The sequence below is a fragment of the Streptococcus azizii genome, assembly GCF_001984715.1.
Taxonomy (GTDB): Bacteria; Bacillota; Bacilli; order Lactobacillales; family Streptococcaceae; genus Streptococcus; species Streptococcus azizii.
The window spans coordinates 1-57,671 of sequence record NZ_MSPR01000002.1 but is presented as its reverse complement, the minus strand read 5'-3'; the positions used below and the strand labels follow the sequence as shown (position 1 = coordinate 57,671).

The window sequence follows — 57,671 nt, the reverse complement described above, 5'->3', positions numbered from 1 at the left end:
TCTCAAACAGGCCATTGAACAAGAAAAAATCAGCCATGCCTACCTCTTTTCTGGTCCTCGAGGAACGGGGAAAACATCAGCTGCTAAAATCTTTGCCAAGGCCATGAACTGCCCCAATCAAGTAGGAGGGGAACCCTGTAATGAATGCTATATCTGTAAGGCCATTACTGAAGGTAGCTTGGAAGATGTCATCGAGATTGATGCAGCTTCAAATAACGGTGTGGATGAAATCCGAGATATTCGGGACAAGTCAACCTATGCACCGAGTCTTGCCCGCTATAAGGTCTACATTATCGATGAGGTCCATATGCTGTCAACGGGAGCTTTTAATGCCCTCTTGAAAACCTTGGAAGAACCGACAGAAAATGTAGTTTTCATCCTTGCGACTACTGAGCTACACAAGATTCCTGCAACGATTTTGTCACGGGTGCAGCGGTTTGAGTTTAAGGCGATTAAGGTGACAGACATTACAAGGCACCTAGCCCATATTCTCAATGACGAACAGATTGGCTTTGATGAACAGGCCCTTGCCATGATTGCTCGCCGCGCTGAAGGTGGAATGCGCGATGCCCTTTCTATCTTGGATCAGGCTCTCAGTCTCAGTGCAGACCAAGATTTGACCCTCGAAATAGCAGAAGAAATTACAGGGTCGATTGGTCTCAAAGCCTTAGATTCTTATATGGAAAGTATCCGCCTGCAGGATGCACAGACAGCTCTACTACATTTGCAGACTATTTTTGATAATGGAAAGAGCATGGTTCGTTTTACAACGGACATCCTTTACTATTTGCGGGATTTGCTGATTGTTCAGACAGGGGGAGAACTTCCTTATATGAGTCCTATGTTTTCAGAGAATCTTCAGATGGGGCAGGAGCAGATTTTTACCATGATTGAGACAGTCACGCGGGCTTTGGTAGATATTAAGGCCAGTCCCCAGCCTAAGATCTATGCGGAAATGATGACCATTCGCTTGGCAAATGTAGCGGAGCAAGTAGCTAATGGCAGAGCCACTACTGTAGCAGATGCGGTGCAAGAAGAGCTCCAAGCCCTCAAGGCCCAAGTAGAAGCTCTAAGGCAACAGTTAGCGACCCTTGACAAGCAGCCAGTAGAGGTCAAATCGGTTTCGCGCAAACCGCAGACCAATAAAAAGTATCGCCCAGATACCAATAAGGTCTATGCTATTTTACAGGAGGCTATGGAAAATCCAAATCTAGCCAGGGAGAATTTGACCCGTCTACAAAACGCCTGGGGAGAAATTATCGAAAGTCTATCAGGTGCGGATAAGGCTCTATTGGTCGGCTCTCAGCCCGTTGCAGCAAACGAACACCATGCTATCTTATCCTTTGCTTCCGCCTTTAATGCAGAGCAAACCATGAAGCGGGAGAATTTAGATGCTATGTTTGGGAATATCCTAAGCAAGGTAGCCGGTTTTTCTCCCCATATTCTAGCGATTGCGCATGAGGATTGGTTAGCGATTCGTGCTGATTTTTCAATCAGAGCCAAGGGACAAAAAGAAGCTGCACCAGCAGTCGAAGAAGCCCCCTTAGTTCCAGAAGCCTTCCAATTTTTAGCAGATACCATCACGATTGTGGAGGATTAGACTCTAGAACTAGAAGAACATAAAAAATCAGCTGAAAGGCTGATTTTTTGATATACTAGGACTATGCGAGTAACACAATTTATCTTTCTTATGTTGACAACAGTCCTTGCGACCTACTGGATGAACGAGGCGATTTTAGCAGGTGAGTATCTTTGGGCGGCCATTTACGGATTTTTTGTCATACGGAATCTCCGTATGAGCTATCGGGTGAGTAAGGTTATTCAGGTGTTGGAGAGTTTGACCAAGAAGCAAGACTAATCTCACCGCTAGAGAGCGTTTTTAAGGAACCGTCCTCTAATCGAACTTGGAGGGCCCCAGTATCGGTAATGGCTGTAGCGAGTCCACAGTAGTGCTGGTTTTGTTGTGAAAAGGTCACTTGTTTTCCTAAGACAAGTGATTTTTCTTTATATAGGGTCAGCAGCTCTTCTTCGCTAGTGGTAAAAAAGTGGTGCCAGATTGCTGTAATCAACTGGTTACGTGTAATAGAGGGAGAGACGGTAAAGAGACTGGTTGCAGTTTTGGACAGTTCTACGGGTAAGTCAGTCAGGCAAAAATTCAGTCCAACTCCTATTACCACGTCGGTTACAATCTGGGCTTCAATAGAAGAGATGGCTTCCGTTAAAATACCAGCAATCTTCTTTCCGTTTCGATAAATGTCATTGACCCATTTGATGTCGACTTGGATACCTGTTAGCTGATCGATGGCCTTAACAATAGCTGCTGCAACGAGCAGGGTATAGGGTTTCAATTCTTGAAAACTAATCTCAGGACGCAGGTGCAAGGTCATGTAAATCCCCCCTGTTTCAGCCGTAAAAAAAGATCGGCCAAACCGCCCCTGAGCTTTCGTTTGAGAGGGGGCTAGATAAAGGGCTGGGCTGCTACCTTGCTGCTTGATTCCCTGTTTGGCATCCAGTTGAGTTGAGACGCTATTGTTATTCAAATGAACAGGGATGTTGAGGCTTTGTTCAATTTCTTTGGGAAGCAGGAGGTCGCCTTGTTCTAAGCGATAGCCCCTATTGGGCCCTGCCTTGATAACTAGCCCCTGCCTTTCTAAATGTTTGATGCCTTTCCAGACTGAGGTTCTTGAAATCCCCAATAACTGGGCCAACTCTTCTCCGCTGATATAGTCTTGTGTTGTTCCGAGGAGCTTATAAATTTTTTCATAGGTTTTCATGCTTTCATTATACCAAAAAAAGTGTTTCGATGTGGTATAATAGGAGACGATAAAGGTCAAATAAAGGAGGAGCCATGAATACCATTGATTACCTTGTCACATTAACCGGCATCCCATCGCCGACAGGCTATACAAGAACCATCATGGACTATATCCAGTCTGAGGTTACAGACTTAGGCTACCAGGTCGTGCAGACCGCCAAAGGCGGTATCCTGGTGAGTACCAGAGGAGCAGATGAGAGTAGGCATCGAGTCGTGACAGCGCATTTAGATACTCTAGGGGCCATGGTGCGGGCGATTAAGCCTGATGGACGGTTGAAGATGGATCTCATCGGAGGCTTTGGCTACCCTTCTATCGAGGGGGAGAACTGTCTGATTCATGTGGCTAAAAGTGGTAAGACTTATACAGGAACGATTTTGATGCACCAGACCTCTGTCCATGTCTATGCCGATGCCAAAACAGCAGAGCGTAATCAGACCAATATGGAAATTCGTCTCGATGAGAAAGTGACTTCTGCTGAGGAGACTCGCGCTCTAGGCATCGATGTGGGGGATTTTATCTCTTTTGACCCGCGGACAGTTATCACTGAAAGTGGCTTCATCAAGAGTCGACACTTGGATGATAAGGTGTCAGCGGCCATTTTGATTCATTTGCTCAAGCGCTACAAAGAAGAAGAAATCCTCCTACCGTATACGACACATTTTTATTTTTCAAATAACGAAGAGATTGGATACGGGGCGAACTCCAGTCTGCCTGATCAGGTAGTAGAGTATCTAGCTGTTGATATGGGGGCTATGGGAGATGACCAGCAGACCGATGAATATACAGTCTCTATCTGTGTCAAAGATGCTTCGGGTCCTTATCATTATGAATTGCGTCAGCATTTGGTAGCTTTGGCGCAGGAGAACGACATTCCCTACAAGCTGGATATTTATCCCTATTATGGGTCGGATGCTTCGGCTGCCATGCATGCAGGAGCAGATGTCAAGCATGCTCTCCTCGGAGCAGGAATTGAATCGAGCCATTCCTACGAACGCACCCATATTGACTCGGTTGTAGCTGCAGAGAAAATGGTTGATGTTTATCTGAAATCAGCGATGGTAGAATGATTTTTTAAATAGAGCTGTTATAGTGCTTTCGTTTTAACATTGGATGTAGAAATCAATCGCTGCCTACAAAATAAGTAGCGAACGAAGTGAGCTTCAGGTTGTAGACAAAGTATCTCTGAGAAAATTTGTCAATGTCAATATCGAAGGATAGTATCAGTGCTCTTATCTCTTCGTGAAAAGGCGAGCGAAGCGAGCTCATAACCGCTACTTAAGTAAAGTATCATAATAAAATAATCGTTTTGAACGTTTTTAGCAAGATGATAATATGCATTTTTCTATAGGCGGAGTTTTTTGTCTAACCGTAGGTAGAGTAGAGTTCAAAAAAACGTATGAATCGTCATACGTTTTCGTTTATTATAGCACCATGCCATGGAACAATTTTTCTTTCATAGAGCGGTCATCGAGGACTGCCTGGTAAAAATGAAGGTGACTGGCACTGTAGTAAGGAATGACATAGATTCCCACAATACCAAAACTAAGGACTGTTAGGATGAGCCAACCAATAAAGGACAGGTTCAAGATAAAGCCTTTCATTTTATACCCCTTCATCAAATGGCGGCTTTCCTTAATGACGGCGAGTGGTCCAGTATAGGTGTCGTGTGCTAACTGGTCAAACAAAAGTGGTTCTACAAGGAAGTAAGCATAGACCTGTGGGAGGAAAAGGGCAAGTCCTGCTATTCCCATGATAAAGCCGACGAGCATCATCATTCCCGCAACGACGAGTAAGTCTTCTGGTAGTTGCCCTAGACCAGCTGCTAAGGCAGCCATGAAAAGCCCACCCAAGAGGATGGAAAAGCCGATGGTCGCAACCAAGCTCCAAAGAAAGAGAAAGAGTGACTTTAAGAGATAGGTAGCTAAGAGACTACCGAAACGTTGGTGATTAAATAGGCTAAAAGAATCCTTGAAACTAACACTGTCACGATAGTGGTAGATAACTTGAAAAAGGGCAAGCAAAATCGATAGGCTCATCAAATCAGCTAAAATTCCGTAGAAGAAAGGAAAAGCCGTCGATTTGATAAAGACAGAGAAGTCAAGGGAAGGTGAAGTGACTAATTCTAGGGCTAGGTTATTGGACTGTGATGAACTGATGAATTGGATGACAACACCCATGATGACAGGGATGAGAGCAAGGAGATAGGCTCCAGGAGTCTCAGCAATGGTTTGGCGTGCTTTGGCACGAATTTGTTGAATAGAAAACATAAAAACCTCCTGCCTATAGTGTAGCACAATATGAGGTGACAAGCTAGTCTTTTTTTGATAGACTAGATAGGCTTGTGGAGTTTCTTTTTGGGGAATACCTATCGTAGAGAGACCCTTTAGACAAGACAAATACCTAGGACTGTTTTTCCTAGCGGGAGGTACAAGATGACATCACCGATTCAGTATCGATTGATAAAAAAAGAAAAGCATACGGGAGCGCGTTTGGGGGAAATTGTGACGCCACACGGCACCTTTCCAACACCGATGTTTATGCCTGTTGGCACCCAAGCAACTGTCAAGACCCAGTCTCCAGAAGAACTCAAGGAAATGGGGTCGGGTATTATCTTATCCAATACCTACCACCTATGGCTGCGACCGGGCGATGAGTTGATTGCGCGTGGCGGAGGTTTGCACCAGTTCATGAACTGGAATCAGGCGATTTTGACAGATAGTGGGGGCTTTCAAGTCTATTCCTTGGCGGATAGTCGGAACATCACTGAAGAGGGTGTGACATTTAAAAACCATCTGAATGGGTCAAAAATGTTCTTATCACCTGAAAAAGCGATTGCTATTCAGAACAATCTAGGGAGCGACATCATGATGAGTTTTGATGAATGTCCGCAGTTCTATCAGCCCTATGGTTATGTCAAAAAGTCGATTGAGCGTACCAGCCGTTGGGCAGAGCGTGGCTTAAAAGTCCATCAGCGACCGCATGACCAAGGTCTCTTTGGAATCGTGCAGGGAGCTGGCTTTGAAGATTTGCGTCGTCAGTCGGCCCAGGATCTTGTCAGCATGGATTTTTCTGGTTACTCCATCGGAGGTCTAGCTGTTGGGGAGTCGCATGAAGAAATGAATGCAGTGCTTGATTTTACAACGCCTTTATTACCAGAAACGAAGCCGCGTTATCTCATGGGAGTTGGGGCACCGGATAGCTTGATTGATGGGGTAATCCGTGGAGTGGACATGTTTGATTGCGTATTGCCGACACGGATTGCTAGAAATGGTACCTGTATGACCAGCCAGGGTCGTTTGGTAGTGAAAAATGCCCAGTTTGCAGAGGATTTCACCCCTCTTGACCATGATTGTGATTGCTATACCTGTCGTCACTATACGCGGGCCTATCTTCGCCACCTTCTTAAAGCGGATGAAACCTTCGGTATCCGCCTAACCAGCTACCATAATCTTTACTTCTTGCTCAAACTGATGCGCAATGTTCGCCAAGCGATTATGGACGATAATCTCTTGGAGTTCCGTGAAGACTTTGTCGAGCGCTACGGATACAATAGCTCAAAGCGTAATTTTTAATAGACTCACTTAGTTTATACCTAAAGGTAGCCACAGCTGTCATTGACTAAAGCCGAAACAGCTGCCTATCTTTTTTCTCACATTTTTAGTCCGAACTCAGTTGACTAAGATACAAAGTCCGTGAAAAACTCAAAGTAAAAATAGGACTCTTGACGAAGTATCCTTTTGATTTTTAAAGAGTATAGGAGTCCGACCTCTTCATAATAACGGAGGGTACGAGTGCTAACACCAGATAGGCTTGCCAGTTGGCGAATCGAATACACCATATTTTTATCCCCCTTTGTTATCTATATCTTGCAAGATAGGGACGAGAAACACCGATGTTTTTCCTCCCACTTTTTATTATATAAGTTGACGTTGCGGTAATGTCAAGTCTTTTTTAAAAAAAGAACAGATGGATTTTTCCATCTGTTAGAGATATTCTAGTAATCGTTCGACAAACTGGCTAGTGCTAAGGGTAGGGACTGGGCTATCTGCTGCTAAATCGGCTGTCATTTCTAGGCCTTCTAGGGCAGTTGCAATGGCATTTTGGATGCGATTAGCGACCTCTTTCCAACCGATATAGGAAAAGAGCATGGCACCAGAAAGGAGCAAGGAGCAAGGATTAGCTATGTTTTGACCTGCAATATCTGGTGCAGTACCATGAGTGGCTTCAAAGATGGCATGCCCAGTCTGATAATTGATGTTGGCGCCGGGAGAAATGCCGATTCCTCCCACATGAGCAGCAAGGGCATCACTGGCGTAGTCACCATTGAGATTGGTGAGAACCACTACATCGAATCTTTCAGGATGAAGCAGGGCTTGTTGGAAGAAATTATCTGCAATGAGGTCATTGATACAGAGTTGCCCACTTTCTATAAAGGAACCATATTCTCTTTTAGCTAAGTCATAGCCCCAGCGCCGAAAGCCCCCTTCGGTGAATTTTTGGATATTTCCCTTGTGGACGAGGGTGACTTGGGAGAGCTTGTTTTCAAGGGCGTAATCAATCGCAGCGCGTACGATTCGCTCACTTCCTTCGACCGAAATTGGCTTGATACCGATACTGCTAGTCTTAGGAAAGCGAACCTTCGTCACCCCCATCTCGGTTTGGAGAAAATCCATCACACGTTTGACCTCTACAGTACCAGCCTCCCACTCAATGCCACTATAGATGTCCTCTGTATTTTCTCTAAAGACAGTGATACGGGTCTTTTCGGGATGTTTGAGAGGGCTATCAACTCCTTTAAAGTAGCGAATTGGTCGAACGCAGGCATAGAGATCTAGTTCTTGTCTCAAGGCGACATTGAGTGATCGGATGCCACCTCCTACAGGCGTCTCAAGCGGTCCTTTGATGGCAATGAGACAATCTTTGATACAGGTCATCGTTTGTTCTGGTAGCCAATCGCCCCTTGTATCATAGGCTTTTTTACCAGCCAGAATTTCTAGCCATTCTACCTTTCTCTGCCCTTGATAGGCTAACTCTATTGCACGGTCAAAGACAGTCTGTGCAGAGGACCAGATTTCTGGCCCTACTCCATCACCTTCAATATAAGGAATGGTGACCTGATTCGGAACGATGAGTCGCCCATTTTCTAAATAAATCTTATGAGACATAGCCTCTCCTTTCTAAGGGAATGTAGGACAGATTTTCGGGTCCGAGGTAGTGTGAACGGGGGCGGATCAGCTTGTTGAAGCGCTGCTGCTCTTGAATGTGAGCAATCCAGCCTGCTACCCGACTCATGGCAAAAATGAGGGTGAAAATGGAACTATCAATGCCTAGGACATGGTAGACCGTTGCCGAATAGAAGTCAACATTTGGAATCAAGCCCTTGGTGTGTTTCATATAGTCTTCGATTTCACGAGAGAGCTGGTACCAGACTTCTTGCTCTGTCCCCTGGGTCAGCTCCTTTGCCATCTGGCGGAGATAGCTTTCCCGAGGGTCTTGTTGTTTGTAAACACGGTGTCCAAATCCCATGATTTTTTCCTGTGAGTCTAATTTTTCTTGGAGATAGGCCTTGGTATCCCCACAGGCACGGATTTCCTGCAACATATCAAATACCCGTTCGTTCGCCCCTCCGTGGAGTGGTCCTTTCAAGGTACCGATAGCTGTTGTAACGCAGGAATAAATATCTGACAGGGTTGATGCGCAGACACGAGCCGCAAAAGTGGAGGCATTGAGTTCATGGTCAGCATGTAAAATGAAGGACTTATTGAGGGCTTGACTTTCTAGCGGAAGGGGTTCCTGTCCAGTCAGCATATAGAGGAAATTTTCTGCAAAGTCCAAATCTTTACGGGGAGCAATCGGTGTTTGCCCATTGCGTAGGCGCGCAAAAGTTGCAATAATAGTCGGAATCTTTGCCATCAGTTGAATAGATTGTTCATAGGTGGCCTCTAGGGATTGTTGTTCCGCATTGACATTATAGACTCCTAGCAAGCTGACAGTTGAGCGCAGGACGCTCATGGGATGGAGATGTTTGCGCGATTGGATGAGGATACATTGTTCTACTGCATCGCTAATGGCATAGTTTGTTCGCAATTCATCTGTAAACCTTTGGTACTCATGTGCAGTAGGTAGCCGTAGGTTCCAAAGGAGATAGATGGTTTCTTCAAAAGAAGCCTGATTGTCGATCAGCTCTGAAATATCGTAGCCAGCATAGGATAGATGGTCATTCTGAATCGAGCTGATACGGGTATGGCAGGCGATTAAATCTTTTAATCCATTGTCTTGTGTCATAGGCTTTTCTTTCTAAATTAAGATACCAAGTCTGTTAAAGACTCAGTTAAGATGTGAGGACGTCAAGAGCAAAGTAAAAATAGGAGACTGACGATGTGTTCGATGAACACAAGGCGGGCTATCCCTAAAGGGATTCTCATCTGTAATCAGCTAAAGCTGAAACAGCTGCCTATCTTTTTTACACTGCTCTTAGTCCGACCTCAATTCCATAAGATACAGGGACATTTAAAAAGCGAATATCCTTGAACGAAGTAACTCTCCACTGGATAGTTGCTTCCGTATCCGTAAGTGAACATAGTTCAAACGGATATAGCAAAATAGGAAATATGACGAGTGAAAAGCTCCAGTGGAGGTTTTCAGCCTAAAGATAGCTTTGTCTTTTTCGTACAGAGTTTAGGGCGTGTTCAGTTCATTGAGTGGGTGGATGCTGCGAGTTTTTTACGGACGACCATAGGTAAAATACCGCCGTTTTGATAGTAGCGAATATCTGCCGCAGCATCAAAGCGCAGTAAGGCTTGGAAAGAAATATCTCCATTTTCTCCATGTGCGACAATCTCCACTATTTCTTGAATATCCGGTGTCTCAGGGAGATGAATGTCATAGCGTTCAAAGCCAGTTAATCCAAGGCTATCTGCTGTTTGTCCTTCCAAAAATTGGAGAGGGGCAATCCCCATCATCACGAGGTTAGAGCGATGGATGCGTTCAAAACTTTCAGCCAATACTGCCTTGACACCTAGTAAGGCAGAACCTTTTGCAGCCCAGTCACGACTTGACCCCATACCATAATCTTTACCAGCGATAATCAAGGTTCCAACCTTTTTAGCTTGATAGGCCATGGCAGCGTCATAAATCGGGATAATCTCTCCTTCATAGGATGTGAATCCACCTACTTTTCCTTGGGCTAGTTCATTCTTGATGCGGATGTTCGCAAAGGTACCACGCATCATGACCTCGTGATTCCCTCTGCGACTACCGTAGGAATTAAAATCCATATAGTCGACCCCATGTTGGCTCAAATAGCGAGCAGCAGGACTGATACGAGCGATATTACCCGCTGGGGAAATATGATCTGTAGTGACGCTGTCTCCAAATTTTGCAAGTGGCTGGAGGTTTAGTAGCGGTTTGATGACTAGGTCCTCTTCTAAATGATTGAAATAGGGGGGATTTTGGATGTAGGTTGATTGGGGATTCCACTGAAAGCTCTTACTCTCAGTGACAGGAATTTGATTCCATTTCTTGCTGTCTGAAAAGATATGCCCATACTCTTTTTCAAAGAGACTGCGGGTGACATACTGCGCAACGTAGGTTTCAATCTCTTTGCTTGCAGGCATAATATCAGCGAGATAAATGGGTTGATGGTTGGAATCACATCCTAGGGGTTCGCTTGTCAAATCAATAGAGGTCGTTCCTGCGAGAGCATAGGCAACAACCAGTGGTGGACTAGCTAGGAAATTGGCCTTGACTAAGGGATTGATTCGCCCTTCAAAATTTCGATTGCCCGATAGGACTGCGGAAGTGAGCAAATCCTTATTTGTTATAGCTTGTGCAACTTCGGGACGGAGGTTTCCAGAATTTCCAATACAAGTCGTACAACCGTATCCCACAACTTGAAAGCCGAGGGTGTCTAGATAGGCTTGGAGACCCGAATCTTTCAAGTAGGCAGAGACAACTTTTGAACCTGGGGCAAGGGAGGTTTTAACGGTTGGTGCTACCCTCAGTCCTTTTTTGACAGCATTGCGGGCTAGCAAGCCCGCAGCCATGAGAACGTAGGGATTCGAGGTGTTGGTACAAGAAGTGATTGCAGCGATGGCTACATGACCAGTTTTGATGGGGTAATCCTGTCCTTCAATAGAAACATGTGCTATTTTGTCTAACTCCTCAGGCTCCAAGCCGAATCCTTGTGTCCCTGCTTCTCGGCTGATACTAGCTTGAAAAACTGACTTGGCTTCTGCCAGATCGATCAAGTCTTGGGGACGTTTGGGACCGGCAATACTAGGACGAATACTGGATAAATCAACAGTGATGACCTTAGTATACGTAGGTTCAGTATCTGGAGTGTAGAAAAGGTGATTGAGCTTGGCATAGTGTTCGGTGAGGGCGATATGTTCTTCGCTACGATTGGTCAAGCGCATGTAGTTTAGGGTTTCTTCGTCAATAGGGAAATAACCGCAGGTCGCGCCGTATTCCGGTGCCATATTGGCAAGGGTCGCTCTGTCTGCGAGGCTCAAGTGTGCCAGCCCCGGTCCGAAGTATTCAACGAATTTTCCAACAACCTGCTCCTGGCGTAAAATTTGTGTGATGCTGAGGGCTAAATCGGTTGCCGTTGCAATGGTGGGGAGCTGTCCTGTGAGACGGACACCAATCACTTCTGGAACGGGGAAGTAGGAAGCCTCTCCCAGCATAGCTGCTTCGGCTTCAATCCCTCCGACCCCCCAACCAAGGACGCCAATTCCATTGATCATGGTAGTATGACTATCTGTTCCAAACATGGAGTCAGGGTAGAGGAGACCATCTTTTTCGATGATGACATCGCTTAAAAATTCGATATTGACCTGATGGATAATTCCGGTTGCAGGAGGAACAGCACGGTAATTATCAAAGGATTTCTCAGCCCATTTGAGAAATTCGTAGCGTTCATTATTCCGCTGAAATTCCAGAGTGAGATTATCTTCCAATGCTGTATCGCATCCATAGGCGTCAACCTGGACACTATGGTCAATGACCAAGTCGACTGGAATTTCAGGATTGATCAATTCAGGGTTTCCCCCGCGGGTGATAATGGCTTCTCGCATGGAGGCCAGATCCACAATGACCGGTACACCAGTAAAATCTTGGAGGATGACGCGACTCGGCTTAAAAGGAATTTCTCCCTTGGGAGCCTTTGCATCATAGTTCACTAAATTTAAAATGTGATGTTTCGTGACGTCTTTTCCATCAAATGTTCTGAGCAAACTTTCGATTAAGATACGGATAGTATAGGGAAGTTCTTGAATCTCTTTGCCTTCGTGGGCAAGAACATCTTGGATATCGCAGTAGTTAAATTCACGCTGATTGAATGAACAAGTGGTCATCTTTTTCATCTGGACACCTCCGTATATTTTTCCAAATTTTAAAATAATTATACAGATACAGTCTTCGTTCGTCAATGCAAAAAAGAAAACTATGTTATATTTTATAACATAGTTTTGTAAGCGAGTATGTGAGAAGGTTTGCGGAAATATATAGATTTATATGAAAAACAATTAGCTGAAGAATAAGAAGTAGCTAGCAGCTGTCAGTCAATGGATTCTCCCTCGGAGTCAGCATCACCTGATACTCAAGTGATTGATATTAGATAGGCTTCATAGAAAAAGCCCTTATTTATTAGGTGTTTAGTCTAACAAATAGGGGCATATCATCTTATGTGGAATTTCTAGTTGGTAAGGTTGACTGTGTGCTAGGAATGACGCTTCCTTTCAAGCGGTTTATGGCTCAAAATATAACAGTTCCTTGCTGGTATCAGTAAAGACTTCAAAGCCGTTTTGGGTTACGTAGCCGCAGTCTTCAATGCGGACGCCCACCTTTTCTGGGATATAGATGCCCGGTTCGACAGAAAAGCACATGCCTTCTTCAAGGACAAGGTCGTTTCCTTCCATGATGGATGGGAACTCATGAACGTCCATGCCAATTCCATGTCCTAAGCGATGATTGAAATACTCACCGTAACCAGCTTTTTCAATGACTTGTCGAGCTGCCCGATCTACTTCCTGGGCAGTCACACCTGGTTTGATTTTTGCAAGTGCAGCCTGTTGGGCTTCGAGGGTGAGGGCATAGATGTCCTTTTGGAATTGGTCAGGTTGCCCCACTGCAACGGTTCTGGTCATATCGCTGGCATAGCCGTTTGCCATGACACCGAGATCAAAGAGAAGGAGGGCATTGTTTTCTACCCTGTGAGGGCCAGGGATACCATGGGGATTGGCGGCATTGTGACCTGTCAAGACCATGGTTTCAAAGCTCATTTCAAGCCCTTCACGTTTCATGGCAAATTCAATTTCTGCTATGATGTCGGTTTCTGTTTTGTCACCTGAAATCGCTTCAAATCCGATTTGTACAGCCTTATCTGCCCAATTTCCTGCAATGCGCATTTTTTGAATCTCATCGGCTGATTTTATCAGGCGCATACGGTTGATGATGGGAGTGAGATTATCGAAAGTTGCATGTTCAAAAACAGTTTTCAAGCCTTGGTATTTGGTGAGAATGAGATGGTCAAACTCAAGTCCGATGTGTTTGTAGTTCTTAGCGGATAGAGTGGCACTGATTTTTTTCCAAGGATTTTCTGAATCAACGTAGCCGACCACGGGAAAGTCCACTTTTTTTATTGCACGTTCAGAATCAAGTGCAGGCACAAAAAGGAGAGGCTCACTTTCTGGACTGATAAAAAGGAAGAGTTGGCGTTCGTGTGGATCGCTATAAAAGCCCGTTAGATAGTTGATCGAAACCGGATCGGAAAAAACAGCCATGTCTAAGTCAGCAGCTTGTAAATGAGACAGGAGAGTAGTGATTTTGCTCATAAAGGATACCTTCTTTCTATTTGTTTTATTGTGTCAAAAAAGGGAGAAAAAATCAAGAATTTATCGTAAAAATAAGGGGAAGAACAATAGTTAGGGTTCGATAAGAAGGTGGGAGTACGAAAGAAGGGGGAGAGTCGGTCACCTTCAATAGTTTATCCTCTCCCCCCTTTTGTTAATGGTATAAAGTACAAGAAAGAGATGGAGCGTTTCTGGTTTGCAATCATTTTCGTGCCTTTTCTCAAAACTTTTCCAAAAAATACGGGATAACTCTTGAAAGGGATTTCAAAAAGTGATACACTATAGAGAGGGTGAAAGCGAAATTTTCATAAAAAGAAGGTGAAAGGAACTTACAATTATGTTGAATACTGACGATACAGTAACTATTTATGACGTTGCTCGCGAAGCCGGTGTTTCGATGGCGACCGTCAGCCGAGTGGTGAATGGGAATAAGAATGTAAAGGAAAACACGCGTAAAAAAGTATTGGAAGTGATTGATCGTTTGGACTATCGGCCAAATGCTGTGGCGCGTGGCTTGGCCAGCAAGAAAACCACGACAGTTGGGGTTGTGATTCCAAATATCGCCAATGCCTATTTTGCAACCTTGGCTAAAGGAATTGATGACATAGCCGATATGTATAAGTACAATATTGTCCTTGCAAACAGTGATGAAAATGATGAAAAAGAAATTAATGTCATCAATACCCTATTTTCAAAACAGGTTGACGGTATTATTTTTATGGGGTATCATTTGACAGATAAAATTCGTGCAGAGTTTTCTCGGTCTCGGACACCGATTGTCCTTGCAGGAACAGTTGACTTGGAACATCAATTACCGAGTGTCAATATTGATTATGCAAAAGCAAGCAAGGATGCGGTAGATTTGCTAGCTAAAAACAATAAAAAAATTGCTTTCGTATCAGGTCCATTAGTGGATGACATCAACGGGAAGGTCCGCTTCACAGGCTATAAAGAAGGTTTGAAAGCAAATGGCTTACCTTTTAACGAAGGGCTTGTCTTTGAATCGAAATACAAGTATGAGGAAGGCTATGCGCTTGCCGATCGTATCTTGAATGGTGGTGCGACAGCAGCATACGTGGCAGAAGATGAAATTGCGGTCGGATTATTGAACGGGGTTGTAAATAAGGGAATCAGGGTTCCAGAGGACTTTGAGATTGTGACGAGCGATGATTCATTAGTCACCAAATTTACCAACCCGAACTTGACCTCTATTAGTCAACCTTTGTATGATATTGGTGCGATTGCGATGCGGATGCTAACTAAGATTATGCATAAGGAAGAATTGGATACGCGCGAAGTCATCTTGAATCATGGCATTAAAGAGCGTCAATCAACAAAATAGCAAATAGGAGAAGCTAGGCACAGATGTCTGGCTTTTTTCTCATATGTTTAGGCCGAACTTAGTTGGCTAGGTGGAATATCCTTGGCTCGAAATCCATTCATCTGGCTTTGGCTTTACCTTATGTATGACATCCCTCAAAGGTTTTTCCCGTCAAACGTCTACAGTTTAGGAATATAGAAAAAGGGATTGTATGGTATAATAATGGCATGAAAGTGCTATTGTATTTAGAAGGAAAGACAGTTTTAGAAAAATCAGGTATCGGGCGTGCTCTCTATCATCAGATGGAGGCACTCGACTTGGCAGGGATTCCTTATACGACTGATTTATTAGGTGATTACGATGTGGTCCATATCAATACCTATGGACCGCGCAGTTGGCTCTTGTTGCAGGCAGCTAAGCGCCGCGGGAAAAAGGTCATTTTGCACGGACATTCGACCATGGAGGATTTTCGTAATTCCTTTATTGGCTCTAACCTCCTAGCTCCTCTTGTAGGCAAGTATCTGGCAAGTATGTACCAGCAGGCTGACTTTGTGATTACGCCGTCTGACTACTCCAAAAAATTGATTCAAGGCTATGGTGTGACAACTCCGATTGTCGCTGTTTCAAATGGGATCGATCTGGATAAATACCAAAAAGATCCGCGCAAGGAAGCTATTTTTCGTGAACATTTCGGGCTTGCAGCCGATCAGCCTGTGGTGGTTTGTGCAGGACTGTACTTCCGTCGCAAGGGGATTGAGGAGTTTGTGCAGGTAGCAGAGCGCATGCCTCATATTCGCTTTATCTGGCTAGGTAGTGTCAATAAATGGATTATTCCGTCCTATATTCGTAAGATTGTCAATGGGGATCATCCAGAAAATGTGAGCTTTCCTGGTTATTTCAAGGGTGCCGTTTTTCAGGGAGCTATGAGCGGTGCGGATGCTTTCTTCTTTCCCTCCTATGAAGAAACCGAAGGAATCGTTGTCCTAGAAGCCCTTGCTAGTCACCAGCAAGTGGTCCTACGTGATATTCCAGTCTACGAGGGCTGGATAGATGAGAATAGTGCTGAACTGGGACAGAATGTCGATGACTTTGTAGCGTCTATCCAGAAAATTTTGGATAGACAAGTGGATAAGAGGGAGGCTGGCTACCAGGTGGCAGCAAGTCGCTCGCTCGATAAGGTATCCTACCAGTTGGCGGATGCTTATCGTCAAGTAATGGAGTTATAGATGAGAATTGGACTATTTACAGATACGTATTTCCCACAGGTATCAGGGGTCGCAACTTCGATTAAGACCCTCAAGATGGAACTTGAAAAACAAGGACACCGTGTCTTTATCTTTACCACAACAGACAAGGATGTCAATCGCTACGAGGATTTGGATATTATCCGGATTCCAAGTGTCCCCTTCTTTGCTTTTAAGGATCGGCGTGTTGCCTATCGCGGCTTTACTGACGCTCTAAAGATTGCAGGCCGCTATAATCTAGACATCATCCATACCCAGACAGAATTCTCCTTAGGTATACTGGGAAAAATGATTGCGCGGGAATTGGATATCCCAGTTGTTCATACCTACCACACTCAGTATGAGGATTACGTTCGCTATATTGCCAAGGGAAAGCTGATTCGTCCAGGTATGGTCAAATACTTGGTGCGTGCCTTTTTGAGCGATTTGGACGGTGTGATTTGTCCCAGTGAAATTGTGGAAAACCTCCTCACAGAATACAATATCCTCATTTCAAAACGGGTCATTCCGACCGGGATAGAGTTAGCTAAATTTGAACGTCCAGAAATTACAACAGAGACGACCGCTGAATTGCGGGAACAACTGGGAGTCCAGCCAGATGAAACCATGTTGCTTAGCCTATCGCGAATCTCTTATGAAAAAAACATTCAGGCCATTATTGCAGCTATGCCACGTATTCTAGCAGAAAATGAACAGGTCAAGCTGGTGATTGCAGGTGGTGGTCCCTATGCCCAGGACTTGGAGCAACAGATTCGAGAGCTAGGGTTAGAAGACCGAATCGTGATGACTGGTATGATTGCACCGAGTGAAACGGCTCTCTATTATAAGGCGGCGGATTTCTTTATTTCGGCTTCAACCAGCGAAACGCAGGGCTTGACCTATCTGGAAAGCCTTGCTTCTGGGACGCCTATTATTGCAGAGTGGAATCCTTATTTGGAAAATCTTGTATCTGACAAGATGTTCGGGACCCTGTATCGGCATGAGGCGGAATTGGCTGATGCTGTGCTAGATGCCATTTTACTCACTCCTATGATGAGCCCGCACCAGCTAGCCAAAAAATTGTATGAAATTTCCGCAGAAAACTTTGGTCGCAGGGTCTATGAATACTATCTAGATTTAAAAATTTCCTATGACTTTAGACGGGAACATATCAAGGAGGATAGCACTGCTGAAAGCATCTTGAAGGAAGCGATAGGCTTGCCTAGACGTGCCTTTGTCAAATCGTCTGATACAACAGCAGCCATCTTTAAAAAGTCAGTTGAGCAGGTCAAGTCAATCCGTACTTATTTTGAGGATTGAGTCGATTGATTCAGAGGTGATGGAAGGAGATATGTTCAGAAAAAGAATAGTTTGCCCCTGTTTTAGAAAGGGTTCAAAAATCTTGTACCTTAGGATAAATCAAGCTGTCCCGCCTTCTGTGAGGTGAAAGGAGTGGACGTATCAAGATGAATTGTGGAGGAGAAATCTTCAAAGATTTCCTTCAACAGTTTAATGACCGTTGAAGGAGCCTCTAACGATTGACACGAGTTGCTCTCGGCTCATTTCCAACCTCCATGGTCTAGGAGACTAATGGAGCAAGTACTAAAAGCAGACGAAAAGATTATAATAGAAATAGGTGGAATGGTCATCGATTGATTTTCCCTCAGCTTCTTTTTATCTGTCCAGTATGATTCGCTGTGCGTTTCGCTGTTTCTAGAAAAAATCAGGATAAATACTTGAATTTTCCCTTAAAGGTGCTATAATAGCAATCAGAGACAAGTCTGTTAGGAACTTTTTTTAAGAGAGTGCGTGGTTGCTGCAAACGCATAAAAAGCCTAACGAGATACTCCTCTTTCGCATTTTTATGAAAACATAAAAGGGTGGTCCCCTTATCGCCAAACATGAGGTTTATGACGTTTTGTCATAGATAAATGAAGGTGGAACCACGTTGCGACGTCCTTTTTAAGGATGTCGTTTTATTTTTAAAAAAGGAAACTATTTTATGGATATTATTGATCTCAGCTCTAAACAAATCGAGCAACTGGCAGATCATCTAGAAAGCTATGACAATCATTTTATTCCACCTTCCAGCTCAGGAAGAGTTTCCATTGGTATCAGCGATGAGAGTGGATATCTAATCGCAGGGCTTGATGCTACGATGACTGCTTTTCATATCCTCTATGTTTCAACGGTTTTTGTCCATGAACAGTATCGTCGTCAGGGATTTGGGCGTCGGCTGATGGAGGAGATAGAAGTTCGTGCAAAGGCACTTGGAGCGCATACAATTAGACTAGATACCTTTGGCTGGCAAGGACCAGTGTTCTATGCTGCACTGGGTTACCAAGAAGTCGGGCATTACCACCATCTCAAAGACAACTATTCTGAGCATTTTTTTGTCAAGTATATATAATTTTTGAATGGTATCATCAAATGATAAAGGATTTTAAAATAGAGAAGGAGAAATAACATGATCCAAATTACTTTTCCAGATGGTGCAGTGCGCCAATTTGAATCTGGTGTGACAACTGTTGAGATTGCAGAGTCTATCAGCAAATCTCTTGCAAAGAAGGCACTTGCTGGTAAACTAAACGGCAGATTGATCGACACGACCCGTGCGATTACAGAGGATGGGGCACTTGAGATTGTCACCCCAGATCATGACGACGCGCTTGACATCTTGCGCCACTCAGCTGCCCATCTATTTGCACAGGCAGCCCGTCGCCATTTCCCGGATATTCACCTAGGTGTCGGTCCTGCTATCCAAGATGGTTTCTACTACGATACTGATAATGAAGCTGGTCAGATTTCAAATGAGGACTTGACCGTCATTGAAGAGGAGATGAGGAAAATCGTAAAGGAGAATTTCCCCAGCATTCGCGAGGAAGTATCCAAAGATGAAGCGCGTGAGATTTTCAAACACGATCCGTATAAATTGGAACTGATTGAAGAACATTCTGAAGATGAAGGTGGTTTGACCATTTACCGCCAAGGCGAATATGTGGATCTTTGCCGTGGTCCTCATGTGCCGTCAACAGGGCGTATCCAGGTCTTTCAATTACTCAATGTGGCAGGTGCTTACTGGCGTGGAAATAGTGATAATGCCATGATGCAACGGGTCTATGGCACAGCCTGGTTTGATAAGAAGGATTTGAAGAACTACATTCAGATGCGAGAGGAAGCCAAGGAACGTGACCACAGAAAACTTGGTAAGGAGCTTGATTTATTTATGATTAGCCAGGAAGTCGGACAAGGTCTGCCGTTCTGGTTGCCAAACGGTGCGACGATCCGCCGTACCTTGGAGCGCTACATCACTGATAAGGAATTGGCATCAGGCTACCAGCATGTCTATACTCCACCGCTTGCTTCTGTCGAGTTGTATAAGACTTCTGGTCACTGGGAGCATTATTCAGAAGACATGTTCCCGCCGATGGATATGGGAGACGGAGAAGAGTTTGTCCTTCGTCCGATGAATTGTCCCCACCATATACAAGTCTATAAGAATCATGTGCGTTCCTACCGTGAATTGCCAGTTCGTATCGCTGAACTTGGCATGATGCACCGCTATGAGAAATCAGGAGCCCTTTCCGGTCTCCAGCGAGTGCGTGAAATGACTTTGAACGATGGTCATATCTTCGTTGCACCAGAGCAGATCCAAGAAGAATTTAAGCGGGCACTCCAGTTGATTATCGATGTCTATGAGGATTTCAACTTGACGGACTACCGTTTCCGTCTATCTTATCGTGATCCAGCAGATAAGCATAAATATTATGATAATGATGACATGTGGGAAAATGCTCAAGCTATGCTAAAAGCAGCTATGGATGACATGGATTTGGATTACTTTGAGGCAGAAGGAGAAGCAGCCTTCTACGGTCCTAAATTGGATATTCAAGTGAAAACCGCTCTTGGAAATGAAGAGACCTTATCAACAATCCAATTAGACTTCTTGTTGCCAGAGCGCTTTGATCTCCACTATATTGGAGCTGACGGGGAGGAACACCGTCCTGTCATGATTCACCGAGGGGTGATTTCAACCATGGAACGCTTTACTGCTATCCTAATTGAAACCTATAAAGGAGCCTTTCCGACATGGCTTGCACCGACCCAAGTAACGGTGATTCCAGTTTCTAATGAAAAGCATGTAGACTATGCTTGGGAAGTGGCAAAAGAATTGCAAAACCATGGTGTGCGCGCTGTTGTTGATGAGCGAAACGAAAAGATGCAGTATAAGATTCGCCAAAGTCAAACGGGTAAGATTCCATATCAGTTGATTGTCGGGGACAAGGAGGTAGAAGACCATGCAGTCAATGTCCGCCGTTACGGACATAAGGAAACCCAAACGGTTGGTCTAGCAGCCTTTACCGAGCAAATCCTCGCAGACATTGCTAATTATTCACGAGTGAAACAAGATACAAAGCCCGTATAAAACTCAAAGCGCACTCTGTTTGAAGAAACAATCCACTGGATTATTTCTTCTGTATCTGTAAAGCGGATATAGCCTGCAACAGCTACGATAAAATAGGGAGAAAGGTATGTGGCAGATTCTAGCAAAGCGTCACTGGGATTTCACACCAGAAGGACTGACAGAACGCTATCGTGTGGCAGCCCAGCTTCTGACCCTCAAGGCACAGGGCTGGGCTGATGATAGCTTAGGCAGGGCAGTCGCTACACAATTAGACTTGGGTGACAGTCGGATTGGCTCTCCCTTGTTTTTCATGCTTTGGCGGTTAGAGAAGCATTTCAAATCTCCCAGACAGCTCTTGAGCTTGTTGGTTGCACTAGTCGATATGTCAGAGGATGTCACAGGAGAAGTAGCAGAGAATCAAGCACTAGTGGCGCGGTTTCATCCAACTCTTGCTCCCCATGATTCCTTTTGGTGGGAACTTTCCCAGTTGGTCAATCAAGCCTTTCCCGAGCAGACTATGAGCCAAGAGGACCTACTTGCACGACAACTGCACCAACTCCACTATGTGATTTCTAGCCAGCAGGCAGAGTATGTCCGACAGCAGTTTAAACGAGTGGGTGAGACAGATCGTCAGGCTCTGGCTCGTTATCTACGGAAAATCTATCCTTGGTGGTACTGGAAGAAGGACTATAGTATTGGAAGTTCTGCGCGATTGCACAACAAACTCAGGTTTGAAAAGGGGAAGAAAATGTATCCGTCAGGCTATTCTTCCTTTAATATCAAGATTCTGATTCATTTTCACACAGAGTTTATCCTTGATAGCCGAGGGAATTTTCTCAATGAACTAGATGCGCAAGAGGTAACCGAGATTGGCATCGTCAACGGAGCTAGTTTCAACTATGGTAGGGCAGGTAAACGCCACTGGAATTTAGATGTTGATCCTGTAGATCCTCATGACCCCGCCTTTCGCAATCAGGCAACCAAAGGCTTTCGTGCCCCGAATCGGAGTGGACGAATGGACGCGGATTATGACCACAGCTACTTTAATCCGCAGGGACTATACGCAGAAAAAGGTCTCTCCAATTACCAACAGACCAAGCTGGTTGTGCGGGATTTTAAAAGGTTACTGTGGAAAAAGTCCTTGTAAATCGGGATGAAATCCTATAAAATCAGTCTATATAGAATGTTGCGAGGTGGTAGAATGGATGTCAAATCATTTGTCCATGCGGTTTTGACACAGGACGAGGGACGGCTGAGAACCTTTTTTGCGGATAATGCTACGATTCGCTGGCACTGCACCAATGAGTGCTTTTCCGTGGATGACTACATTCGGGCTAATTGTGACTACCCCGGGGATTGGGACGGGGAAATCGAACGAATGGAAGAAATGGGAGATACGATTATCCTTGTTACCCGTATCTTTCCTGTGGACAAATCATTTTCTGTTCACGCTGTGAGCTTTCTCAAAATACAAGAGAAGTTGATTGTTGAGCTGGATGAGTATTGGGCAGATAACGGAGACATCCCTGACTGGAGAAAAGCTATGAGCTTAGGCAGACCGATTGGTAAATGATGAAAACCGCTGAAGAGATGCAGTTCTTCAGCGGTTTTTTCGGCTAGGTAGGATGTGCTCTATCTTTTAAAACCGTAGTAGATTGTTTCAAGAAAATAGTCAGAATAGTTGGTGATCACTAATGAAGATGAAAAAGCACACAAAAGAAATATAAAAATATTACAAAAAATATTGACAGAAAAAATCATCTATATTAAAATATAGATATATTTCAAAAAATAGGAGGGGAAATCTTTGAAAAGAAGAAAAGTAAGTGATTTTGTATCCTTCATACCTGGTGTGAATCCAACGAGAATTGAAAAACAATATGATATAAAAGAATTGATTTATTATGACCAGGCTGCATTTGAACAAGATTATCACTATACCGAAGGGCTGGCTGACGAAAATGTCAGTGAGACTGATTCAGATATTGTAACGCTACAAAAGGGAGACGTCGTTATTAGTAATTCTCTACAAAAAGCGGCAATGGTGGGTTTCTCCAATGCCGGGAAAATTCTGTCGCTTAATTTTACAAAGCTGGAGTTCAAGTCGGAAGCTCTTGATAAACACTACTTTCTTTATCTATTTAATAGTTATCGAGATGTCCAACGTCAGAAAGAGCGAGAGCTTCAAGGTGGTACAATCTTGCGCATTCCGATGAAATCATTGAATCAATTAGTGGTTCCGATTGTAGAGATAGAAGAGCAAATCAAAATAGGAAGTGCCTATCGTGAAGTTATAACCTTGAAGGCACGCTGGAATCAATGCGGAGAGTTATTGGAATGTTTCGCCAGTCAGGTGTTTGAAGAATATCTAAAGGAGAATTAAGATGAAGAAAAGTCAGGAGGAGTTGGCATTTGAGAAAGAGGTCATTGAGTATTTGACTCAAATAGGTGGTGTGAAGCAGTGGGAATATAAGAAAGAAATAAAGACTACAGAGGATCTATGGGCGAATTTCAAACGTATTTTAGAGCAAAACAACAGTGCCCGTCTAGAGGCACCGCTGACAGAGACAGAATTTAATCAAGTCAAGAAAGAGATTTCAAGTCTAGAGACCCCTTATAAAGCAGGTCAATTCCTTTATGGGGTGAATGGATCGTCACAAATTGAAGTGGATTTGGATAATGGGCAACATGTATTTCTCACGATTTTTGATCAAGAGCAGGTTGGTGGGGGCAATACCGTTTATCAAGTGGTCAATCAAATTCAACGTCCCAAAGTAGTAGACGGTAAGTCCGATCGTCGTTTTGATGTAACCTTACTCATCAATGGTCTGCCCCTGATTCAAATTGAACTAAAAAAAGCGCTTCATAGCGCAACGGAATCGTTACATCAAATGGAGCAGTATATTGCAGAGAAGCAGTATAGCGGGATTTTTTCCACCCTGCAAATTCTTATTGCCATGACACCTTATGAGATCCGGTATATGGCGAATACAACCTTGGATAACTTCAATCAAGCCTTTGCTTTCCATTGGCAAAATGAGGAAGACGCTCGTCGTGTGAGGGGGTGGAAGGAGTTTGCGGACAAGGTATTATCCATTCCCATGGCACATGAATTATCCACTCGCTATATGGTGCTTGATGGTACCAAAAATAAGGAAAGTCTTAAGGTAATGCGTCCGTATCAGGTTTATGCAACCAAACGAGTTCTTGATAAGGTGCGATCCTTTGGTTTTCAATATGGTGACGGTAAGCTAGGCTATATTTGGCATACAACAGGTTCAGGAAAAACCATTACTAGTTTTAAAACAGCATGGTTGGCAAGTCGCTTGTCTAATGTCGATAAAGTTATCTTTTTGGTCGATCGGATTGCTCTGACGAATCAAACGGTGGATGCTTATCAAGCCTATGATCCTGTATCTAGTTTTGAAGGAAAGACAGGTGTTGTCAGCGATACAGCCAACATATCCGACCTACATCGGAAGTTGACGAAAAAAAGTGATAAGAATATCATTGTGACCAGTATCCAAAAAATGTCGCGTTATGTTGCCAAAGAGAGCTTCAAGCCTGTCTCTGATCATATCTTATTTATTGTGGACGAAGCCCATCGTTCAACTGGAGATGGCAGTGAAAATGAAGGAATGTTAGAATCTATCCGCAGGGCTTTCCCGCAGTCTGCTTGGGTAGGATATACAGGAACTCCCAAATTTCCTGAAACGCCGACTATTTTTGGGGAGCTTCTACATGCCTACACGATTAAAGAAGCGATTGCCGATAAGAATGTATTAGGGTTTAATGTAGAATTTAAAGAGACGATTGAAGCTCCTGAAAATCCAACTGAGGAAGAAATCGATGACCGAATTCGTGCAAGTGTCTATGATGATAGTGTTGAACATGTTGACTTAGTTGTAAAAGATATTTTTGAGAATTGGAAGGAACGCTCGAATGATCGTAGATACAATGCTTTATTTACGGTGCATGTCGGAGGAACAAAAGCCAGCATTCCTCGAGCAATGGAGTATTTTGATAAGTTTGTCGAAATCAATAAAACAAAGAGTGAGGGAGACAAATTAAAAGTAGCGATTAGTTTTTCAGCAGATACCTCAAATGGAGCCAATCAGTTAAAAACAAATGAGAATCTTCATCGTGCCATCAAGACCTACAATCAGCTATTTGGCACGACTTTTGATATGACTAGTGTCAAGCAGTATGCAGAGGATGTAGCGCGAAGGTTAAATAAAACAGCAGACGATGGCAAGTATCTAGATCTTGTAATCGTCGTCGATCAGTTGCTGACAGGTTTTGATGCTCCAGAGTTGAATACCTTATATATAGATCGAACCTTAAAAGGTGGAAATCTCATTCAGGCCTACTCTCGTACCAATCGTATGCACAATCTAATTGACAAACCATGGGGAAGGGTTGTGAATTACCGTTGGCCAAAGCAAAATGAATATGAGATGAATAAAGCGTTTGCCATTTACTCTAACCGTTCTTCAGCAGACGAGCAACTATCCTTGGAAGAGTTGAAGAAGGGAAATGAAGAGGCGAGCATCATTTCTAAACCGTTTAGTACTGTCCAAGTAGAGATGCAAGCTGTAGTAAAACGCTTATCGGAATTGACAGATGATTTTATCCAGTTACCTCCAAGTGAAAGGGCACAAGATAAGCTCTTTGAGGAGTTGAAAGAGTATAATCGCTTACTGAGCCAGTTGAAGCAATATACAGAAGATGACCAAGGCCAGAAGATTTCTGTTTATGACAATCCAGAAGAATTTTATAGTCAAATCGGGATTACAGAAGACCAAGAAATCATACTGACGACTGTTCTGGCTAGAGAATTAAAAGAAAGCCGAGCAAAACGAGAGGATATTGACATTTCCCAAGTCAATCTAGCTATGGTTCATATCCATAATGTAACGATTAACTATGATTACTTGGTGGATTTAATTGCCCAAATGGCAGATGAAATTCATGATGAACAGATGGATAAAGCCTGCCATACACGCGAAGCCATTCGATTTGAGATTGCAAAATCGGATAATGAGAAAGAAAGAAGTAAGGTGTCTCATTTTGTTGAGAAGATATTTGATAAAACCTTTGTCTTTGATGCCTATCCAGCCCCTCGTGATGTTGAAAAGATGAATCAAGCGATGGAGAGAGTTCAAAAAGAGAGCCATCTGAAGTTGATAACTGCCTTTATTCGCAAGTGGGGCTTGGACAATAGTACAAATCCTCGGGAACTAATAAAATTGATTGGTAAGCATCAGTTCGCCCAAGAGGATATGGATAAACAAGGAGAGATTACTGCTATTATGAATGAAGCACGAGCGGATTATAAGGAGATTGCTGAAGAGAGTGTGAGCCAGTTATCGTGGGTAAAGTATCGTAAAGAGTTGCGGATAGCACTTTATGAGTTGGCAGATATGATTAAGAGGCAAGAGTAATTTATATTTATATGTAACGACATGTAAATGGAATTGAAATGAAAAAATATACAAAGGATAGTAAGATGACAAAAATAGGTTTTTTATTTGGAGCAGGCGCTGAAATATCATACGGAATGCCAACAGGTGGGAAATTTGCCTTAGATATTTTTAGAAGAGATACAACAAGTGCCAAACAAGTATTTAGAGATAATAGAAGCAGGATAGATCTTGGTTCAAGATATGCATCAAGCTGGTTGCCAGAGGGATTCAATAATAAAAATGTAGGTTCCTTTGGTGATTCGGTATATGAGAATATAGTAAAAAGTACTATAGGTAACAATAGAGATGACATTATAAACAGAATAAATAATTTTGATGATATCGCTAATGCGGTACTTGATAATATGGGGATTAATCAAGATGATTTTAAAAAGGCTGTAAAGGATGATTTAGGGATAAGTTTTGGTGATATAACTGTTAATCAAAGATTAAGTTATAATAAGCATTTGAAAGATGGAGATAAACTCTTTAAAAGTGAATTTTTTGCAGTTTTATTGAGATATTATGAAATTTTTGAATTTTCATCTATTCATAAAGAATTTTTTGGAAAAATCTTGAAGTCTATTTTTCAGCTACATATAGGTGCATTAAGTGAAACCTTATCACGGAATCTTCAAGAAAGCATTTTGGACCGTCATGATTTAGAGTTAGATTTTTTTGATGATTTAGGTGGAAATTTATCTGTTAATTATCAAATGGCGGGAGTTAGGGGGCTAGAATTATTAGCAAGTAATAAACCAACAGGCTTATTACAAATTATCGAATTTTCATTCGGCATATTAGAGAAAATATATGTTGATGTGTTAGATTATAAATCTATTATTGATAAAAACTGGCACTATTTATATATCCCTAAAAAAGAGTGGGGAAAATTTTGTAAAATAAGTATTTTTTTACATTCTGTTAGAGAATATATTGAAACTGAGTGTAAGTATGATAAAAATAACGATGGATATTATGATGATTTAAATGCTCAAAAACAATTTGATGTATGTACAGTAGCTACTTCAAATTATGTGAACTCCCTTATTGAAAGTAAATTACCTAAATTGAATATTACATTTTTAAATGGTAGTGTAAGTGAGTACTATAATCCGTATATGAATTCTATTGTTTCTAAGGAAGAATTTAAGAAAATGAAGCAATTTGCAGTCCCTATGATATTTACTCAAAGTGGTACTAAACCCATGACATCTATAGATATGTCAATCAAATATGTAGAATATTATAATAATCTTAAAGAGGCTGATTTTATTTGTTCTATAGGATTTGGATTTAATATAGATGATGAGCATATAAACGGAATAATTAGAAATTTAATTGAAAATAGTTCTAAAAAGCTTGTAGTTATAGATATAGCGAATGGAAAATCTGAATATGAAAGAAAAACAGAATTAGCAAAAAAGCTAAAAATTACTGATTCTAGTAACATTAAGATGGTAATTGTAGATAACAATAGGAGCATTAATGGTTTGAATTGGACGGAGTACATTGTTTCAGAAGAGTTTTTAGAAGGGATTGAGTGATGATAAGTAAATTACAAAATATTCCAAATTATCGCTTTAAAGGCTTCACAGATGCTTGGGAACAGCGGAAGTTGGGGGATATATATTACAAGATAGGAAATGCCTTTGTTGGTACTGTGACACCATATTATGTTGAAAAGGGACATTTTTATTTAGAATCAAATAATGTGAAAAATGGACAAATCAATTATGATACAGAAGTATTTATCAATGATGAGTTTTATGAAAAACAAAAAGATAAGTGGTTAAAGGCTGGAGACTTGGTAATGGTGCAATCTGGTCATGTGGGACATACTGCTGTAATACCACAATCATTAAATAATTTAGCAGCGCATGCGCTTATCATGTTTAGGAGTCCTAGAGTGCCAATCAATTCTTATTTCTTAAATTATCAATTTCAAACCGATACTCTAAAAAAGAAAATAGACAATATAACAACAGGTAATACAATTAAGCATATCCTCGCTTCAGATATGCGAGGATTTATTGTAAAAATTAGTTCGTATAACGAGCAGTCGAAGATTGCACATTTCTTCTCCACCCTTGATACCCTTATCACCCTTCATCAGCGTGAGTGTGACCGCTTGAGTGATGTAAAACGAATTTTTTTACAAAAAATGTTTCCGAAAAATGGTGAAGCAACACCAGAATTCCGTTTTGACGGATTCACTGACGCTTGGGAACAGCGGAAGTTGGGGGATATAGGGAACACTTTTACAGGTTTAAGTGGTAAGACTAAGGAAGATTTTGGACATGGAGAAGCTAAATTTATTACATATATAAATGTATTTAATAATCCTATTGCTAATCCTAGAATGCTTGAAAATATTGAGATTGATCCGAGACAAAATGAAGTAAAGTATGGAGATGTATTTTTTACAACATCGTCAGAAACACCAGAAGAAGTTGGAATGTCTTCAGTATGGCTTGAAAATGATAGAAATATTTATCTTAATAGTTTTTGTTTTGGTTATCGTCCGGCTATAAAAGTAGATAATCATTATCTTGCATTTATGCTACGGTCTAGTTCAATAAGAGAGAAAATGATTCTTCTAGCACAGGGAATTTCAAGATACAATATTTCAAAAAATCAAGTAATGAAGATAGCAGTATCAACACCTACTTTGGAAGAACAAATCGCTATCGGCTCCTTCTTCTCCACCCTTGATACCCTCATCACCCTTCATCAGCGTCAGTATGAATTGCTAAAAAATATGAAAAAATCGCTCTTAAAACAAATGTTTATCTAAGGAAAGGACACAATGAGAATGAATGCAAGTGAACTAACATCTAAATTATGGGGAATGGCCAATAAATTGCGTGGAACTATGGATGCGAGTGAGTATAAGAATTATATTTTACCCTTTATGTTTTACCGCTACTTATCAGAAAATCAAGATGCTTATGTGAGAACAAACCATTTAGAAGAATTTTATGAAGTGACAGATGCAGAGGAAAAAGAAGAGTACCTTGAAGAAATCTCAAGAGGGATTGGCTATGCGATTGATCCGGACTATGTTTGGAAAAAAATAGTCTCAAAAATTGAACATCATAAAATTAAGGCGAGTGATTTTCAGGATATGTTTGACTCTTTCAATACGAATACCAAGCGAAATCCCGGAGCTGCAGATGATTTTGCCAATGTATTTTCCGACATCAATCTGGGCGATACCCGTCTAGGATCGTCCACAAATGAACGTGCGAAAGCGCTAAATGATATTGTTTTGATGATTCATGAATTTGATTTCAAAGATGATTCTGGCAAGGACATTTTAGGAGATGTTTATGAATACCTGATTGGCCAATTTGCCGCAAGCGCTGGAAAAAAAGGAGGGGAGTTCTATACCCCCCACGAGGTCAGCAAGATCCTCGCCAAATTAGTCACTATGAATGCTAAAACCACAGAGGAGCAGTTTCGTGTGTATGACCCAACAATGGGGTCGGGGTCGCTTCTCCTAACAGTTCAAAAAGAATTACCAAATGGAAGTGAGGAAGGTTCCGTTGATTTTCATGGGCAGGAGTTGAATACAACGACCTACAATCTCGCCCGAATGAACTTGATGATGCACGGGGTTAATTATCGAAATATGAATCTAAAACGTGCAGATACCTTAGATGAAGATTGGCCTTTTACAGAAAAAGGTGGTATCCAAATCCCAGTAAAGTTTGACGCAGTTGTTGCCAATCCCCCCTATTCTCAAAATTGGGATATTAAAACAATCGATCGTGAAAAAGATACACGCTTTAGAGGTTTTGGTGTCGCTCCAGCTTCAAAAGCAGACTATGCCTTTATCTTGCATGGGTTGTACCACTTAGAAAAAACAGGAACAATGGCGATTGTCTTGCCCCATGGCGTGCTGTTTCGCGGTGCTTCAGAAGGGAAAATTCGCAAGAATATCCTCCAGGAGAATTTGCTAGATGCCGTGATTGGTCTACCTGCTAATCTTTTTTATGGCACCAGCATTCCAACCTGTGTGTTGGTCTTTAAGGGTCGTGAAGCACGTGGTCATCAAAAGGATATTTTATTTATTGACGCTTCCAGAGAATTTGAGAAAGGAAAAAATCAAAACAAACTCTCATCCGAAAATATTGACAAAATTATTGAAACCTATCGTAAGCGAGAAGATGTTGACAAGTATGCACATGTGGCAACATTGGATGAAATCAAAGAGAATGACTACAACTTAAACATTCCTCGCTATGTAGACACTTTTGAAGAGGAGGAGTTACCGCCATTATCAGAGGTAGCGCAAGACTTACAGCAAGTACAGGCAGAAATTGAAGAATCCTCACGGAAGCTATTTGAACTTCTCGGTTCACTCAAAGGCACCACAGATGAGGCGCAAGAAGAACTGACTAAATTTATCAACCTATTTGGGAAATAAGGGCACTAATAAGGAATAAGGGGCAAACGTTGCTCCTTTTAGACTGTAAAAAATCAAATATTATTTCCAAAAAAATAGACAAAATAATTAACTATTTCTAAAAAATTAAAAATAATTTCTATTTGACTTATAAGGCAGAGCCTTATTACAAGGTTGAGAAGGTGGGACACCAAAAGCACGAACCCATAAAATAACTGATTTATCCCTCCATTCTTCAGTTGCTCGACTAGCAAACAGCTAGCAACAGTACAAGAAAATCTGGCTGGGTGTTTTCCGTCTTTTCATAGATGTTCTTCGTGGTTTATTAAATAGAAGCCCTTTTACTCCTTCTGCATGCTTCCGTCAAGCTAATTCAGAGGAGTTTTGATATAATAGCATAAGAATGACGAGGTGAGAAAAGATGAAAAAAATCTTGATTGTAGATGACGAGAAGCCGATTTCAGATATTATTAAATTCAATATGACACGAGAGGGGTACGAGGTGGTGACGGCCTTTGATGGTCGTGAAGCCTTGGCGGTATTTGAAGCCGAATTTCCAGACATTGTGATTCTTGATTTGATGTTGCCAGAGATTGATGGTCTTGAAGTGGCTAGAACCATTCGGAAGACCAGCAATGTTCCTATTTTAATGCTGTCTGCTAAAGACAGCGAATTTGATAAGGTCATTGGTCTTGAAATTGGGGCAGATGACTATGTGACAAAGCCTTTTTCAAATCGAGAGTTACAGGCACGGGTCAAGGCCTTGTTGCGTCGCAGTGAGTTAGCTGAGACGCAGGCTGAGGTTGATACGGCTGGTACGCCTGAGATTAGTATTCGAGAGTTGGTGATTATTCCAGACGCCTTTGTGGCTAAAAAGCATGGCAAAGAATTGGAATTGACCCACCGTGAATTTGAGTTGCTCCACCATTTGGCCAAGCATTTGGGGCAGGTTATGACGCGGGAGCATTTGCTTGAGACTGTCTGGGGTTATGACTATTTTGGAGATGTGCGGACTGTCGATGTAACCGTTCGTCGTTTGCGTGAGAAGATTGAAGACACACCGAGCCGTCCAGAATATATCTTGACGCGGCGTGGTGTAGGGTATTATATAAAGGGAAATGATTAATCAACTACGATATTTAATAACGACTTCTGAGTTCTGGTTTGTCGTTATCTTGATTGGTTTTGTCATTGCCTTGACTGTCTTACTGATTGAAAATCACCGAGATAACCAGCAAATTAAAGAACTGAATAAAAAGGTCAAGCACTTGATTGAGCTAGACTATTCTGATGTCCTTGATATGCGGGGTAGTCCTGAAATTACAGAAATGGCCAATTCGCTCAATGATTTATCAGAGGTGATTAGACTGACCCATGATCATCTAGAGCAGGAAAAAAGGCGGCTATCCTCTATTCTCGCCTATATGAGTGATGGAGTAATGGCTGCTGACCGCATGGGACGGGTCATCATGGTCAATGAGACCGCACAAAAGCAGTTAGGGCTTGCTTCCAAGACGACTGAGCAGCGTGATTTGTTAGAAATACTAGGTATTGGTGAAGAGTATAGTTTTCGTGATCTGCTAGCACAGACACCTGAAATTGTCATCGAGCATGATAATGAAAACGGTGAATTTCTCACCTTACGGGCTAACTTTGCGACCATTCGCAGTGAGAGTGGCTTGATTTCAGGTCTCGTTGTTGTACTACACGATATGACAGAGCAGGCTAAGGAGGAGCGGGAGCGGCGCTTGTTCGTCTCAAATGTCAGCCATGAGTTGCGGACACCTCTGACATCTGTAAAATCTTATCTGGAGGCCCTTGATGATGGAGCTTTGACCGAGTCAGTCGCTCCTAGTTTTGTCAAGGTATCGCTCGATGAGACCAACCGCATGATGAGGATGATTTCTGATTTGTTGAGCCTGTCACGAATAGACAATCAAGTCAGTTCAGCTGACGTGGAGCTAATCAACTTCACAGCCTTTGTGACCTTTATTTTGAACCGTTTTGATCAGATGAAGAGCCAACAAAAAGTAGGGAAGGAATATGTCATTGTTCGGGATTATCAGATTACACCGATTTGGATTGAAATTGATACGGATAAGATGACTCAGGTGATTGACAATATTTTAAACAATGCCATTAAGTATTCGCCAGATGGTGGGAACATCACCTTTAGTATGAAGACGACAGAAACCCAGTTAATCGTCTCTATTTCTGATGAAGGATTGGGGATACCCAAGGCTGATTTGCCACGGATTTTTGATCGCTTTTATCGGGTGGATAAGGCTCGGTCACGAGCGCAAGGTGGCACAGGGCTTGGGCTTGCGATTGCCAAGGAGATTGTCAAACAGCACAAGGGCTTTATCTGGGCTAAGAGTGAGTATGGACATGGGTCCACTTTCACCATTGTGTTGCCATATATTAAGGATATGACAGCCGATGAGTGGGAGGAAGCAGAAGAGGAAGAATAGGAGTGTATGGGAGAAATAGGATTCCGATATAGTATTTTAGCCTCTGGTTCGAGTGGAAATTCCTTCTATTTGGAAACAGAGAAGAAAAAGATTTTAGTAGATGCAGGCTTGTCTGGAAAGAAAATTGCTAGTTTGTTAGCAGAAATTGACCGCAGGCCTGAGGATTTGGATGCCATTTTGGTCACGCATGAGCATAGTGACCATATCCATGGAATTGGTGTATTGGCTCGCAAATACGGTATGGACATCTATGCCAACGAAGCGACATGGCAGGCCATGGAGGGAAAACTAGGGACAATTTCTCTAGAACAAAAACATATTTTTGAACGAGGTGTGACCAAGACCTTTGGAGATTTGGATATTGAGAGTTTTGGGGTCAGCCATGATGCAGCTTGTCCGCAATTTTATCGCTTTATGAAAGATGATAAGAGTTTTGTTTTGTTGACGGATACAGGCTATGTTAGTGATCGCTTGGCAGGGATTGTGGAGAATGCAGATGGCTACTTGATTGAATCCAATCACGATGTGGAGATTTTACGGGCAGGTTCCTATTCGTGGAATCTCAAGCAGCGGATTTTGTCAGATAAGGGACATCTTTGCAATGAAGATGGGGCAGACGCAATGATTCGCTCCCTCGGTAATCGAACAAAGAAGATTTATCTGGGTCATCTCAGCAAGGAGAACAATATCAAGGAATTGGCCCACATGACCATGGTGAATCAACTGGCGCAGGCAGATTTGGGAGTGGGGATTGATTTTCAAATCTATGATACATCACCAGACACTGCAACCCCACTGACCACGATTTAATCGTATATTTAATCAAAATCAGAAATAGACAAGATACAAAGGGCGTGAAACAACTCCTAGACAAAATAGGAAATACGACGAAGAAGTCTCTGCTTATAGGAGTATTTATCTTTTTGTCAGCGAGTTGTAGCTCGAGTTCAATTCACCGAGACTCTTGACGACGTATCCTTTTGATTTTTAAAGAGTATAAAGTTTTTTTCCAGTCCATTTTGAGGATACTTCATTGAGTATAAACAGAAAAAATAAGCTCAATGTGATATAATAGAGAGGAATTTGTCTAGAATGAGGTTTTGAGAATGATGAAGAATGCACCTTCCCGTAAGGGGCGTGAGGATACTTTTATTCCCCATCGCTTGAATATTTTATTTGCCACTGTAATCGTCCTGTTTTCCATCTTGATTGCACGTCTGGCCTACATGCAAATTATTAACAAAGAATTTTATACGGACAAATTAGCGAAGAGTAGCCAAAAAGTCATTACGAATAGTTCTGTTCGTGGGCAGATTTATGATGCTAAGGGTGTCGCTTTGGTAGAAAATCAGGTAGAGCAGGTAGCCACTTTTACACGTTCTAATACCATAACAGCTCGCCAGATGAAAGAAATCGCAGCCAAGCTCTTACAATGGGTGAGCTTGACGGATGTAGATGTAACACCGCGGGAGCGGGCAGATTATTATCTGGCCGATCCAGAGGTCTATGCAGAAGTTGTGAAAAAATTGCCCAAGGATCAGCGACTGGACACAGATGGTAATAGCCTAGACGAGGCGGTGATTTACAACAATGCGGTCAAGAGTCTGACAGAGGAGCAGCTGGCTTATTCCGATGAGGAATTAAAGGTGGTGGATCTCTTTTCACAAATGAATGCAGCAGCTTATTTTGAAACGGTGAATTTGATGACGGATCCGCTGACAGCTGAACAGATTGCTATGATTGCGGCTAATGAAGAGGAGCTATCAGGTATTTCAACAGGGAGCAGTTGGAAACGGGTTGTCGGTGCAACTTCTCTAGCATCTATTATCGGAACAGTCACCACGCAACAAGCAGGTTTGCCTGAAGAAGACGCCAAGGAGTATCTGGCTAAAGGCTACTCACTCAATGATCGTGTAGGAACAGCTTATCTGGAGAAGCAGTACGAAGAAGTCCTGCAAGGGCAACGAGAGAAAAAGGAAATCAACCTCAACCGTAATGGGAATGTCGAGAGTATCACGACCATTCAGGAAGGTAGCAAGGGAAATAACGTAAAACTGACGATTGACCTGAACTTTCAAGATGGGGTCAACGCTATTTTAAGACGTCATTTTGATAATGAATTGGCAACAGGCAGTGCCCGTTATTCAGAAGGAATCTATGCTGTGGTGCTTGAACCTCAGACAGGGGCTGTCCTAGCCATGGCAGGATATAGCCATGATACCAAGACCAACGAGGTCAAGGAAAATGCTTTAGGAACAGTTACGAATACCTTTGTCCCAGGCTCTATTGTCAAGGCTGCCACTCTGACAGCAGGTTGGGAGAGTGGTGTGATTACAGGCAATCAAATATTGACAGATCAGCCGATTCAGTTCGCTGGTTCTGCCCCGATAAATTCTTGGTTTACTGCGTTTGGCAATCGCAATATCACGGCAGTTGAAGCCCTCCAATATTCCTCCAATACTTACATGGTTCAGATTGCCCTCAATATGATTGGACAACCCTATGTGCCTGGAATGATTTTGAGTGAGAATGAAACCCTCAACTCATCGATGGAAACATTACGTGCCAGTTTTGGTGAATATGGTCTAGGGGTTGCGACAGGGATTGATCTTCCGTTAGAATCCACTGGCTTTATTCCCAAAGATTATACGATATCAAATTATCTGACCAATGCCTTTGGACAGTTCGACAATTACACACCGATGCAGATGGCTCAGTACGCGGCTACAGTAGCAAACGGCGGTCGTCGTATTAGTCCCCACTTAGCAGAAGGTATCTATGCAAACAATGCCGAAGGTGGTCTAGGAGAGCTTATTGAAACCATCTCAGGAAAAGAAATGAATCAGGTCAATATCCCAGAGGAGGAGATGGCCCTGCTCCAACAAGGATTTTATATGGTGGTCAATGGTGGCAGTGGCTTTACGACAGGTAGAGATATTGCACAAGGAGCCAGTGTGCCTATTAGTGCCAAGACTGGTACGGCGGAGACATTTGTGACAACAGAGACAGGTCAAGTCTTGAATGCAGTCAATACCAATATCGTTTCCTATGCGCCAAGCTCTAATCCCAAGATAGCGGTAGCGGTCATTCTTCCGAATTTGACTGACCTTGATTCATCTACCAGCAAGCGCATCACGACAGAAATTATCAATCTCTATCAGACGCTTCATCCGATGAATTAGTAAGATGACCTCTTCTAGGAATATCATCTGGTTTTCTCGTCTCTTGTCATATTATTTCATGTAATATTTGTAGATAACTGGGATGAAGTTAGTCAAGGGGAGTTTGGCGGGAGAGTGAAGGAGAGCTGATAAGTGATAGTAGTTGGTGAAATCTCCGTCTGAAGACGGATGTTATCTTGCCCTGTTTTCGGTATACTGTAGTTAATCCTAAAATTTTTCATAATCTCCGAAAGAACCAGCCTACGGGTTGGTTGTTTTTATTGGGTATTACTTCTTCGAAGATAAAATCATTCATTTTCTCAAGAAATTGAAACAGAAAAAAGATGAATGAGTGGACATTCATCTTAAAAATATGCTATACTAGAAAGGCAGAGAAGTTAAGACGGTGGCTACTCACATTCTGAAAGAGAGGTGATGCCAATGGGCAATTCATCAAAATCTGACGGAAAGGAGGAGCTAGATTTGTCTACCTTCGAGGTTTTAACACTCATGTTTGTGGCTGGTAACTTTGTTATAGCTATCGTGAAGTTAGTCCTTGAATTGGGAAAAGCGACAAAGAAATAACCGTCTCAACTTTGGCACGTTGACGGTTATTCTTTAATAATTCAAGACATGCCACCGTCTTAAACGGTTCTGCATAGGGCGGTTGTTTGAGCAACTGCCTTTTTCTGTTATCATTGTATCTAAAATCATCTAAAATGTCAACAAAGTATATAAAAATATGATGTACTAGAAAGGCAGAAAAGTTAAGACGGTGCCTATTCACATTCTGAAAGAGAGGTGATGCCAATGGGCAATTCATCAAAATCTGACGGAAAGGAGGAAGCCTTAAGTTGACAACTTTTGAAGTCGTACAACTCATTTTTGGCTTGGGTAGTTTCACTATCGGGCTAGTTAGTTTGTGCTATAAAATCTTCAAAGATGACAATAAAAAATAACCGTCCATAACTTTAGCCGAGTGACGACGATTATTTTTAATCAAATTACAAAGCTACTATCTTAAACGGTTCTGTATAGGGTAGTTGTTTTCGCAACTGCTTTTTTTCATCTTCAGTATACTGAAAACTGGATAAACTGTCAAATATAATGGAGAAAATAAGAACAGTGGGTCACTATATGATTATCTAGCTTTCCTGTTTCTTGACTCAAACTTCTGTGGTCACTTTCTTATTTCTAGGTGACCAGTTGCAACAGTTCACTGAACTACTAAGGTCACTTTCTTATTTCTAGGTGACCAGTTACAACAGTTCACTGAACTACTAAGGTCACTTTCTTATTTCTAGGTGACCAGTTACAACAGTTCACTGAACTACTAAGGTCACTTTCTTATTTCTAGGTGACCAGTTACAACAGTTCACTGAACTGTTGTAATCCCCCGAGACTCTTGATAGCGTATCTTTTTGATTTTTAAAGAGTATAAAAGCTCTTGCTCCCCAACTTTAATACCGGCTAGCCCTCATTTCCTCTTTCATCAAGGGGTGAGTCATCTCTTGAACTCTATCATTCCTCCTCGATTAAGGAGGGATGATCAAATAATTGTGACGGGGTTCCTGTACGGTTCATTTTTATAGAATGTAGCCAACTTTTCTCGATGAGAAAAAGAGGAAAAGAATCCCTCTTTATCTCTTTTTATGGTATACTAATACAGACAAAATAGATGAATCCCTAAAATCTTGTGCAAACAGAAGGGTAGAAATTCGCTAGAATGGCAAACGAAATCGTGTTCAACTATTTCAACTACCTTTGGTTTCACTGTTTATTCAGATGTTGATTTTATAGACTATCAGATTATTTTACAGAAAGACAGAAAATAGAATTGTTATATCCTACACCTATAGCGAAATTGATTGAGAGCTATTCAAAGCTCCCTGGAATCGGAATTAAAACAGCGACCCGACTGGCCTTCTATACGATTGGTATGGAAGAAGATACGGTCAATGAATTTGCGAAAAATCTTTTAGCAGCCAAGCGTGATTTAGCCTATTGTCAGGCTTGTGGTAATCTTGCGGAAGAGGAGACCTGTGCGATTTGTCAAGATCAGACACGTGATCTGTCGACGATTTTAGTAGTGGAAGACAGCAGGGATGTTTCAGCCATGGAAAATATTCAGGAATACCACGGCTTATACCATGTTCTCCACGGGCTTATTTCCCCTATGAACGGAGTCGGTCCAGATGACATCAACCTCAAGAGTTTATTGACACGCTTAATGGAAAATGAGGTGACAGAAGTCATCATTGCAACCAATGCGACAGCAGATGGGGAAGCAACTTCTATGTATATTTCGCGAGTGTTAAAACCAGCTGGTATCAAGGTGACGCGTCTAGCTCGGGGCTTATCCGTTGGTTCTGATATTGAATATGCGGATGAAGTGACCCTCCTTCGAGCCATTGAAAATCGGACAGAACTATAGCCAGATTCATCGTGTATTATCAAGAAGATTCTATAGAAAGTTAGGGAAAAAATATGTCGAAAGAAACCATTATTCTCCTGTATGGCGGCCGTTCCGCTGAACGTGAAGTTTCAGTCTTATCTGCTGAGAGTGTCTTGCGAGCGATTAACTATGATAAGTTTTTTGTAAAGACTTACTTCATTACTCAAACTGGGGATTTTATTAAGACCCAGGAATTTGATAGCCCTCCAGCTGCCGATGAAAGCCTCATGACGAATCGGACGATTATTTCCAGTCAAGGTATTCGCCCGAGTGATATCTATGAGGAACATGCAGTAGTCTTTCCAGTGCTTCATGGACCGATGGGAGAGGATGGGTCAGTCCAAGGCTTCCTTGAGGTTTTGCGTTTGCCTTATGTAGGAACCAATGTCCTTGCCTCTAGTGTAGCGATGGATAAGATTATAACCAAGCAGGTGTTAGCCTCAGCAGGCATTCCCCAAGTGGCATTTGAAACGATTATTGAAGGGGAGGATATAGAAGCAAAAATCCAGATTGTAGAAGCCAATTTGACCTATCCTGTTTTTGTAAAGCCAGCTAATATGGGATCCAGTGTCGGAATTTCAAAGGCAGAAAATCAGGCTGACTTGCGTTCTGCTATTGAGCTGGCCTTCCGCTACGATAGTCGGCTTTTAGTGGAGCAGGGGGTTAATGCCCGTGAAATCGAGGTTGGATTGCTAGGGAATACAACTGTTCGCGCGACCCTGCCTGGTGAAGTGGTCAAGGATGTTGTTTTCTACGATTACGATGCTAAGTATATTGACAATAAGATTACCATGGCGATTCCAGCTGACATTTCCGCTGAGCATGCTGAGCAAATGCAGTCTTACGCCATCGCAGCCTTTCGTGCCATCGGGGGGAGTGGCCTATCCCGTTGCGATTTCTTCTTGACAGAAGAGGGTGATATTTTCCTTAACGAATTAAACACGATGCCAGGCTTTACCCAATGGTCAATGTATCCCCTCCTGTGGGATAATATGGGGCTTGCCTACCCTGATTTGATTGAAACATTGGTGACTTTAGCAAAAGAAACATTTGCCAAACGTGAGCAACATTTGATTTAGAGAGCTGAAATAGAAGTGTGGAAAGGGAAGGCCTTTCCACTTTTTTCATAGGCCAGATCTTGGCTACATGTCCTCTGTCTCTGATCCAAGCAGTCTCTAGCCTCTTTCATCCCATGAGCAAAACACTTGCAATTTATTCTCATAAGAACTAAAATAGTTCTCGTGAGAACATTAAGATGTGAGGGCGTTAAAAGGTCTAAGTGAAAATAGGAATTCTGACGCAGAGGGTTGCTGGGAGTTTGCTAAGGCAAACTTCTATTTCCCGCCTTCAAAGGTATACTATACCTTTGAAGCTAGGAAGAATTATCCCCAAAGGGATTCTCATCTGTAATTGGCTAAAGCCAAAACAGCTGCCTATCTTTTTCACACTGACCTTAGTCCGGACTCAATTACACAAGATACAAAACCCGTGAAAAACTCAAAGTGAAAATAGGATTGAAACAGTTTGGGGAACTGTTTCAACGGTCACCTAGAAACAAGAAAGTGACCACAGAAGCCTGAGCTGGGAAATAGGAAATTTTCCGAGTGAAAATCTCTGGTGGAGGTTTTCAGCTTATATCTTAAAAGTTAAGGTAAGATCATTGGACATAGGCGGAGAAACTAGAAAAGAGGATGTATGTTTTTAGCGATTGAAGAAATGCGCCAGAACAAGTTGCGCTATGGCTTGGTCTTGGGTTTATTGGTATTGATAGCCTACTTGGTCTTTTTCCTGACAGGACTGGCTTATGGATTGATGCAGCAGAATCGAACTGCGGTTGATAAATGGCAAGCGGATTCTATTTTATTGTCATCAGAGGCCAATAAATTGATGAATGCTTCACATATCGCTAAGGAGCTAGCTGATGATGTGGTAGCAGATGAGAAGGCACTTATCAAGCAACAAGTAGGTGCCGCTTGGGTTAAGGAAGAAGCCACTTCTGACGATAAGGAAAAAATAAGTGTATTTGCGATTGAAAGGGGAACTTTTCTAGTACCCAATATTATTGAGGGGCGTGTGTTTGAAAGGACACATGAAGTGGTCATTGACCAAACTCTCGGTGAAAAGGAAGGCTTTGAAATTGGCTCAACTGTCCACCTTTCTGTCCTTGATGAGCCAGTGACTATTGTCGGCTATACAGAGAATGCGGCCTTTGGAGTAGCGCCTGTTGTCTATATGGATAGTGAGGCTTTGGATACCACCACTAAGATTCCGGGCCAAGATAGTGTGACTTCAGTCAGTGCCATTGTCGTTCGTGGATCAGTAGCAAATTATCCGAAAGATAGTATGGAAAAGTTATCGGTGACTGATTTCATTGAACATCTGCCAGGTTATAAGGCTCAGAATGTGACCTTTGCCTTTATGATTGGTTTTTTGGTCGTCATTGCAGCGATTGTGATTGCCATCTTCACCTATGTATTGACTACGCAGAAGGCGCAGGTTTTTGGGTTGATGAAGATTCAAGGCTTGTCAAATGGCTTTATCTCAGCCAGTGTGGTAGCCCAAACCTTCTTACTATCAGGCATTGGAACCCTCATCGGTCTGGGGCTTACCTACCTGTCGTCGCTTGTCTTGCCTAGTGCCGTCCCATTTGAAAATAACTGGTTCTTTTACGGAGGCGTTAGTCTTGCCTTGGTATGCTTTGCCTTGATCGGTGCTAGCTTTTCTGTTCGCTCAATCTTTAAGGTTGATCCATTGCAAAATTTGTCCTAGGAGGAAGAAAGTGAATACCCTCGTATTTGAAAATATCAGTAAACAATTCAAGGATGGGGATCAGATTATTACGGCTCTTAAACCGACTAACTTTAGTGTGGAAGCAGGTGAATTTGTCGCTATTATCGGGCCGTCTGGATCTGGGAAAAGTACCTTTTTGACCTTGGCAGGAGGCTTACAAACTCCTTCTACTGGGCGAATAAGGATCAATCAAGCAGATTATTCTGCCTTGTCTGAAAAGAAGCGGTCCCAGCTTCGCTACAAGGATATTGGATTTGTCCTCCAATCATCCAATTTGATTCCTTTCTTGACAGTGGAAAAACAGTTGGAATTAGTGGATCGTGTGAACAAACAGTCCAACAAAGAAAAGCGGGCGGCCCTTCTGGCAGATTTGGATGTGGCACATTTGAAGGCAAAATTCCCGAAAGACCTATCTGGAGGGGAGCGCCAGCGAGTAGCCATTGCCCGTGCTTTATACAATGATCCAGCCCTTATTTTGGCAGATGAACCGACTGCGAGTTTGGATACGGAGCGTGCTATAGAGGTGGTGGATATCCTTGAAAAAGAGAGTAAGGAGCGTCATAAGTCAATCATCATGGTTACCCACGATTACCGTATGATTAAGCAGTGTGACAAGGTCTATGAGATGAAAGACGGTGTCCTAACTCAGGTTCGATAAGATACTTGGTCAAAAGTGTGATATAATAAAAAGAGCATTCGCTCTTTTTATTATACGGTAGAGGAGAATATCCACTTTGCCCCCTCAAGAATCGCTCAAAGCGATGATGGATAGTGTTCAAACACCTATAGTAGCATAAGAGCCCTTTGGGAGAAAATGATGAAATTAACAGTATATGAAGTCGCTCAGGTTGTTGGAGCGAAAAATGATGTATCAGTCTATGAGGATCGAACCCTACAAAAGGTTGAGTTTGATAGTCGGTTGATAGCCGAAGGAGACTTGTTTATTCCGCTGAAAGGGGCTAGGGATGGGCATGATTTTATTTCCCTTGCTGTTGAAAATGGCTGTGCAGTCACCCTTTCTGAAAAAGAGCAGGCTGTTCCTCACATTCTAGTGGATGATTGCCTGCGGGCCTTTCAAGATTTAGCGACCTATTATTTGGAGAAAATGCGGACAGAGGTCATTGCCATCACAGGATCAAACGGGAAGACAACAACCAAGGATATGATTCATGAAGTGTTGGCCACGACCTTTGCCACTTATAAGACCCAAGGAAATTATAATAATGAAATTGGTCTACCCTATACCATACTCCACATGCCAGATAATACAGAGAAATTGGTCCTAGAAATGGGGCAGGATCACTTGGGGGACATCCATCTCTTGTCAACAATCGCAAAACCAAGTCTTGCTGTGATTACCCTATTTGGTGAAGCACACTTGGCATTTTTTGACTCACGAGAGCAAATTGCACAAGGGAAGCTCCAAATTGCAGATGGTATGGCAGAAGATGCCATCTTACTGGTACCCAATGATCCGATTGCAGATGCTCATCTGCCTAGTCAGCAGCAATTGGTGAGTTTTGGTGAAGGGGGCGACTTGCAAGTAGTGAGCTTGGTTGAGGGCAAGGACAGTCTGACCTTTCAGGTAAATTTCATGGATGGCGATATTTTCCTACCTGTTACAGGTAAGTACAATGCAACAAATGCTATGCTAGCAAGTTATGTAGGAAAGTGCTTGGGCGTTCCAGATGTAGCGATTAGGGAAGCTCTCGCACATCTAAAACTGACCCGCAATCGAACAGAATGGAAAAAAGCAGGAAACGGAGCTGATATTTTAAGCGATGTCTACAATGCTAATCCGACAGCTATGCGCTTGATTTTAGAAACCTTTTCGACCATTCCTGCAAATGAAAACGGTAAGAAATTGGCTGTTTTGGCAGATATGAAAGAATTGGGGGAGCAGTCTGTTCACTTGCATCAAGAAATGATGAGCAGCCTCTCGCCTGCCTGCTTAGATAAGGTATTTTTCTATGGAAAAGATATTGAAGGTCTCGCCCGATTGGCCACTCAGATATTTCCACCAGATAGGGTATACTTCTTTAGAAAAGATGAAACAGAAGATCAATTTGACGAACTCCTTGCACATGTTGTAGCAAGCCTCAAGCCCCAGGATCAGATTTTACTCAAGGGGAGCAATTCCATGCGACTTGATGTGCTTGTTAGCGCCTTGGGGGCTACCTCCTAAGAATAAGGTGAAAGGAGCTAGTGATGAAAGAGTTTTTTAGCAATCATCCCAGTTTTCCGCCTGATGTAGGCCTTGCAGGGCATATTTTTCTCCTGTTTAGCCTGACGGTAGTAGTTGGTGGAGCATTTCAATATCATAGGAATCGGAAATGGCAACGGATCTTTAAAGGGATGCAAGTGATACAGCTACTCTTGCTCTATGGTTGGTACCTAGGTACTAGAGCGCCGATTTCTGTAGCCCTCCCCCTCTATCATTGTCGCTTGGCAATGTTTGTAGTACTACTGGCACCAGAGAAGTCTGTCTACAAGGAGTATTTTGCACTAATCGGTGTATTTGGCTCCATCTGCGCCTTAGTCTATCCAATTTTTGATCCCTTTCCTTTGGTTCATGTGACCATATTTTCCTTTATCGTTGGCCATTTGGCCCTTTTAGGGAATGCCTTGAATAGTCTGTTGCTTCAAGATTCTTACCGCTTGACCCCGAGAAAGATTACAGGGATGACCTTTGGTATCAATACCGTTATCTTATTAGTTGATGTGGTGACAGGTGGGGACTATGGTTTTTTAAGAGACTTGCCCTTGCTAGGGGATTTTGGCCTGATTTGGAACTATCTAATAGAGTCGCTCCTTTTTAGCGTGATTCTAACTGTTTTTTCAAAAATATTCCAAGCAGTGCAGCTATCTCGTCAGCAAGAAAATGAGCAGTATAAAAGGAGTTAGACAGCTCCTTTTTTGTGACTCTTATTTGAAAAATCCTGCTCTTTTGGTTATAATGAGAAGGATGTAGGGAGAGGACGAAATTGAGTAGTTGCTCCGCTATAGTCGTTCAGTTTTTATAGTCTTTTAGTTTGCTTTTAGTACTAGGCAACGAGCTGAAGGTTGGAAATCCTACTGACGATAGTCAGTGACAATCGTAGAGTACGGCAAAGTGAGTTCCAATCATCTGGGAGAGTGAAACAGTTCGGTGAACTGTTTCAGCCTGAGCCTAGAAATTTGAGAGCGAAGTGGGCAAGGTTGGAAATAGGGAAACGGAGTTTCTAACGACCACTTTTTTGATGAAAGGTGGTCGGCTGAAAACCTCCACTGGAGCTTTTCACTCGTCGAAGTAATAAAAGAGACGCAGCTGTTTCAGATTTAGTCAATTACAGCTGTGACTACCTTTAGGTATAAACTAAACGACTATATTTATGAGACCCTTACCTAACCTTGGCTATGCCTATGACTCGTTTTTACTCTATAAATCAAAACTGAAAGACTGATAGTTTCAAAGAGTTTGGAAAAGTGAAAAAGGAATGATAATGACACTACAAAATGAAATAAAAAAACGCCGCACCTTTGCCATTATTTCTCATCCGGATGCAGGAAAAACGACCATTACAGAGCAGTTGCTCTATTTCGGTGGGGAAATTCGTGAGGCTGGTACGGTCAAAGGAAAAAAGACAGGCAATTTTGCCAAATCTGACTGGATGGATATCGAAAAGCAACGGGGAATTTCTGTGACATCGTCGGTCATGCAGTTTGACTATGATGGTAAACGTGTGAATATCCTGGATACTCCAGGGCATGAGGATTTTTCAGAAGATACCTACCGAACATTGATGGCAGTAGACGCTGCGGTCATGGTGATTGATTCAGCTAAGGGGATTGAGGCCCAGACTAAAAAATTATTTGAGGTTGTCAAACATCGTCATATTCCGGTCTTTACTTTTATCAACAAGCTAGACCGTGATGGTCGTGAGCCACTGGATCTTTTGGAAGAATTGGAAGAAGTTCTTGGGATCGCAAGTTTTCCCATGAACTGGCCCATCGGTATGGGAAAATCATTTGAGGGACTGTACGATTTACATCATAAACGTTTAGAACTATACCGCAGTGAGGAACGTTTTGCAAGTTTTGAAGAGGGAGAGGCACTGTTTGGCAGTAATCCATTCTATGCCCAGGTTTTAGAAGATATCGAACTCTTGAGTGAGGCGGGAAATGACTTTTCAGAAAGTGCGATTTTAGAAGGAAAATTAACCCCCGTTTTCTTCGGCTCAGCCTTGACCAACTTTGGTGTCCAGACCTTCCTTGAAACATTTTTGCAATTTGCGCCAGAGCCACATGGACATTTGAAAACAGACGGAGAGATGGTCGATCCCTTCTCTACCGATTTTTCAGGATTTGTCTTTAAAATTCAGGCCAATATGGACCCACGCCACCGTGATCGCATTGCCTTTGTCCGTATCGTTTCAGGTGAATTTGATCGTGGGATGGATGTCAATTTGACACGGACGGGTAAGAGGGTCAAGCTGTCAAATGTCACCCAATTTATGGCAGAGAGCCGTGAGAATGTCGAAAATGCTGTAGCAGGGGATATTATCGGGGTCTATGATACAGGTACCTACCAAGTGGGGGATACGCTCACTGTCGGCAAGAATAAGTTTGAATTTGAGCCTCTGCCGACCTTTACGCCAGAGCTATTCATGAAAGTTTCAGCTAAAAATGTCATGAAGCAAAAGTCCTTTCACAAGGGGATTGAGCAGTTGGTGCAAGAAGGAGCTATCCAGCTCTACACCAATTATCAGACAGGGGAGTATATGTTGGGAGCAGTTGGTCAACTCCAGTTTGAAGTCTTTAAACACCGCATGGAACAGGAGTACAAGGCAGAGGTGGTGATGACACCGATGGGGAAAAAGACAGTGCGTTGGATTGCCCAAGATCAGTTAGATGAGCGGATGTCATCCAGTCGTAATATTCTTGCCAAAGACCGCTTTGACCATCCTGTCTTTCTATTTGAAAATGATTTTGCCCTCCGTTGGTTTGCGGACAAGTATCCAGATGTGGTACTAGAAGAAAAGATGTAGCAGGAGAGTCTTGTCAAGGGACTATTATCCAGTTTGATTGGTCATGCTACTCAAGCAGATACAGGGAAGGTAGAAGCAGAATTAGAAGATGTTTTATTAAAGCAAAAAGATTGAGTGACCTCAATCTTTTTACTTTGATAGTTTAAACGGATACTGCTCTCCTCCGATAAAGGTTAGCGTATCACCGCTGTGTGTATAGAGCATCCTATCGTCTTTTTTGATACTTAGTGGTACTGAAGCAAAATCAGGGGCAGGATTGACTGCGGTTATTTGAAGTGTGTGTGTCAGTGGGTCGACCTTCCCTTCAAAGAAAACGGCAGAGAATCGACCACTTGCGGCATCGTACCGAGCCTTGCTATTTTTTTGTAGTTCTCTGGCTATCATATCATCAAATCGTTTTTCAATTTCCGCAGATTTAGGGAAATCGGCCTTAATTTTGGCTTCGTAATCCTCTCCGAATGTCTCTTTCAATAAGGTTTCTTTATCAATACCGTATTCTGTCGCTGTCTGTGCTATCTCTGTTAGAATTTTATTATATTCCTCTTGATTGAAGTTATCATAGGCAGTTAGCAGAGGGGCTTTGTTGATGGTGGAATAGAGCGTGACCACTGCTTTATTGTCTTTGACCTCAAGGGTCATACCTGTTTCTCCAACGAGTTCCTCCGGTTTGATTTGAAGTTCTTCAAAACTATTTCCAACTTCATGAAGAGCAGCCTGTTTCATTTCAGAGGCAAGATTTGGACTTTCCCATTTTCCTTCAATGCGACCATTGCGGTAAAGGAAAAAACCGGCAAGACCAGCTACTAAAAAGAGACCTCCAATGATTCCTAAGACAATTTTTAAGATGCGTTTACGCTTTTTCTTTTTGGCTTCGACCATTGATGTAAGAGGGTCTAATTGTTGATTTTCCATAAAAACTCCTTTTGTTTGATATATTTGATACAGAAATATTGTACTATACTCTTTGCTAGCTGTCAATCTAGAGTAGTATAGAAGAAGCCTCCCATTTTCTCAATCCTATCCCATCTTGTCTGAAGGGAGTCGGTAGCCCGAATGGAGTTTTTAGCCTGTAGATACAATAACTCATAGCCATTTTCTTACTCCTTTCACCAGAAGAGAGTGCCATATACTTTTTGGGATATTGAAATGATAGGTGCTTCCTTATGAAAGGTACAAAAGGTAGCCAAAAATCAACAAGATTCTTTGTTCGTCAGTGTTTAGATGCGGGGAATAGGTACTTATTTTACAAAAAGATGGGTTTTGCTATCTTTTAGCCCTTCTTTGTGATATACTAGATAAGTTGTATGCAACACAAAAAAGTATATATGGGAACAAAGCTCCACTTCTTGCACCAGAGTGATGTCTAAAAAACCTGTCCGATTCCGACGGTTTTTATTTTTTAGATGAGGGCAGAGATCCCATTGGTGATGTTGGGAATTTTCCAACTTAGAAAGAAGAATATGAAATTTAATGAATTACAGTTATCTGCTGACTTGCTAGCAGAAATCGAAACAGCAGGCTTCGTGGAGGCGAGCCCGATTCAAGAAAAGACAATCCCACTTGCCCTTGACGGTAAGGATGTCATAGGTCAGGCGCAGACAGGAACAGGGAAAACAGCTGCTTTTGGTCTACCGACTCTTGAAAAAATCCGTACGAACGAGGTGACGATTCAAGCCTTGGTCATTGCTCCAACGCGGGAATTGGCAGTCCAAAGTCAGGAAGAGCTCTTTCGCTTCGGTCGTAGTAAGGGTGTCAAAGTCCGCTCTGTCTACGGAGGCTCAAGCATTGAAAAGCAAATCAAAGCGCTCAAGTCGGGTGCCCATATCGTAGTTGGAACACCGGGACGTCTCCTTGACTTGATAAAACGTAAGGCGTTACAGCTCAGCCATGTGGAAACCCTTATCCTTGATGAAGCGGATGAAATGCTCAATATGGGCTTTTTAGAGGATATTGAGTCCATTATCTCTCGGGTTCCAAAAGAGCGCCAAACCTTACTCTTTTCAGCCACCATGCCCGCTCCTATAAAGCGCATAGGAGTTCAATTCATGAAAAATCCTGAACATGTGCGGATTGAAGCGAAGGAATTAACCACTGAATTAGTCGATCAGTATTATATCCGCGTCAAAGAGCAGGAAAAATTTGATACCATGACCCGCCTCATGGATGTGGCACAGCCAGAACTAGCTATTGTTTTTGGACGAACTAAGCGCCGTGTAGATGAGTTGACCCGCGGTCTAAAAATTCGTGGTTTCCGGGCAGAAGGTATTCATGGTGATTTGGATCAAAGCAAGCGACTTCGTGTGTTACGTGATTTCAAGACGGGAGGATTGGATGTCCTAGTGGCAACAGATGTTGCAGCTCGTGGTTTGGATATTTCGGGAGTGACCCATGTCTATAACTACGATATTCCACAAGATCCAGAAAGTTATGTTCACCGTATTGGTCGGACAGGTCGTGCGGGAAAATCTGGTCAATCTATTACCTTTGTCTCCCCCAATGAAATGGGCTACCTCAAGATTATCGAGGATTTGACCAAGAAGCGTATGACAGGTATGAAGCCTGCTACAGCAGAAGAAGCCTTTCAAGCTAAGAAGAGGGTTGCTCTGACAAAAATTGAGCGTGATTTCGCTGATGATGCTATTCGCCAGAACTTTGCTAAATTCGGCAAGGATGCCCTTAAACTGGCCAGTGAATTTTCTCCAGAAGAATTGGCAATGTATATCTTGAGTTTAACGGTACAAGATCCAGAATCGATGCCGAAAGTAGAGATTGCGCGTGAAAAGCCATTACCGTTCAAGTATATCCCAGGTGATAGAGGCAATGGGCGTAGCAGATCTGGTAAAGGTAGTCCATCATCGAAAAGTCGTCGTCGTGACCGTCGTGATGATAAGGATAGATACCGCTCCAATGCCCACGAGCGTTTTGGAAAAGATAATAAAAGACCCCACAAGCGTACTTCAAACGAGAAAAAGACAGGGTTTGTCATCCGCAATAAAGGGGATAAATAGAAAATTCTAGGAGAGGTGTTCATCATCTCTTCTTTCTTTGAAATCTATTTTGATTTTTTTCTAAATAACTCTTGACATTATGAGATAAAAGAAGTAGACTCTATTTAGAAATATTTCTAAATAATAAGTGGAGGGAGATAATATGGGGTTATCAGAAACCTTAAAGGCCATTTCAGCGCCGATTCGTAGGCAGATTTTGGAAGTCTTGAAATCAGGTCCCAAGTCTGCGGGTCAGATTGTAGACTTATTTCACTTGAGTGGTGCTACCGTATCGCATCATTTATCTGTCTTGAAGAAGTCAGGTCTCATTTTAGAAGAAAAGCAGAAGAATTTTATTTATTATCGGCTCAACTATACTGTGTTTGAAGAAGTGCTGGTTTGGATTGCCAGCTTTGGAGGAGAAAGAGATGAAAAAAATTGATTGGCGAATGCTTGTCGCAACCAGTAGTATCTTCTTGATACCACTCGTGCTTATCCTTATCTATTATAGACAGTCACCTGAAATCTTACAGACCCATTTTGGAATGAACAATCAAGCAAATGGGATGAGTAGCAAGTGGGTGTCACTTGTGTTAACTCCGATGCTGGTTTTTTTGTCCCATATTTTCTTATGCCTTGTACTTGATATCACTAAAAATGGTCAGATTCCTGTTGTAAAGGTAGTCAAATGGTTGGTACCTATTCTCACGACCCTGGTAATAGTCACTATCTTGGGGTATAATTTAGGGTATCAGCTAGACATTCGTCGCTTAGTTGTCGCCTTTTTAGCAGGTATGTATTTGATGATGGGCAATTATATGCCAAAAGATGTGGCAGGTATAAGCTCTCCTCAAACCGTAACTGATCGCAAAAAATCAGCCTATCTATTTATAGGAGGAGCGCTTGCCTTGTTGCTTAGTCTCTTTTTTGCTCCAGTCGTTTCCCTGATTGTTGGTCTCACCTTTATACTACTGTTTGTCATTTGGAGCATTCGTGTCTGGGTAAAGGGCTACAAAATTACTGGTAAATAAGAATGGTTAGAAATGGTATAATGGCATGAATCTATAGACTATCTACATCTTATCTCGTCAGTATGTAAAATCTCTGAAATGTATTGACCTTATGACCTCTCCTTTATATAATGAAGAAAAACCTTTCCAACTGTATCACCAGTAGTTGAAGAGATAACAATGAGGTATAAGGAGAAGATTAGATGGTTCCAAGTATTGTATTCGCTGTGTTTTTATTACGATTGTGGTTTTTAAAGATCTCTATTCAACATGAGCGACTGATTTTGAAAAATGGTGGAAGAGAATATGGGGCTAAAAATACGAGTTATTTAACCGCTCTGCATATTTTATTCTACCTGTTTAGCCCCGTAGAGGCCCTTATCAAGCATAGTTCTGTAGATTTGCTCGGAATCATTGGGATTGTATTCTTGGTATTTTCCATGGGGATGCTCTATCTCGTACAGTCTATTTTAGGAGAAATATGGACTGTCAAGCTAATGATTGCTACCAATCATACCTATAATGACCATTTCCTTTTTCGGATGATTAAACATCCGAATTATTATCTGAATATTATTCCAGAGTTGATCGGTCTGACCCTTTTGTGTCATTCATGGTGGACAGCCCTCCTTCTGACCCCTTTTTATACCTTTGTATTGTGGCGACGGATTAAAGAGGAGGAGGAGTTGTTAGAGACAGTCATTCTGCCCAATAGTCAATAATCCTATATTGATGGAAACTGGAGCGACAAAGTAGCAAAGCGATACGATAGAAAGGAGACCTTCATGGGGATTAGGAACTTGGAGAAAGGATCATCATTCTAACGATTAGCCAATAAAAGGAGAAAATGATGATTACTTATACAATACAAGCAAGACTTGATATGGCAGCAGTGTTAACACTTTACAGGGAGGTTGGGTGGACCAACTATATCAAACAACCTAAGATGTTGGAGCAGGCCCTGAAAAATAGTTTACTCGTCATTGCTGCGTTTGATGAGGAAAGACTTGTGGGTCTGATACGAGTCGTTGGGGATGGTTATTCGATCGTGTTTATACAGGATATTTTGGTGTTGCCAGCCTATCAGCGTAAGGGCATTGGTAGGCGACTAGTGGAGGAGATTCTCGCCACCTATCCAACCATCTATCAGCTACATCTTTTGACAGGGCAAGAAGAAAAAACCAGAGCCTTTTACGAAGCTCTGGGATTTAGAGCAGTGGAAGAGTTAGCCTGCGTGGCCTATACTTATGTAGGATGACAGGTAGCCTGCTGATACTCCTTGAGATGAGTTGACCCAGTACCCTTTTGATGTTAATGAGTCTAATACTCTTTAAAAATCAAAAGGATGCGTTGTCAACTCGTCTCGGTGAATTGAACTCGGGCTAAAAGCTCGGAAAAAAGATAGATTTCCTCGTGTTCAACAAACACGTCGTCAATCTCCTATTTTTCAGTCGCTTTTTACACGCCCTTTGTATCTTGTAATTGAACTCGGACTACAACTCGCTGACAATAAAACTAATCCAGTGGATCAGTTTTACCCGAGCCAAGAAATCGGAAAGCGAGAATAAGTACTCCTAGAAGCAGAGGCTTCTTCGTCGCATTTTCTATTTTGTCTAGGAGTTGTTTTACGTCCTCGTATCTTGACGAGTGAAAAGCTCCAGTGGAGGTTTTCAGCCTACCACCTTTCATTAAAAAAGTGGTCGTTAGAAACTCCGTTTCCCTATTTCCAACCTTGCCCACTTCGCTCTCAAATTTCTAGGCTCAGGCTGAAACAGTTCACCGAACTGTTTCACTCTCCCAGACTAGTGGAGCAAGTGCTAAAAGCAAACTAAACATACTATAATGGGTCTAAGAAACCTCACTCCTTGTTGGAAGTGAGGTTTTCTGCTATATAAGCCAATTTTTGCTGCCGTGTCTTGCGCTTTTTAAAGAGGGCTTCTGCAGACATGGCACTTGATTTATCGGGGAAGGTCTCATAGTAGAGAAGTGTGACAGGTCTGCGACTCTTGCTGCGCGTGTATTTGGCCCCTTTTCCTTTGTTGTGGGCTAGGAGCCGCTTGTCAAGGTCGGTCGTATAGCCAGTGTAGAGGCTGCCGTCAGCACACTTGAGTACATACATGTAATGCTTAGCCTTTTCCAAAGTAAATGTCCTCTATTTCTGCTGTATATTGTCCATTTTCTTGGTGGATGATGAGAGGAGGTAAGACCCTCAAGCCTTCCAATGATCCGTCTTTAATAGCTTCAATCAGGAGCATATTCGCCTCCTTATTGGCTTTTGGGTGGATAAATTGAACTCGCTTAGGAGCTAGCTTGTAGGCTTTCATGGTATCAATGATTTCAAGGAAGCGCTCTGGTCGATGAACCATAGCTAACCGGCCATTAGATTTCAGTGCATGACGACTGACTGCACAAATTTCTTCCAAATTGGTAGTGATTTCATGGCGGGCTAATAGATAATGCTCATTTGCTTTTAGATTAGGCTGTTGCTCTACCTTAAAATAAGGTGGATTGCAGAGGATCAAGTCAACCTGTGAACGTGGGACATGTTCCAACAAGTGTTTGAGATCATCGTGAATCATTTCGACCTGGTTTTCCAATTTGTTGAGAGCAATGGAACGTCTGGCCATATCTGCCAAGCGTTCTTGGAGTTCAACAAGGGTAATCTTGGCTTCGGTCCGAGTAGAAGCAAAGAGGCCGACTGCCCCATTTCCACTGCACAGGTCTACGATAAGTCCTTTTTTAGGTAATTTTGGAAAGCGCGACAAAAGAACACTATCAATAGAATAGCTAAAAACTTCCTTGTTCTGAATAATTTTGACATCGGTAGAAAAGAGCTGGTCAATCCTCTCTCCGACTCGTAATACAGGCTTGTTCATGCCCCTATTATAGCATATGTTACAGCGGATGGAAAATCTTTGCTAACTTCCAAAATGTGGTATAATAGAAGAGAAATGAGCAAAGGAGAGAGCAATGTTTTATTCTTACTTACGAAGTTTATTAGTCTTTTTATTGTGGGCCGTCAATGGTAATATTCATTATCATGATAGGGAGAAGATTTTGCCTCAAGATGAAAATTACATTTTAGTAGCCCCGCATAGGACCTTTTGGGACCCTGTTTTTTTAGGCTATGCTTCAGCACCCAAGCAGTTTATTTTTATGGCTAAAAAAGAATTGTTCAAGGATCGAGGTTTTGGTTGGTGGATCAGCAAATGTGGAGCCTTTCCAATCGATCGAGACAATCCAGGAACTGCCGCTATTAAATATCCCGTTAAAATGTTAAAAAAGAGTAACCGTTCTCTGGTGATGTTTCCATCAGGTAGCCGTCATTCTAGTGAATTAAAAGGGGGAGTGGCTGTCATCGCAAAGACAGCCAAGGTTAAAATTATGCCGGCTACCTATATTGGTCCCATGACTTTGAAAAAGCTATTATTGGGGGATCGGATCGATGTTGCCTTTGGGAATCCGATTGATATTTCAGACATTAAACGCCTAGATGATACAGGAATTGCAGAAGTTACACGTCGGATTGAGTCAGAATTTAATCGCTTGGACGACCTTGCTCGTTCAGCTCAAACTGGTAAGAAGCGCTTGGGGTATTGGACTTTTATCTATCGACTTCCAGTCTTATTCCTTGTCGCTCTTGTTTTAGGGTTGACCTATCTTTTCAGCTATCTCGCTAGTTTTGTTTGGAAACCAGATACTCGTTTAGACAAATAAATGAGAAAAACTCGTCTTGCACGAGTTTTTTGATGTTTTTTTACGAATAATACTTAATGAAAGGTAGATGAAATGGAATGTATGCTGGATACCGTTTGAAAATAGAAATCTTTCCTTCCTCGCTCGGTCAGATTCCTTAGTGTTTTGTGTTACTAAAGTAGGTAAGGCGATAGGAGGCTAGCATCATGTGGAGAGAGTTTCGCAGAATATTAAAGTGGAGGAAACAAGATGGCTGATAAATGGATACAGTTTTGGCGCAACTATAGAGTGTTGATTGTGGTAGCAGTAGGAGGGATGATGAGCTTTGTGACCTTCTTTTTAGTGAGCCAGACAAGGAAGATAGAAGAGGTCGCTAGTACAGCTGAATTTGTCAGCAGTAGTGAGCAGGTGAGTGAGATGCCGGTTCATGCACAGTCAACAGCGAGTCTAGTGGTTGATGTTAAGGGAGCCGTTAAGAAACCAGGACTTTACTCCCTACCAATAGAGAGTCGCATCCATGATGCGGTAGAGGCAGCGGGCGGTCTGACTGAGGAAGCCGATTCTAAGTCCATCAATTTAGCGCAGAAAGTGAGCGATGAGGGAGTTGTTTATGTAGCGACCAAGGAAGAGGGGATCCCTGTTGCAACAAGCATACAAGGGAATGCAGATACGGGAGCTATAGCGGGTCTAGTGAATCTCAATACTGCAACAGAAGCAGACCTACAGACCATCTCAGGTATCGGCGCCAAGCGCGCAACAGATATTATCACCTACCGTGAGAGTAAGGGAGGTTTTCGAGCTATTGATGAGTTGAAGAATGTGCCTGGTATCGGTGCAAAGACTTTGGAGAGCATTCGTCCCTATGTCACAGTGGATTAGGCATCTCCCGCTTGCTCCTATTCATTTAGCTGTCTTTCTACTTTCTTTCCACTTTGTACTCGCTTACTTTTCTGTCTTGTCCGTATTGATTTTGCTAGGCTTATTCCTTCTTCTTTGCTGTCATCAAGGGATGATAGTCGTCTATAAGAGCCTTCCCCTTTTAGCCTGCTTTTTTCTTCTCTTTGGTCTGCAAGGTGTAAAAATGGCAATGGAAGAGGCTTCTGCTCCAGCCGAGGTCAGTTTTCTACATGTCAAGCCAGATACGATTCAAGTAAATGGTGATAGCCTTTCGTTTCAAGCTACCTCGTCAGGGAAGCGCTATAGTGTTTTCTATCACTTGAAAAATCAAAAGGAGCAGACCTATTTCAAGGATCTGTCGCAGCTAGTAAGGCTAGAGGTGGAAGCGACTGTATCTGTTCCAGAAGGTCAGCGGAATTTTAATGGCTTTGATTATCGGAATTATCTAAGGACACGAGGGATCTATCGGACAGTCAAGATTATTCAAATAAGGCAGATTCAACCACAGGTGTCCTATAATCCTCTGGATTGGCTTTCTTTACTTCGGCGAAAGGCCTTAGTATACCTCAAGAAGCATTTTCCAAATCCGATGCGGCATTATATGGCAGGTCTCTTGTTTGGGGATTTGGATAAGGAATTTGAACCGATGAGTAGTCATTACTCTAGTTTAGGGATTATCCACCTATTTGCGCTCTCTGGCATGCAGGTTGGCTTCTTTGTGGAGAAATTCCGTTGTCTTTTCCTCCGTCTTGGAGTAAAAAAAGAAGTCATTGATTGGCTACAAATTCCCTTTTCTTTCCTCTATGCGGGTTTAACAGGATTTTCAATTTCGGTTAATCGTTCCCTGTTGCAGAAGATATTTGCCAACATGGGAATTACTCAGCTAGATAATCTTGCCTGTACGATGATTGTCTGTTTCTTGCTGACGCCTCATTTTTTACTAACAGCAGGAGGCGTTCTGAGTTTTGCCTATGCCTTCTTACTGACAGTGCTTGATGTTGAGTACTTATGCCCAATGAACAGTAAAATGAGACTAGGAAACGAAGGCGAGGGTATAACTAGCATTCACCGAGACGAGTGGATGAAGGATCCTGTTGATTTTAGAAGAGCATTAGTATCCTATAGGAGAGTAGTTGTAGAAAGTCTAGCGGTTTCATTTGGTATGCTCCCCCTCTTGATTTATTATTTTTATAGTTTTCATCCTCTGTCTATTTTACTGACCTTTCTTTTTTCTCTTCTTTTTGATCAGGTATTGCTGCCAGGCTTGTCCCTTATCTTCCTTCTCTCCCCCTTTGTTATCTTGAAGCAGGTCAATCTTTTCTTTGGATGGTTGGAAGCCGCTATTCAGTGGGTAGTAGATTTGGGAATCAGACCATTGATTTTTGGAAAACCGACACCTATCTGCCTACTGATTTTAGTGCTGCTTCTGTTCTTCCTGTACGATGTATATAGGGATCGGAAATGGCGCCTAAGGCTCATCGTCCTTCTTAGTTTACTACTGTTTATGGGTAAGCATCCCTTAGAAAATGAGATAACAATGGTGGATGTTGGACAGGGAGATAGTATCTTTTTTAGGGATGTACGTGGACGGACCATTCTAATTGATGTAGGTGGCAGGGTGAGTGTTCCCCCGCAAGAAGATTGGAGACAGAAGGTAGGTCAGGCCAATGCCAAGCAAACCCTGATTCCCTATCTTCATAGTCGTGGGGTGAGTAAGATTGATTATTTGATTCTAACCCATGCCCATGCAGATCACATGGGAGATTTAGAGGAAGTGGCAAAGGAAATGGAAGTTGGGAGGGTATATATTTCTGAAGGGAGTGCTACTAATTGGAAGTTGAGAGAGAGGCTAGAGAAGGTAGGCTTGCACCCTTACTTGGTGAAAGTAGGAGATACCTTTCCGATTTGTGATGGTTTTTTACGTGTACTCTATCCCCATCAAAAAGGGGATGGCGGCAACAATGATTCAGTTGTATTGTACGGAGAGTTGTTGCAGACGCGCTTTCTGTTTACAGGTGATTTGGAAGATGGAGAGCTAGAGTTGATGAAACAGTATCCTCAGATGTCAGTCGATGTTTTAAAGGCAGGACATCACGGAGCAAAAGGTTCTTCTTATCCAGCCTTTTTAGATGCTATTTCTCCAAGGATTGCCTTGATTTCAGCAGGAAAAAACAATCGTTATCAGCATCCACATCAAGAAACGCTAAGCCGTTTTCAAGAACGGCAGATACAGGTCTTCCGAACCGATGAGCAAGGGGCTATTCGGTTTAGAGGTTGGAAGAAATGGACGATTGAAACAGTTCGGTGAACTGTTTCAACGGTCACCTAGAAATAGGAAAGTGACCACAGAATCCCGAACTAAGAAATCGGAAAGCGAGGATTAACCAGTTGAAGCAAGAAAGTGACCACAGAAGTTTGAGCCAAGAAAATGGAAGGCTAGGAAATAGGCTGAAAACCTCCACTGGAGCTTTTCACTCATCGAAGTAATAAAAGAGACGTAGCTGTTTCAGATTTAGTCAATTACAGCTGTGGCTACCTTTAGGTATGAACCAAATGACTGATATGTAAAGCCCTTTGTCAAGTAAAAACAATCGAACTGATAAAAAATGAAAAGTATCTAGAAAGAGCCTAGTTCTTAGCTTCGGGCATTGGCCACTCTGATATTCGTGGATTGGTTACCTAC

Annotated in this window: 47 protein-coding genes and 1 other annotated feature (1 of these 48 running past the window's edge); of the genes, 37 read left to right on the top strand and 10 right to left on the bottom strand. The window is 42.4% G+C overall.

All coding sequences use genetic code 11. The features are described 5' to 3' along the window. Both dnaX and BVE84_RS01540 read left to right on the top strand, forming a co-directional pair. A protein-coding gene (gene dnaX, locus BVE84_RS01545; RefSeq protein WP_076995326.1) for a DNA polymerase III subunit gamma/tau crosses the window boundary here: on the top strand, positions 1-1,600 show its 3' portion. The gene continues 77 nt to the left of window position 1, outside the view; only the last 1,600 of its 1,677 coding nucleotides appear in the window; the start codon falls outside the window, past its left edge; its stop codon occupies positions 1,598-1,600. A gap of 63 nt (positions 1,601-1,663) precedes the next feature. Next, positions 1,664-1,858 (top strand): DUF3272 family protein, encoded by a 195-nt coding sequence (locus BVE84_RS01540; protein WP_076995325.1) that lies wholly within the window; start codon positions 1,664-1,666, stop codon positions 1,856-1,858. Here BVE84_RS01540 and birA read toward each other — a convergent pair. After that, complete coding sequence (gene birA / locus BVE84_RS01535; RefSeq protein ID WP_076995324.1) at positions 1,818-2,774, bottom strand: bifunctional biotin--[acetyl-CoA-carboxylase] ligase/biotin operon repressor BirA; 957 nt, start codon at positions 2,772-2,774, stop codon at positions 1,818-1,820. The genes BVE84_RS01540 and birA overlap by 41 nt on opposite strands. A gap of 74 nt (positions 2,775-2,848) precedes the next feature. Between birA and BVE84_RS01530 the strand changes: the two genes are divergently transcribed. Continuing rightward, on the top strand, positions 2,849-3,883 hold the full coding sequence (locus BVE84_RS01530) for a M42 family metallopeptidase (protein ID WP_076995323.1): 1,035 nt from the start codon (positions 2,849-2,851) through the stop codon (positions 3,881-3,883). Between the two features lie 354 nt (positions 3,884-4,237). Here the strand turns inward: BVE84_RS01530 and BVE84_RS01525 are convergent, their stop codons facing one another. Next, positions 4,238-5,083, bottom strand: a complete 846-nt coding sequence (locus BVE84_RS01525; protein ID WP_076995322.1) for a DUF975 family protein — start codon at positions 5,081-5,083, stop codon at positions 4,238-4,240. Positions 5,084-5,248: 165 nt separating this feature from the next. On the opposite strand from BVE84_RS01525, the gene tgt reads away from it, so the two are divergent. Next, the gene (tgt, locus tag BVE84_RS01520) at positions 5,249-6,388 is read left to right on the top strand and encodes a tRNA guanosine(34) transglycosylase Tgt (RefSeq protein WP_076995321.1); all 1,140 of its coding nucleotides are present in this window, start codon (positions 5,249-5,251) and stop codon (positions 6,386-6,388) included. 104 nt (positions 6,389-6,492) lie between these two features. On the opposite strand, the gene BVE84_RS10995 is transcribed toward tgt, so the two are convergent. The 5 genes from BVE84_RS10995 to BVE84_RS01495 all read right to left on the bottom strand — a co-directional run bounded on the left by BVE84_RS10995 (position 6,493) and on the right by BVE84_RS01495 (position 13,651). Next, the gene (locus BVE84_RS10995; RefSeq protein ID WP_083708186.1) at positions 6,493-6,654 is read right to left on the bottom strand and encodes a MerR family DNA-binding transcriptional regulator; all 162 of its coding nucleotides are present in this window, start codon (positions 6,652-6,654) and stop codon (positions 6,493-6,495) included. A 145-nt stretch (positions 6,655-6,799) separates the two neighbouring features. Continuing rightward, complete coding sequence (gene icd, locus BVE84_RS01510) at positions 6,800-7,981, bottom strand: NADP-dependent isocitrate dehydrogenase (protein WP_076995320.1); 1,182 nt, start codon at positions 7,979-7,981, stop codon at positions 6,800-6,802. Next, positions 7,971-9,101, bottom strand: a complete 1,131-nt coding sequence (locus BVE84_RS01505) for a citrate synthase (protein ID WP_076995319.1) — start codon at positions 9,099-9,101, stop codon at positions 7,971-7,973. The genes icd and BVE84_RS01505 overlap by 11 nt, the downstream gene beginning before the upstream one ends. A 404-nt stretch (positions 9,102-9,505) precedes the next feature. Continuing rightward, the gene (gene acnA, locus BVE84_RS01500) at positions 9,506-12,181 is read right to left on the bottom strand and encodes an aconitate hydratase AcnA (RefSeq protein ID WP_076995318.1); all 2,676 of its coding nucleotides are present in this window, start codon (positions 12,179-12,181) and stop codon (positions 9,506-9,508) included. 384 nt (positions 12,182-12,565) lie between these two features. Beyond that, positions 12,566-13,651 carry a M24 family metallopeptidase gene (locus tag BVE84_RS01495; RefSeq protein WP_076995317.1) on the bottom strand — a complete coding sequence of 362 codons (1,086 nt, stop codon included), beginning with the start codon at positions 13,649-13,651 and terminating at the stop codon, positions 12,566-12,568. A 358-nt stretch (positions 13,652-14,009) separates the two neighbouring features. Between BVE84_RS01495 and ccpA the strand changes: the two genes are divergently transcribed. From ccpA to BVE84_RS01370, 25 genes are all read left to right on the top strand, one after another. Then, positions 14,010-15,011: a catabolite control protein A gene (ccpA, locus tag BVE84_RS01490; RefSeq protein ID WP_076995482.1), complete on the top strand. Its 1,002-nt coding sequence runs from the start codon at positions 14,010-14,012 to the stop codon at positions 15,009-15,011. Positions 15,012-15,217: 206 nt separating this feature from the next. After that, positions 15,218-16,216, top strand: coding sequence for an LTA glycolipid anchor biosynthesis glycosyltransferase, IagA/BgsA family (locus BVE84_RS01485; RefSeq protein WP_076995316.1), 999 nt, complete (start codon positions 15,218-15,220; stop codon positions 16,214-16,216). After that, positions 16,217-17,533 (top strand): glycosyltransferase family 4 protein, encoded by a 1,317-nt coding sequence (locus BVE84_RS01480; RefSeq protein WP_076995315.1) that lies wholly within the window; start codon positions 16,217-16,219, stop codon positions 17,531-17,533. Positions 17,534-17,972: 439 nt separating this feature from the next. Then, positions 17,973-18,177 (top strand) — a binding site (T-box leader). 38 nt (positions 18,178-18,215) lie between these two features. Further along, on the top strand, positions 18,216-18,623 hold the full coding sequence (locus BVE84_RS01475; RefSeq protein ID WP_076995314.1) for a GNAT family N-acetyltransferase: 408 nt from the start codon (positions 18,216-18,218) through the stop codon (positions 18,621-18,623). A 57-nt stretch (positions 18,624-18,680) separates the two neighbouring features. Next, positions 18,681-20,639, top strand: coding sequence for a threonine--tRNA ligase (gene thrS, locus BVE84_RS01470; protein WP_076995313.1), 1,959 nt, complete (start codon positions 18,681-18,683; stop codon positions 20,637-20,639). A 106-nt stretch (positions 20,640-20,745) separates the two neighbouring features. Next, complete coding sequence (locus BVE84_RS01465; RefSeq protein ID WP_076995312.1) at positions 20,746-21,765, top strand: DUF3114 domain-containing protein; 1,020 nt, start codon at positions 20,746-20,748, stop codon at positions 21,763-21,765. A gap of 54 nt (positions 21,766-21,819) precedes the next feature. After that, positions 21,820-22,191, top strand: a complete 372-nt coding sequence (locus BVE84_RS01460; protein WP_076995311.1) for a nuclear transport factor 2-like protein — start codon at positions 21,820-21,822, stop codon at positions 22,189-22,191. Positions 22,192-22,425: 234 nt separating this feature from the next. Further along, entirely contained in the window at positions 22,426-23,001 is a 576-nt protein-coding gene (locus BVE84_RS01455; protein ID WP_076995310.1) for a restriction endonuclease subunit S, read from the top strand. A gap of 1 nt (position 23,002) precedes the next feature. Then, on the top strand, positions 23,003-26,062 hold the full coding sequence (locus BVE84_RS01450) for a type I restriction endonuclease subunit R (RefSeq protein WP_076995309.1): 3,060 nt from the start codon (positions 23,003-23,005) through the stop codon (positions 26,060-26,062). Positions 26,063-26,127: 65 nt separating this feature from the next. Then, complete coding sequence (locus tag BVE84_RS11080; protein WP_076995481.1) at positions 26,128-27,630, top strand: hypothetical protein; 1,503 nt, start codon at positions 26,128-26,130, stop codon at positions 27,628-27,630. Continuing rightward, a complete protein-coding gene (locus BVE84_RS01440) occupies positions 27,630-28,880 on the top strand; it encodes a restriction endonuclease subunit S (protein WP_076995308.1) in 1,251 nt (416 codons plus the stop codon). The genes BVE84_RS11080 and BVE84_RS01440 overlap by 1 nt, the downstream gene beginning before the upstream one ends. Positions 28,881-28,898: 18 nt before the next feature. Further along, positions 28,899-30,515 (top strand): type I restriction-modification system subunit M, encoded by a 1,617-nt coding sequence (locus BVE84_RS01435; protein WP_076995480.1) that lies wholly within the window; start codon positions 28,899-28,901, stop codon positions 30,513-30,515. A 400-nt stretch (positions 30,516-30,915) separates the two neighbouring features. Beyond that, a complete protein-coding gene (yycF, locus tag BVE84_RS01430; protein ID WP_076995307.1) occupies positions 30,916-31,620 on the top strand; it encodes a response regulator YycF in 705 nt (234 codons plus the stop codon). Then, positions 31,613-32,965 (top strand): cell wall metabolism sensor histidine kinase VicK, encoded by a 1,353-nt coding sequence (gene vicK / locus BVE84_RS01425; protein ID WP_076995306.1) that lies wholly within the window; start codon positions 31,613-31,615, stop codon positions 32,963-32,965. Before yycF ends, vicK begins: the two co-directional genes overlap by 8 nt. A gap of 6 nt (positions 32,966-32,971) precedes the next feature. Next, positions 32,972-33,775, top strand: coding sequence for an MBL fold metallo-hydrolase (locus BVE84_RS01420; protein WP_076995305.1), 804 nt, complete (start codon positions 32,972-32,974; stop codon positions 33,773-33,775). 296 nt (positions 33,776-34,071) lie between these two features. Further along, on the top strand, positions 34,072-36,147 hold the full coding sequence (gene pbp2b / locus BVE84_RS01415; protein WP_076995304.1) for a penicillin-binding protein PBP2B: 2,076 nt from the start codon (positions 34,072-34,074) through the stop codon (positions 36,145-36,147). 420 nt (positions 36,148-36,567) lie between these two features. Beyond that, on the top strand, positions 36,568-36,711 hold the full coding sequence (locus BVE84_RS01410) for a putative holin-like toxin (protein ID WP_076995479.1): 144 nt from the start codon (positions 36,568-36,570) through the stop codon (positions 36,709-36,711). Between the two features lie 269 nt (positions 36,712-36,980). Further along, a complete protein-coding gene (locus tag BVE84_RS01405) occupies positions 36,981-37,085 on the top strand; it encodes a putative holin-like toxin (RefSeq protein ID WP_076995303.1) in 105 nt (34 codons plus the stop codon). A gap of 878 nt (positions 37,086-37,963) precedes the next feature. Further along, entirely contained in the window at positions 37,964-38,560 is a 597-nt protein-coding gene (recR, locus tag BVE84_RS01400) for a recombination mediator RecR (protein WP_076995302.1), read from the top strand. A 53-nt stretch (positions 38,561-38,613) separates the two neighbouring features. Next, complete coding sequence (locus tag BVE84_RS01395) at positions 38,614-39,660, top strand: D-alanine--D-alanine ligase (RefSeq protein ID WP_076995301.1); 1,047 nt, start codon at positions 38,614-38,616, stop codon at positions 39,658-39,660. Between the two features lie 616 nt (positions 39,661-40,276). Continuing rightward, the gene (locus tag BVE84_RS01390; RefSeq protein ID WP_076995300.1) at positions 40,277-41,350 is read left to right on the top strand and encodes an ABC transporter permease; all 1,074 of its coding nucleotides are present in this window, start codon (positions 40,277-40,279) and stop codon (positions 41,348-41,350) included. 10 nt (positions 41,351-41,360) lie between these two features. Then, positions 41,361-42,029: an ABC transporter ATP-binding protein gene (locus BVE84_RS01385; protein ID WP_076995299.1), complete on the top strand. Its 669-nt coding sequence runs from the start codon at positions 41,361-41,363 to the stop codon at positions 42,027-42,029. A gap of 159 nt (positions 42,030-42,188) precedes the next feature. Beyond that, a complete protein-coding gene (locus tag BVE84_RS01380; protein WP_076995298.1) occupies positions 42,189-43,556 on the top strand; it encodes a UDP-N-acetylmuramoyl-tripeptide--D-alanyl-D-alanine ligase in 1,368 nt (455 codons plus the stop codon). 23 nt (positions 43,557-43,579) lie between these two features. Then, complete coding sequence (locus tag BVE84_RS01375) at positions 43,580-44,275, top strand: YwaF family protein (RefSeq protein WP_076995297.1); 696 nt, start codon at positions 43,580-43,582, stop codon at positions 44,273-44,275. A 578-nt stretch (positions 44,276-44,853) separates the two neighbouring features. Then, positions 44,854-46,398 (top strand): peptide chain release factor 3, encoded by a 1,545-nt coding sequence (locus BVE84_RS01370; RefSeq protein WP_076995296.1) that lies wholly within the window; start codon positions 44,854-44,856, stop codon positions 46,396-46,398. Between the two features lie 129 nt (positions 46,399-46,527). Here the strand turns inward: BVE84_RS01370 and BVE84_RS01365 are convergent, their stop codons facing one another. Continuing rightward, positions 46,528-47,310 (bottom strand): hypothetical protein, encoded by a 783-nt coding sequence (locus tag BVE84_RS01365; RefSeq protein WP_076995295.1) that lies wholly within the window; start codon positions 47,308-47,310, stop codon positions 46,528-46,530. A 548-nt stretch (positions 47,311-47,858) separates the two neighbouring features. Here BVE84_RS01365 and cshA point away from each other — a divergent pair. The 5 genes from cshA (at position 47,859) to BVE84_RS01340 (ending at position 51,653) form a co-directional block, all read left to right on the top strand. Then, positions 47,859-49,406, top strand: coding sequence for a degradosome RNA helicase CshA (gene cshA / locus BVE84_RS01360; protein ID WP_076995294.1), 1,548 nt, complete (start codon positions 47,859-47,861; stop codon positions 49,404-49,406). Between the two features lie 142 nt (positions 49,407-49,548). After that, complete coding sequence (locus tag BVE84_RS01355) at positions 49,549-49,827, top strand: autorepressor SdpR family transcription factor (RefSeq protein WP_076995293.1); 279 nt, start codon at positions 49,549-49,551, stop codon at positions 49,825-49,827. Then, entirely contained in the window at positions 49,814-50,416 is a 603-nt protein-coding gene (locus tag BVE84_RS01350; protein ID WP_076995292.1) for a DUF1648 domain-containing protein, read from the top strand. Before BVE84_RS01355 ends, BVE84_RS01350 begins: the two co-directional genes overlap by 14 nt. 182 nt (positions 50,417-50,598) lie before the next feature. Then, the gene (locus tag BVE84_RS01345) at positions 50,599-51,117 is read left to right on the top strand and encodes an isoprenylcysteine carboxyl methyltransferase family protein (protein ID WP_076995291.1); all 519 of its coding nucleotides are present in this window, start codon (positions 50,599-50,601) and stop codon (positions 51,115-51,117) included. Positions 51,118-51,245: 128 nt separating this feature from the next. Beyond that, the gene (locus BVE84_RS01340) at positions 51,246-51,653 is read left to right on the top strand and encodes a GNAT family N-acetyltransferase (protein WP_076995290.1); all 408 of its coding nucleotides are present in this window, start codon (positions 51,246-51,248) and stop codon (positions 51,651-51,653) included. A gap of 600 nt (positions 51,654-52,253) precedes the next feature. Here BVE84_RS01340 and BVE84_RS01330 read toward each other — a convergent pair. Beyond that, positions 52,254-52,514 (bottom strand): GIY-YIG nuclease family protein, encoded by a 261-nt coding sequence (locus BVE84_RS01330; protein ID WP_076995478.1) that lies wholly within the window; start codon positions 52,512-52,514, stop codon positions 52,254-52,256. A gap of 7 nt (positions 52,515-52,521) precedes the next feature. Further along, positions 52,522-53,271: a tRNA1(Val) (adenine(37)-N6)-methyltransferase gene (locus BVE84_RS01325; protein ID WP_076995288.1), complete on the bottom strand. Its 750-nt coding sequence runs from the start codon at positions 53,269-53,271 to the stop codon at positions 52,522-52,524. Between the two features lie 94 nt (positions 53,272-53,365). On the opposite strand from BVE84_RS01325, the gene BVE84_RS01320 reads away from it, so the two are divergent. From BVE84_RS01320 to BVE84_RS01310, 3 genes are all read left to right on the top strand, one after another. Beyond that, positions 53,366-54,112: a lysophospholipid acyltransferase family protein gene (locus BVE84_RS01320; RefSeq protein ID WP_076995287.1), complete on the top strand. Its 747-nt coding sequence runs from the start codon at positions 53,366-53,368 to the stop codon at positions 54,110-54,112. Between the two features lie 228 nt (positions 54,113-54,340). Beyond that, positions 54,341-54,970, top strand: coding sequence for a helix-hairpin-helix domain-containing protein (locus tag BVE84_RS01315; RefSeq protein WP_076995286.1), 630 nt, complete (start codon positions 54,341-54,343; stop codon positions 54,968-54,970). Next, a complete protein-coding gene (locus tag BVE84_RS01310) occupies positions 54,954-57,296 on the top strand; it encodes a DNA internalization-related competence protein ComEC/Rec2 (RefSeq protein WP_076995285.1) in 2,343 nt (780 codons plus the stop codon). Before BVE84_RS01315 ends, BVE84_RS01310 begins: the two co-directional genes overlap by 17 nt. The last annotated feature ends 375 nt before the right edge of the window (positions 57,297-57,671 follow it).

Bases quoted from the DNA above. Each gene is read 5' to 3' on its own strand.
- BVE84_RS01495 (WP_076995317.1), bottom strand. From the start codon at position 13,651: ATGAGCAAAATCACTACTCTCCTGTCTCATTTACAAGCTGCTGACTTA.
- BVE84_RS01485 (WP_076995316.1), top strand. From the start codon at position 15,218: ATGAAAGTGCTATTGTATTTAGAAGGAAAGACAGTTTTAGAAAAATCA.
- BVE84_RS10995 (WP_083708186.1), bottom strand. From the start codon at position 6,654: ATGGTGTATTCGATTCGCCAACTGGCAAGCCTATCTGGTGTTAGCACT.
- BVE84_RS01350 (WP_076995292.1), top strand. From the start codon at position 49,814: ATGAAAAAAATTGATTGGCGAATGCTTGTCGCAACCAGTAGTATCTTC.
- vicK (WP_076995306.1), top strand. From the start codon at position 31,613: ATGATTAATCAACTACGATATTTAATAACGACTTCTGAGTTCTGGTTT.
- BVE84_RS01465 (WP_076995312.1), top strand. From the start codon at position 20,746: ATGTGGCAGATTCTAGCAAAGCGTCACTGGGATTTCACACCAGAAGGA.
- acnA (WP_076995318.1), bottom strand. From the start codon at position 12,181: ATGAAAAAGATGACCACTTGTTCATTCAATCAGCGTGAATTTAACTAC.
- BVE84_RS01370 (WP_076995296.1), top strand. From the start codon at position 44,854: ATGACACTACAAAATGAAATAAAAAAACGCCGCACCTTTGCCATTATT.
- BVE84_RS01355 (WP_076995293.1), top strand. From the start codon at position 49,549: ATGGGGTTATCAGAAACCTTAAAGGCCATTTCAGCGCCGATTCGTAGG.
- tgt (WP_076995321.1), top strand. From the start codon at position 5,249: ATGACATCACCGATTCAGTATCGATTGATAAAAAAAGAAAAGCATACG.
- BVE84_RS01320 (WP_076995287.1), top strand. From the start codon at position 53,366: ATGTTTTATTCTTACTTACGAAGTTTATTAGTCTTTTTATTGTGGGCC.
- BVE84_RS01525 (WP_076995322.1), bottom strand. From the start codon at position 5,083: ATGTTTTCTATTCAACAAATTCGTGCCAAAGCACGCCAAACCATTGCT.
- pbp2b (WP_076995304.1), top strand. From the start codon at position 34,072: ATGATGAAGAATGCACCTTCCCGTAAGGGGCGTGAGGATACTTTTATT.
- BVE84_RS01345 (WP_076995291.1), top strand. From the start codon at position 50,599: ATGGTTCCAAGTATTGTATTCGCTGTGTTTTTATTACGATTGTGGTTT.
- BVE84_RS01410 (WP_076995479.1), top strand. From the start codon at position 36,568: ATGGGCAATTCATCAAAATCTGACGGAAAGGAGGAGCTAGATTTGTCT.
- BVE84_RS01340 (WP_076995290.1), top strand. From the start codon at position 51,246: ATGATTACTTATACAATACAAGCAAGACTTGATATGGCAGCAGTGTTA.
- BVE84_RS01435 (WP_076995480.1), top strand. From the start codon at position 28,899: ATGAATGCAAGTGAACTAACATCTAAATTATGGGGAATGGCCAATAAA.
- thrS (WP_076995313.1), top strand. From the start codon at position 18,681: ATGATCCAAATTACTTTTCCAGATGGTGCAGTGCGCCAATTTGAATCT.
- BVE84_RS01380 (WP_076995298.1), top strand. From the start codon at position 42,189: ATGAAATTAACAGTATATGAAGTCGCTCAGGTTGTTGGAGCGAAAAAT.
- yycF (WP_076995307.1), top strand. From the start codon at position 30,916: ATGAAAAAAATCTTGATTGTAGATGACGAGAAGCCGATTTCAGATATT.
- BVE84_RS01365 (WP_076995295.1), bottom strand. From the start codon at position 47,310: ATGGAAAATCAACAATTAGACCCTCTTACATCAATGGTCGAAGCCAAA.
- BVE84_RS01530 (WP_076995323.1), top strand. From the start codon at position 2,849: ATGAATACCATTGATTACCTTGTCACATTAACCGGCATCCCATCGCCG.
- BVE84_RS01390 (WP_076995300.1), top strand. From the start codon at position 40,277: ATGTTTTTAGCGATTGAAGAAATGCGCCAGAACAAGTTGCGCTATGGC.
- BVE84_RS01310 (WP_076995285.1), top strand. From the start codon at position 54,954: ATGTCACAGTGGATTAGGCATCTCCCGCTTGCTCCTATTCATTTAGCT.
- BVE84_RS01440 (WP_076995308.1), top strand. From the start codon at position 27,630: ATGATAAGTAAATTACAAAATATTCCAAATTATCGCTTTAAAGGCTTC.
- birA (WP_076995324.1), bottom strand. From the start codon at position 2,774: ATGAAAACCTATGAAAAAATTTATAAGCTCCTCGGAACAACACAAGAC.
- BVE84_RS01315 (WP_076995286.1), top strand. From the start codon at position 54,341: ATGGCTGATAAATGGATACAGTTTTGGCGCAACTATAGAGTGTTGATT.
- BVE84_RS01480 (WP_076995315.1), top strand. From the start codon at position 16,217: ATGAGAATTGGACTATTTACAGATACGTATTTCCCACAGGTATCAGGG.
- BVE84_RS01395 (WP_076995301.1), top strand. From the start codon at position 38,614: ATGTCGAAAGAAACCATTATTCTCCTGTATGGCGGCCGTTCCGCTGAA.
- BVE84_RS01505 (WP_076995319.1), bottom strand. From the start codon at position 9,101: ATGACACAAGACAATGGATTAAAAGATTTAATCGCCTGCCATACCCGT.
- BVE84_RS01475 (WP_076995314.1), top strand. From the start codon at position 18,216: ATGGATATTATTGATCTCAGCTCTAAACAAATCGAGCAACTGGCAGAT.
- BVE84_RS01330 (WP_076995478.1), bottom strand. From the start codon at position 52,514: ATGTATGTACTCAAGTGTGCTGACGGCAGCCTCTACACTGGCTATACG.
- cshA (WP_076995294.1), top strand. From the start codon at position 47,859: ATGAAATTTAATGAATTACAGTTATCTGCTGACTTGCTAGCAGAAATC.
- BVE84_RS01540 (WP_076995325.1), top strand. From the start codon at position 1,664: ATGCGAGTAACACAATTTATCTTTCTTATGTTGACAACAGTCCTTGCG.
- BVE84_RS01325 (WP_076995288.1), bottom strand. From the start codon at position 53,271: ATGAACAAGCCTGTATTACGAGTCGGAGAGAGGATTGACCAGCTCTTT.
- BVE84_RS01460 (WP_076995311.1), top strand. From the start codon at position 21,820: ATGGATGTCAAATCATTTGTCCATGCGGTTTTGACACAGGACGAGGGA.
- BVE84_RS01420 (WP_076995305.1), top strand. From the start codon at position 32,972: ATGGGAGAAATAGGATTCCGATATAGTATTTTAGCCTCTGGTTCGAGT.
- BVE84_RS11080 (WP_076995481.1), top strand. From the start codon at position 26,128: ATGACAAAAATAGGTTTTTTATTTGGAGCAGGCGCTGAAATATCATAC.
- BVE84_RS01375 (WP_076995297.1), top strand. From the start codon at position 43,580: ATGAAAGAGTTTTTTAGCAATCATCCCAGTTTTCCGCCTGATGTAGGC.
- icd (WP_076995320.1), bottom strand. From the start codon at position 7,981: ATGTCTCATAAGATTTATTTAGAAAATGGGCGACTCATCGTTCCGAAT.
- BVE84_RS01450 (WP_076995309.1), top strand. From the start codon at position 23,003: ATGAAGAAAAGTCAGGAGGAGTTGGCATTTGAGAAAGAGGTCATTGAG.